Here is a 57,671-nt window from a genome sequence, read left to right on the forward strand (position 1 = left end):
AGGCGCTGTATCCGTTCGGCTACGGCCTCAGCTACACCCGGTTCAGCTACGGCGCGCCCGTGCTGGCGCGGACGGCGGTCAAGGCGGGCGAGGACCAGATGGTGGCGGTCGAGGTCACCAACAGCGGGGCGCGCGACGGCGACGAGGTGGTGCAGCTCTATGTCACGCGCGACGTGGCCGGGGCGCCGGCGCGGGCGCTGAAGGGCTTCACGCGCGTCCACCTGAAGGCGGGCGAGACCAAGCATGTGGCGTTCAAGCTGGACGCCCTGGCGATGAGCACGGTCGCGGCCGACGGCGCGCGCAGCGTCCAGCCGGGCCCGGTGAAGCTGTGGATCGGCGGCGGGCAGCCGGTGACGCGGGCGGGGATGGAGCGGGCGCCGGGCGTGGACGCGACGTTCACCGTGGAGGGGACGAAGGGGTTGGCGAACTGATTATTGATCCGCTCATCCCGGCGAATGCCGGGACCCAGATGGAATGGCTTTGAGGCTGACGCCAAGAGCGCTGAGCTCTTCCAATCAGCCACTCGGCTTTGTGATCTGGGTCCCGGCATTCGCCGGGATGAGCGGCATCAAAAAAGGAACCTCACACCACCTTTGCCAACAACCCCAGCTCCCCCGCCTTCATCACCGCTTCCTGCCGCTTCACCACCCCCAGGCGCTTCTTCGCCGCCTCGATGTGGTGGTGCACGGTGCGGGGCGAGAGGGTCAGGATCGCGCCGATCTCCCAGTCGGTCTTGCCCCGGCTGGCCCAGTACAGGCACTGGGCCTGGCGCTCGGAGATCACCCCGTAGTCGGGGTTATCGTCCTGCAGCTCCCAGTGCTTGAGCATGATGGTGCCGAACACCGTGGCCAGGCTCTCGACCACGGCGCGGGCGGTAGGGTCGGTGGTGGTCGCCTCGGTGGCCATGCGGATCAGCACCTCGTGGCCGGCCGGGCCGAACACCCGCACCACATAGCCGTCGTTCATGCCGAACTCCGACGCCTCGCCCCACATGGCCCGGGCGCGGTTGTCGCCCAGCGGCTTGGCGTCGGTCCAGGCGAAGGCGCGGGTCGATTTCTGCAGCAGCTTGATGCACGGGTCGTGGACCACGTGCCGCTCGCCCCAGTAGCGGGCGTCCCAGGCGTCGAAGTCTCGGCGGCTGAGGGTGGGCGGCTCGCGGCCCAGCTGCTCGGCGTTGATCAGGGTGGCGCAGAAGCGGTCGTAGCCGAAGGCCGCGATCGCCCGGCCGAAATGCGCCTCGACCTCGTCGGGCCCCGCATAGTGCGGCGCCTTGCTGAGGAAGCTCCAGGCTTCCTGTTCGGCGGTGTTCAACACGTGGAGATACTCGGCCCCTCGAGGAGGGCAGAGTAGGGGATGAAGCGGGGATCGGCCAGGGGGAGGCGATGGGGGCTCACCCACTTGCCCCCACCTGACCGCTACGCGGTCTGTCCGCCCCCATAGGGGGCGGATGCCTCTTCCCCCTCCGGGGGAAGACGACCGCGAAGCGGTCCGTAGGGGGCAAGTGTTCGCCGCGCTTAAGCCGCCGGCTTGCGCCGCAACCGCGCCAGCCGCCGCAGCCGCCGCCAGAACCGGGTCTTCTCCGGCTCGGGATAGGGCTGCAGGTTCTTGTAGAACTCCTCGGCGCAGGCGCGCCACGAGAAGCCCTCGGCGAACTTGCGGACCGCGGCGTGGTCGATGTCGAGGCACGCCAGGCAGGCCTCGCGCAGGCCGTCGGTCTGGCCCGGCGCCAGGACGCCGGCGCCGGAGCCGGGGATGATGTCGATCGGCCCGGGGGCCGAGAACGCCGCCACCGGCACGCCGGCGGCCATGGCCTCCAGGATCACCAGGCCGAAGGTGTCGGTCAGGGACGGGAAGCAGAAGACGTCGGCGCAGGCGAAATAGCGGCCCAGCTCCTCGCCGAACTTGGCGCCGGTGAACACCACGTCGGGATATTTCTCGGCCAGCTCCTCGCGCTGGGGACCGTCGCCGACGATCACCTTGGTGCCGGGCAGGTCCAGGCTGGCGAAGGCCTCGATGTTCTTCTCCACGGCCACGCGGCCGACATTGAGGAAGATCGGCCGGGCCAGGCCCTCGAACACGTCCGGCTCACCCTCGACGCGGGGCTTGAACACGTCGGTGTCGACGCCCCGGGTCCAGGGCGAGATGTTGCGGAAGCCGTGGCGCACCAGCTCGTCGCGCATGGTGGGGGTGGCGACCATCAGGCGGCCCGACGGCTTGTGGAACCAGCGCATGTAGGTGTAGCCGGCCGACAGCGGCAGCGGCAGGCGGGCGGAGACGTACTCGGGGAACCGGGTGTGGTAGCTGGTCGTGAACGGCAGCTTCCATTCCAGGCAGATGCGGCGGGCGGCCAGGCCGATCGGACCCTCGGTGGCGATGTGGATCGCCTCGGGCTCGAACGACTTGAAGCGCTCCATCACCGGCTCGTAGGCGCCGATGGCCAGCTTGATCTCCGGATAGGTCGGAAGCGGGAAGGTGGGGAACTGGTCGGGGCTGACGACATCGACCTCATGGCCCATGGCCTTCAGCTCGGCCATCACCTTGGTGAGGGTCCGGACCACGCCATTGACTTGGGGTTCCCAGGCATCGGTTGCGAGTAGTATCCGCATCAGGCGGCGGCAGGCTCCGGTATCGGGGGCTCGAGGGTGAGCGCCCGCGCCCGGTCGATAACCGACCAGGACCTAAGCTTTGACCATTCCAGTATTTCGAGCCGTCCGTCCAGATGCTCCACGAGCGCGGTGCAGCTTTCCACCCAATCGCCGTCGTTCACATAGAGCACGCCGTCGATCTCGCGCATCTCGGCCTTGTGGATGTGGCCGCAGATGACGCCGTCCACGCCGCGCCGCCGGGCCTCGTCGGCGACGGCCGCCTCGAAGTTCTCGATGAACTGCAGGGCGTTCTTCACCTTGACCTTCAGGAAGGCCGACAGGCTCCAGTAGCCGAAGCCCAGCCGGCGACGGGCGCGGTTGAGCAGGGTGTTGAGCATCAGGATGGTCCGGTACGACCAGTCGCCCAGGAAGGCCAGCCACTTGGCGTGCTGCACAACCCCGTCGAACTCGTCGCCGTGCACCACCAGGTAGCGCTTGCCGTCGGCGGCCTCGTGGATCACGTCGCGGGCCACCACCACCCCGCCGAAGTGCACGCCGCAGAAGTCGCGCACCCGGTCGTCGTGGTTGCCGGGCACGTAGATCACCTCGACGCCCTTGCGCGCTAGGCGCAGGATCTTCTGGACCACGTCGTTGTGGGCCTGGGGCCAGTACCAGCCGCTGCGCAGCTTCCAGCCGTCGATGATGTCGCCCACTAGGAACAGCTTGTCGCATTCGACGTGGCGGATGAAGTCCAGCAGCAGCTCGGCCTGGCAGCCGCGGGTGCCCAGGTGGATGTCGCTGATGAAGACCGAGCGGTAGCGGCGGATCTCGATGTCGGTGTCGGTGACCATGTGCCCCTCCAGCGGTTCAGGTCGGCGTTCGGCCTCCGGTCCCCCCGGACCAGCCATGCTCCGGCGCGCCCCGGTGTCCTGGGGGGCCATGAGCCGGCGATTAAGCTGATTGCATGTCGCTTTCGTGAAACGGCGATCCGCACACGGCGCGACGCTGCGTCGCACAAGCGCCCGAAATTTCACCATTGGATAAATCTTGTTGGACAAGGCAAAGCTTTGCCAGCCCAATGCTGTTGCAGCGCAACATCGCTTTCACTAGATCAAGAGTCATGGACGCCGCTCGCCTCGCCAAGGACACGCCCAAGTCGCTGAAGACCCGGGCGCGCATTCTCGACCAGGCGATGCGTCTGATCGCCGAGATCGGCTACCACGCCGCGACCAATCCGGTGATCGCCGACGCCGCCGGCCTGACGCGCGGGGCGATGCTGTACCACTTCCCCACCCGCGAGGCCCTGGTCGAGGCGGCCGTGGCCCACGTCCAGGCCGAGCGCTCGGCCCTGTTCCGCGCCGCCGCCGACACCCTGCCCCAGGGCGCCGACGTCACCGAGCACGCGATCGACAGCTACTGGGACCTTTTGCACACCGTGCCGTTCCTGGCCTTCGCCGAGCTGGAGGCCGCCGGCCGCACCGACCCCGCCGTCCAGGCCCTGCTGGCCCCGGCCCAGGCCGAGTTCGACCGCGCCCAGGCGGGCGACCACTTCCTGAAGATCCTCCACGCCGGGGCGGGGCCCAGATTCCAGGCGTCGCGGGATCTGGCGCGGTTCATGCTCGAGGGGTTGGCCCGGGCGTCCCTGACCTACGACAACGACGGCCGGCGCGAACGCCTGCTGATGCTGATCAAGCGGGCCACGCACATGCTGAACCGCAAGGGGGACGTGCAGGATTTGTGGCCGGACTGAGGTCAGTCCCCGGCGAGCGAGTCCGGACGCTCGTAGAGGATTTCGGGAAGATCGGTAGCGATCACCTCTAGGCAGAGGTTCTGGCCGCTCAAAAGGAAGTGACGCAGCACGCCGCCGCTCAGGGCGGTCAGCCCATTGGCCATTTCGTCCAGATAGGCGCTTCGGGCGATCTCGTAGGCGAACGAGATCCGCACGCCCTCCTCGCTTCGCTGGTCCCAGTAGGGAAGAAGTTCGCGCTCGTCGCAAACGCGGTAGCTGACGGGGTCTTCGACCACCACCCAGGCCGAGCCGCTGTCGCCCTCGTACTCGGCGATCAGGCGCCGTTGCACGCCGGGCCGGTGACGGATGTCGAACAGGTCTCCACCGCCCTTCCAGCCGCCGCGCCATCCCAGTTGGACGTCGAGCGAATTGAAACCGGAGGGCGTCCGGAGGGGGCTTTGAATTTCGGTCGTCATGAAGGGCCTTGAGAGAGCTTCCGGGCGGGTCGTTCGAGAAACCCATCCGGCCCGGATGGGCCTCACCTTAAACCCTTGGTGGATCGGAGCTCTGGCGTCTGGCCGTGTCAAGGACGGCGCGTCGCGCCGCCGCGGCGCGGCCGCCGGAGGCGGTCCTTGACACGGCCAGACGCCAGGGCGAGCTCGCCTCCAAGGGTCTAAGGCGAGGCCTCGCCGCTGGCGGATGACGTCTGGGGTGTTTCCGGGGGCGCGTTTCTTGAACCCTCTCTCTTTGAGAGAGGGAGGGGCCCGCCGCGAAGCGGTGGGAGGGTGAGTGGTTACACTCTCTCAGGACCCAGCTCTGACGGAACAGCGACATCGACGGTGGGAAGGTGACCTCCTTTGAAGGCGCCCAACCGCTCCGGACTCTCCGGTTGGCGGTGAAACCACTCACCCTCCCACCGCCTCCGGCGGCGGGCCCCTCCCTCTCTCAAAGAGAGAGGGATTCAGACCCTTGCCCTCTAATCCTCGATCGCCTCCTCGCCCTGCGCCTCCAGCCGCGCCACCCCGGCCTTCATCGCCTCCAGCTGCTCCGCCGGATGTCCCGTCCAGCCCGTGACCTCGCCGAGGATCCGCAAGGGGTCGCGGGTGCGGAAGGACTGGCTCGGATTGCCCGGGAATTTCTTGTCGGTCAGGTTGGGGTCATTCTCCAGCGGGCCGGTCGGCTCGACAACGTAGATGCGGCCCCGCCCCGCGCCCTGGGCCAGTTCCGCGCCCCAGACGGCGGCGTCCAGGGTGGCGCTGACATAGGCGAAGGCCGCGGGCCGGCGCCGGCCGAAGTTGGAGGCGTGGCCGGGGGCGATCAGGTCGTGGCCCTTCAGGTCGGCCTTGGTGCCGTGGAAGAAAGCCTGGACGAACGGGGTGGCTGCGGTGGTCATCGATCAGGGGCCCTTCTGAGACCGGGAACCGAGGTTCCCGCCAGGGCGCCACAGACTGCGCATAAATCGCCGGCCGCCAATTCTTGAACTTGGGTTTTTCAGCCCCAGATCAGTACCAGGCGAGGGGCTCACAGCCGTCCGCGCCGTCCCCCCTTCAGTTTGTCCAGCGCCCGCCGGGCGTGCTCCGCCTGGGCGGCCACCGGCGCCATAGCGGCGTTCAGCGGCTCCAGCGACAGGTCGGCGGGTGTTCCGGGCGCCGTGACGGCCTTGGTCGGGGCCGCGCGCGGCGTCGGTTCCAGCAGGGCCACCTTGCGGCCCATGACGGCGATCGCGCCGACGGCCTTGGCCCGGTCGAGGGCCGCGCGGATCTCGGCGGGATCGACGCTGCGTTCGATGATGGCCCAGGCGGCGTCCAGCGCGTCCATGAGCTTGGTCTGCAGGGCCTGGCGCCAGGCGATGGCCGGGGTCAGGGGCGGAGCGGGGGTGTGTTGGGTCTGGTTCATGCCCCTAGTGTGCGGCCGTCCCGGAGGGTGGGGATCGGAAACGTGCGTTTTCGTGTAGCGCGTTGATTTCGTTGAGGGCGGGTTTGGAATTTGCGGGGATAGAGGCGTCTCGGCCGACTTGGGGGACACACACTCACGGCAAGGCGGGCGAAGATTCGTCGAGGCCGTGGGGTGAGTGTGTGTCCCCTTCTTCAGTCACGACCCCTGTGGATAACTTCCGCGCCTACGCCTTCAGCGCCCGGGGCAGCACCTGGGCGAAATAGTCCAGTTCGGCGGGGCTGGCGGTGCCCACGCGGATCCAGGTGGGGTGGCGAGGGCTGTCGAACACCCGCACCTCGACGCCCAGCGACGCCAGGGTCTTCTGGAAGGCCAGGTTCGGCCGGCCGCAGTCCACGAAGACGTAGGTGCCGTGCGAGGGCAGGCAGGTCAGGCCGTTGGCGCGGCAGATCGCGTAGATCTTCTCGCGGCAGCCCTCCAGATAGGCCTTGGTCCCGGCCAGATAGGCGGGGTCGCCGTAGCAGGCCAGGGCGGCGGCCAGGCCGGGGCGGCCCTTGTGGGTGGGGATCAGGCTCTTCAGCTGCCTGATCCGCTCGGGCTGGGCGATCACGAAGCCCACCCGCAGGCCGGCCATGCCATAGACCTTGGAGAAGGTGCGGGCCACGACCACGTCGTGACCGGCCCGCACCAGGTCGACCATCGAGCAGCGCGCCGGGTCGGGGCTGATCTCGATATAGGCCTCGTCGACGATCACTGGGCAGATCTTGGCGGTCTCGACGCAGAAGGCGCGCAGGGCGTCGGGGTCGAGCAGGAGGCCGGTCGGGTTGTTCGGGTTGCAGACATAGATCGCCCCTGGGACCGTCCCGGCCCCGGTCTTCCTCGCGCCCAGGGCCGCGAGGTCGATCTGGTTGTCGGCGGCCAGCGGGACCCAGTCCAGCCTGGCGCCCCGGCGCTCGGCGTAGAGCAGCGGCGTGGCGTAGCTGGGTTGGGGCGAGACGATCGGACCCGCCTTGGCGAACTCGGCCGACAGCAGCGACAGAGCCTCCAACGAGCCGTTGCACAGGCCCACCTGGTCGGGCGACACGCCTTCCCGTTTCGCGATGGCCGCGATCAGCGGCGGCTCCAGCTCCCAGGCGTAGTAGGCGGCCTCGGTCACGGCCTTGGCGGCGGCCTGGCGGGCGGCGGGGCTGGGGCCGTACGGGTTCTCGGTGACGCCCAGATGGGCGCGGATGGCGGGCGGGGCGGTCGGGTCGACCGAGGTCTCGGCGGCGGCGGCCAGAAAAGGAACCAGCGCTGTTCCACCGGTCAGGGCCGCCAATGCGCTTCGCCGCGTCGTGTCCATCTTTCGATCCCCATACGTTTGTCATCCCGGAAGCCCCGCAGGGGCTGTCCGGGACCCAGGGGACTGGGCGGAAGCGTTGCGGTTCACCTGGGTCCCGGACAAGCGCTGCGCGCTTTCCGGGATGACAACCCTTCAAGCGCGGACGGCAGTCGAGCAGCGGTTCGTGACAGGATCAACCGGCCAATCAGGAAAGGCTTATCGGCAACGCCGTCGTGAACTTGATCTGCTCCATCGCGAAGCTGGACGACACGTCGGTGAGCGGGGCGGTGGCGATCAGGCGGCGGTAGAAGCGGTCGTAGGCGGCGATGTCGCGGACCACGACCTTGAGCAGATAGTCGACGTCGCCGCTCATCCGATAGAACTCGACCACCTCGGGCAGGGCCTTGGCGCCGTTGGCGAAGGTCTCCAGCCACGCCTCGTCGTGGCGGCCTGTCTTCACGGCCACGAACACCGTCAGCGGCAGGTCCAGGGCGTCGCGGTCGATCAGGGCGACGCGGGCGGTGATCACCCCGCTGTCCTGCAGCCGCTTGACCCGCTTCCAGCACGGCGTCTGGGACAGGCCCACCCGCTCGGCCAGCTCGGCGATGGGCACGGTGGCGTCCTGCTGTAGGATGGCCAGCAGGCGTCGGTCGATGTGATCCAGCTGTATCATTCTCTTCGTGGGTCAAAATGGAGAATGGAGTTCTCCTTGGTTACCGCGAAGCCGCGACTTCGACCATGGCATTCTCGCGAACCACGGCATCATGGAACCACGTTCTCACGGGGCCTGGACCATGCTCGACCTCTTCACCCGCCACCCACGCACCGTCGACGAGACCTATGCCGAGCACATGGGCGTGGCCTGGAGCTTCGCCGTCCCGATGCTGCTGGGCGGCGCGGCCTGCTTCATCCACGGGATCTTCCCGTTCCTGTTCGAGACCACCGGCAGCCGCTGCGTGAAGACGCTCTACACCCGCATCGCCAACCGCGGCCGCAAGTCGGCCGGGACCGAGGTCCCGAACTGGGCGGCGTTCGACGCGGTGATCTAGGGCTCAGGCGGGACGGCCTAAAAATCCCTCTCTCTATGAGAGAGGGATTCGATAGGCGGCTTCCGTCCCCACTTGTGAGCGGTCACCACACAAGCTTGTCAGAATCCGTCGTCGGCGGAGCATAATCTCCCCCTTGGCGGCGCGGCGCGCCTAGCCCAAGGTCCCGCCCGAGAGTCGGGAGGACTGAATGAGCTTCTGGAACCGCCGCAAGGCGATCGACACCGCCGGCGGCGACGCCGCGCACGCCCTGAAGAAGACCCTGAGCTGGTACCACCTGGTGGCCCTGGGCGTCGGGGCCGTCGTCGGCACCGGCATCTATACGCTCGTGGGCGACGGGGCCGGCATGGCCGGTCCGGGCGTGATGCTGTCGTTCCTGATCGCGGGCCTGGTCTGCGCCTGCGCGGCCCTGTGCTACGCCGAACTGTCGACCATGATCCCGGCCTCGGGCAGCGCCTACACCTACAGCTACGTGGCCATGGGCGAGCCGGTCGCCTGGTTCGTGGGCTGGAGCCTGATCCTCGAATACACCCTGGTCTGCGCCGCCGTGGCGGTGGGCTGGTCCGACCACGCCGCGGGCCTGTTCCGCATGGCGGGCCTGCCGGAGTTCCTGCTGTTCGGCCCGCATCACACCTTCGCCGACGGAACCCACGGCCTGATCAACCTGCCGGCCGTGATCATCTCCATGGCGGTGGCCGGGCTGCTGTCACTGGGCACGCGGGAGAGCGCGACCGTCAGCATGGTGCTGGTGGTGATCAAGATCGCGGCCCTGGTCCTGTTCATCGCCCTGGCCCTGCCGGCGTTCAACGCCGGTCATTTCACGCCCTTCATGCCCAACGGCTTCGGTGCTCACACGCTTCCCGGCGCCGATGAGGCCAAGGTCGGGGTGATGGCCGCCGCCAGCGTGATCTTCTTCGCCTTCTACGGTTTCGACGCGGTCTCGACCGCCGCCGAGGAGACCAAGGATCCCAAGCGCGACCTGACGATCGGCATCGTCGGCTCGATGCTGGCCTGCTCGGTGATCTACATGGTCGTGGCGGCCGCCGCGATCGGCGCCTCGCCCACCGAGGTCTTCTCCAAGGTCGGCGCGCCGCTGGTCTTCATCCTGCAGAGCCTGGGCCATCCGGCCATGGCCCAGGTGGTGGCCCTGGCCGCCGTGGTCGCCCTGCCGACCGTGATCCTGGCCTTCATGTACGGTCAAAGCCGCATCTTCTTCGTGATGTCCCGCGACGGCCTGCTGCCCGAGGCCCTGTCGCGGGTGAACACCAGGACCGGCACCCCGGTCATCATGACCCTGCTGACGGGCGTCCTGGCGGCGGGCATCTCGGGCCTGCTGTCGCTGAAGGAGATCGCCTCCCTGGCCAACGCCGGCACCCTGGCCGCCTTCATCGCCGTGGGCCTGTCGGTGATCATCCTGCGGATGCGCGACCCGAATCGGCCGCGGGTGTTCGCCACGCCGCTGTGGCAATTGGTGGCGCCCGGCGCCATCCTCGGCTGTCTCTATCTGTTCTACAGCCTGCCTTCGAAGACCCAGCGCTACTTCCTGTACGCCCACCTGATCGGGGCGGCGGTGTACTTCCTGTACGGGGTGCGACGCAGCGCCCTGGCGCGGGCCGAGGCCGGAAAGGTGTAGACCAGACTCGGGACGATCTCTGGGGGTGATTTTGCAGCGTTTCGTCCGGTCCATCCTGTATCGACCCAGCGTCTGGGCGCTGCTCGTCCTGGCGCCGCTGGCCGCGTGCGGCGGCGGTGGCGGCGGGGGACCCTCGCCGGGCGTCGTCACGCCGCCCCCTCCACCGCCTCCACCTCCACCTCCGCCGCCGCCGCCTCCGCCGCCCCCGCCGACCTACCCCACCTCGGGCGGCGCCGAGTACCAGCGCGGCTGGAACCTGGGCGCGATCCACGCCGACAGCGCCTACGCCAAGGGCGCGACCGGCCAGGGGATCACCGTGGCGGTGGTCGACACCGGGGTCGACGCCAGCCAGCCCGACCTGGTCGGGGCGGTGTCGGCCGACTCCACCGACATCGTCGGCCGCGGCCAACTGGTCGGAACCAGCCGCCACGGCACCCGCGTGGCCGACATCATCGCCGCGCGCTTCAACGGCGCGGGCACGATCGGCGTCGCCTACGCCTCGACCATCCTGTCGATCCGGGCCGACGACAGCCGCGTGGCCACCGTCGGCTGTCCCGAATGCGTGTTCGATTCCGACACCCTGGCCGACGCCCTCGACTACGCCGTGGCCAAGGGCGCCCGGGTCGTGAACCTGTCGCTGGGCGGCGACGGCCCCGAAGGCCCCCGGTTCGAGGGCGCCCTGGCCCGCGCGGTGGCCGCCGGGGTGGTGATCGCCGCCTCGTCGGGCAATGACGGCGCGGCCGAATCCTCATGGCCGGCCCGTTACGCCGTCGACCCGCGCTACGCCGGCTCGGTGATCGCGGTCGGCGCCCTGACCCAGGCCGGGGTGATGGCCAGCTATTCCAACAAGGCCGGCTCGGCCGCCAACGGCTACCTGTCCGCGCCCGGCGACAGCATCACCACCGAGTGCGACACCACCGGCTGCGTGTCGGTCTCGGGCACCTCGTTCGCCGCGCCGCAGGTCTCGGGCGCCCTGGCCCTGCTGATGCAGGCCTTCCCCAACCTCTCGGGCCGCGACGCGGTCGACATCCTGCTGCGCACCGCCGCCGACCTGGGGACCGCCGGAACCGACTCCACTTACGGCCGGGGCGGCCTGGACCTGGCCCGGGCCTTCGCGCCGGTGGGGACCAGCAGCCTGTCCCTGCCCGACGGCGCGACCGCGCCCCTAACCGGGCCCGGCGTCGGCGGCAATGTGGGCTCGGCCTTTGGTTCGGCCCTGCGGCGCACCGACGGCCTGACCACGGTGATCCACGACGACTACAAGCGCCTGTTCTCGGTCGACCTGGCCGCCGGCGTTCCCAGCCAGCGGCGCGGCGCCCTGCTGACCCCGCCGCCGATCCAGGCCTCCAGCCAGGTGGTGGTGGGCGGGCCGGCCCTGGGCGGGCTGAACCTGGCGGTCTCGGTGGAGGGGCCGGTGTTCGACGAGCGCGCCCACGAGCCCGAGCCGTCCCTGACCCTGGGGCCCCAGCCGATGCGCTCGATGCGGGTGCAGGCGGCGTTCGGGCGCCTCAGCTTCTCCAACTGGACCGGCGAGGGCGGGGCCCCGGCCCCGGCGGGCCCGGCCGGCCGCGACGCGTTCCAGACCATCGCCCAGCCCGACCGCAGCACCCAGGCCGCCCTGCGCCTGGGCCGCTTCGCCCTGCTGGCCGAACAGGGCTCGGCCCATCCGCGCCGGCCGCTGCAGATCACCGAAATCCAGGGTTCGTCCTACGCCTCGGCCACCGGCATGATGCAGATCGGCGACGCCCTGCTCAGCCTGACCGGCGGCTCGCTGGACGAGCCCCTGGGCCCGCTGGGCTCGTACCTGACGCCCGGCACGACCCTGGCCTTGCCGGCCCGGACCCGGTTCGGGGCGGCGGCGCTCGACCTCTATCCGCGTCCCGGCCTGTCGCTGCACGCCGACCTGTCGATCGGCCGCACGGGCGTGGAGGGGGGCCTGCTGTCGCTGGACCGCGCGATCAGCAGCGCCTGGCGGCTGGAGGCCGGCGCCGACTGCGCCCTGATCGGCTGGTCCTGCTCGCGCCTGACCTTCGGCGTCTCCCAGCCCCTGCGCATCGAGAGCGGCAAGTTCCAGGCCACGCTGGCCGACGTGCCCCTGGCCTATGACGACCCGATCACCTTCTCGACCCGCCGCTTCAGCGCCGCCCCCGACGGCCGCGAACTGGACCTGACGGCGGGCGTGGAGCGCGCCTTCGGCCCGCTGCGCTCGCTGGTTCTGCGCACCAGCCTGGCCCTGCAGCCGGGCCACCAGGCCGACGCGCCGCCGGAGCTGGGGGCGATGGCGACCTGGCGATCGCGGTTCTAGGCCTTGAATCCCTCTCTCAAAGAGAGAGGGAGGGGCCCGCCGCGTAGCGGTGGGAGGGTGAGAGGTTTCACCGCTGGCCGGCAAATCCAGGGCTGTTGAGCGCCTCAAACCTGTTCAGATGTCCACCACGATGCGGTCGTCGAAGCGCGGCAGCCTTCGTCGGAGCTTGTTCTGAGGGGCTGTAACCACTCACCCTCCCACCGCCTTCGGCGGCGGGCCCCTCCCTCTCTCAAAGAGAGAGGGATTCAAGTGGCCCCCTTCCTTTCCGCCGTTCCGTCGCTACAGTCCGCTCAAAACAAATGTTTGAAGCGGAAGGAACGCCATGGCCCTGGACCTCGAGACCCGCGAGCAGCTGATCGACACGGTCCGCCGTTTCGTCGCCGAGCGGCTGCGCCCGATCGAGGCCAAGGTGGCCGAGGACGACGCCGTGCCGGCCGAGGTCGTCGAGGAGATGAAGGGCCTGGGCCTGTTTGGCCTGTCGATCCCCGAGGACTTCGGCGGCCTGGGCCTGAACATGGAGGAGGAGTGCCTGGTCGGGATCGAGCTGGGCCGCGCCTCGCCGGCCTTCCGCTCGGTGTTCGGCACCAATGTCGGCATCGGCAGCCAAGGGCTGGTGATGTTCGGGACCGACGAGCAGAAGGCCAAGTGGCTGCCGGGCATCGCCTCGGGCGAGATCGTCACCAGCTTCGCCCTGACCGAGCCGGAAGCCGGGTCCGACAGCGCCGCCGTCCAGACCCGCGCCACGCGGGACGGCGACGACTATGTGCTGAACGGCGGCAAGCGGTTCATCACCAACGCCGGCAAGGCCTCGCTGTTCACGGTGATGGCCCGCACCAATCCCGAGGCCAAGGGCGGCAGCGGCGTTTCGGCGTTCCTGGTGCCGCGCGACCTGCCGGGCCTGGAGGTCTCCAAGCCCGAGAAGAAGATGGGCCAGCAGGGCGCCCACATCCACGACGTCACCTTCGACAATGTCCGCGTGCCGGCCTGGAACCGGCTGGGCGCCGAGGGCGAGGGCTTCAAGGTGGCCATGCAGGTGCTGGACCGGGGGCGGCTGCACATCTCGGCGGTCTGCGTGGGCGTGGCCGAGCGGCTGATCGCCGACTGCGTGGCCTACGCCTCCGAGCGCAAGCAGTTCGGCGCGCCGCTGGCCAGCTTCCAGATGGTCCAGGCGATGATCGCCGACAGCAAGACCGAGGCCCTGGCGGCCCGCGCCCTGGTCCTTGAGACCGCCCGCCTGCGCGACACGGGCGCGGGCGTGACCCTGGAAGCGGCGGCGGCCAAGCTGTTCGCCTCGGAGATGGTGGGCCGGGTGGCCGACCGGGCGGTGCAGATCTTCGGCGGGGCCGGCTATGTCGCCGACTACGGCATCGAACGCCTGTACCGCGACGTGCGGATCTTCCGGATCTACGAGGGCGCCAGCGAGATCCAGAAGCTGGTCATCGCCCGCGAGACGCTGAAGCGGGGCGGGTAGGGGCCGCGCGGCCGTTTGTCGCGCGCCCTCCGGCTTTGATCCTAGTCAAACTGTTAACCATGTCGGCTCGATACGGGCCCCTTAGTCTGTAAGGGAATCCGCGTCATGAGCCGTGATACGTCGCTGAACGAGCGCCTCGCCTTCATGGAGCTGGACCACGACGCGCGCGGCGCGCTGCGGTCGGTGGCGCCGGTGATCGAGCGCGAGATCGGCGCGGCGCTGGGCGGCTTCTACGGCAAGGTCCGCAAGACGCCCGAGACCAACGCCTTCTTCGCCGACACGAGGCAGATGGACCAGGCCAGCGCCCGCCAGCAGGGGCATTGGCGCTCGATCGCCAAGGCCGAGTTCGGCGACGACTACGGCCAGGCGGTCAAGACGGTCGGCCAGGTCCACGCCCGCATCGGCCTGGAGCCGCGCTGGTACATCGGCGGCTACGCCCTGGTGGCCGACCACCTGATGCGCGCCGTGGTCAAGGACCAGTGGCCCAAGGGCATGTTCGCCAATGCCGGCGACGGCGGCGCCAAGGCCGGGGCGGCGGTCTCGGCCCTGATGAAGGCCGTGATGCTGGACATGGACATCGCCATCTCGACCTACCTGGAAGAACTGGACGCCAAGCGGAAGGCGCTGGAGACCGAGCGGGCCCGCGACGCGGCGAACCAGGGCGCGATCGTCTCGGCCCTGGGCGAGGCCCTGGCCCGCGTGGCGCGCGGCGACCTGACGGCCCGCGTCGGCGGCGAGGTGGCCCCGGAGTTCCAGGCCCTGCAGTCGGACTTCAACAACGCCATGCGGATCATGGAGGAGGCGATGGGCCAGGTGGCCGGCGCCACCGAGGGCATCCGCCTGGGCGCCGACGAGATCGGCCACGCCGCCGACGACCTGTCGCGCCGCACCGAGCAGCAGGCGGCCAGCCTGGAACAGACCGCCGCGGCGCTGGACCAGATCACCGCCACCGTCCGCACCACGGCCAGCGGCGCCAAGCAGGCCTCGACCGTGATCGCCGCGGCCAAGACCGACGCCGAGCGCTCGGGCGAGGTGGTCAGCGACGCCGTCAGCGCCATGGGCCAGATCGAGACCTCGTCGCGCGAGATCGGCAAGATCCTGGGCGTGATCGACGAGATCGCGTTCCAGACCAACCTCCTGGCCCTGAACGCGGGCGTCGAAGCCGCCCGGGCGGGCGACGCCGGCCGCGGTTTCGCGGTCGTGGCGCAGGAAGTCCGGGCCCTGGCCCAGCGCTCGGCCGACGCGGCCAAGGAGATCGAGAACCTGATCTCGACCTCGACCCGCCAGGTCGAGGCGGGGGTCAGCCTGGTCGGCCAGACCGGCGAGGTCCTGCGCGGCATCGTCGGCAAGGTGGCCGAGATCGACGACCTGGTCACCGGCATCGCCTCGTCGGCCCAGGAGCAGTCCACGGGCCTGCACCAGGTCAACATCGCCGTGAACCAGATGGACCAGGTCACCCAGCAGAACGCCGCCATGGTCGAACAGACCACGGCCGCGACCCACTCGCTGAAGGGCCAGTCGGCCGAGCTGGGCCGTCTTCTGGGCGGCTTCACCCTGTCGGGCGTCCGCCCGGCGGCGGTGTCCACCCCCGCCGCCCGCCCCGCGCCCGCGCCCGCGCCTCGCCCGGCGATGTCCCGCCCCGGCTCCACGGCCCCCCTGCGCCGGGCGTCCGGCAACACCGCCCTGGCGGTGGACGAGGGCTGGCAGGAGTTCTAGAGGCGCCCACCAAATCCCTCTCTCTTTGAGAGAGGGAGGGGCCCGTCGCCGTCAGGCGGTGGGAGGGTGAGTGGTTTCACCGCCAGCCGGAAAATCCCGATTCCTTCCGTTGCGGGGTCTCGAAGGACGAGCTCAAGCTTGTCCCATGGATGCGACCGCCAACGCCCGCCGCCTTCGCCGGAACCAGACCTTTGCTGAGAAGGCGCTTTGGAAGCTGGTGCGTAACCGCCAACTGGGCGGCTTCAAGTTCGCGCGGCAAATTCCAATAGGCCGCTACTTCGCCGACTTCGTCTGCGAGGCGGGCAAGCTGATCGTCGAGCTGGACGGACCGGCTCACGAAGGGCGCGAAGATTACGACCAGCGCCGCACTCAGGACCTGGAACTCTTCGGATACGTGGTCCTGAGGTTTCCCAACGACCGGGTCCTGGTTGATCCTGGCGGGGTCGGCGAAGACATCCTGGCCGAGCTCCGTTCGGACAGGATGTAACCGCTCACCCTCCCACCGCCTTCGGCGACGGGCCCCTCCCTCTCTCTAAGAGAGAGGGATCAAGATACAGCCCCCAAACGCAAAACGCCCCCGCCGGCTCTAGCCGGAGCGTCCCCTGTAAGGACGCTCCGACGGAGCCAGCGGAGGCGTATTAAGATCCCTGGAATAAGCCCAGGGAGCTTTTGAAAGCTTACGCGCCGCCCGGGAAGCGGAACGGAACCTTCACGGTGCCGGTCTTGGCGCCCATCGGCAGCTTTTCAGCGATGCACATGGCGGCCTTGTCGAAACCCTTGCCGGCGGCGCTGTTGTCGACGACCTTGCAGTCGGCCAGCTTGCCGTCGGTGGCGGTGCATTCCAGCATCACCTGAGCGGCGTCGCGGGTGTTCGCGAATTGCTGCAGGCAACGGCCCATTTGGTCTTCAAAGCCGCCAGCCGCCGAGGCGGCTTGAGCGACGAAAAAGCTGCCAGCGATTCCCGCGGCAATAGCGATCGGATATTTCATCCCGCTGCTCCTAGTAGTGTTGTCTCGCCCTTCGGACGTCGCGTCGTCCGGACGCCTGAGCTTTTTCGCAGGTGCGAGTTAAAATATTCTGAGTCACCGAAAATTGTTTTATTTACTTATCGGTAACCACGGTTATTTGGCGAATACGGCGGTTTCACCTGAAACTAGACTCTGATTGCGTTCGCCAAGACTCCGAGCCGACTCCGCGTCCAGCCACGCCCGTACAGGAATGACTCACGCGCGCGCGCGGGCCTTTATCCCCGGAAGCCGGGGCGGGAAGGGGAGGGGCGCGGGAAATTGGGGGGTGCGACATCCCCCTGCGGCAAACGCTCTTAACCAAAGTCAGGAACTATTAGGAATATACCGTGATGATCCCCCTCGACGTTGGCGATCCGTGCGCACGGTAACGCCGCTAGAGGGGACAAAACCGATGAAGCGCTTCCGGCTCGTCGATCTTCCGTTGATCATCAAAATCGGCTTCGCGCCGGCGTTCGCCCTGCTCATGCTGGCCCTGATGGCCGGCGGAGCGATCGTCGTGCAGAAGAGCCAGTCCGCCGCGCTCAAGCAGGTCGTCGAAACCGACATGCGCGAGAACATGGAGATCCAGGCGATCTCCAAGCGGATCTCCAACATCAACGGCGAGCTCTACACGGTGCTCACTCACAAGGCCGGCAACATCGACGTCGACAAGAACGACGCTCGCATGGCCGCGATCCTGACCGAGACCGATGCGCTCAAGAAGGACCTGACCGCTCTGAAGGGCAAGCTGCCCAAGGAAGAGCAGCCGAAGATCGCCGAGCTGATCAAGTCGCTCGACGAATGCCGCAGCGCCATCGACACGGTGAGCGGCATGATCGGCGTCGACTTCAACATGGCGGTCGGCTTCATCGCCCCGTTCGAAGAACAATACGCCAAGATGACCGGCCAGCTGGACGCGGTCGTGGCCGCCGCCAACAAGCGGGTCGCCACCGAGACCGCCAAGAAGCAGGCTGAAGCCACCGCCGCGATGAGCGCCACGATCGTGCTGTCGCTGATCACCCTGGCCGCCGTGGCCGGCCTGGCCTTCATGACGGTCATGACCACCCGCAAGTCGATCGGCGACATCGCCGGCGCCACCGAGAAGCTGTCGAAGGGCGACAACACGATCGACCTGGAGAAGATGACCCGCGGCGACGAGCTGGGCGCCATCGTCCGCTCGCTGAAGGTCTTCCGCGACAACCAGATCCACCTCGAGCAGATGCGCGCCGAGCAGGAGAAGTCGGCCGCCCTGACCGCCGACGAGCGTCGCGCCAAGGAAGAGGCTTCAGCCGCCGCCGCCCGCGAGAACGCCCTGGTGGTGTCGTCGCTGGCCGAGGCCCTGGAGCACCTGGCCAAGGGCGACCTGACCTTCCGCGTCAGCGCCGACTTCCCGGGCGACTACCGCAAGCTGAAGGACGACTTCAACGCCGCCATCACCCAGCTGCAGGAAACCATCAAGGTCATCGCGGCCTCGACGGACGGCCTGCGCACCGGCGCCGACGAGATCGCCCACGCCTCGGACGACCTGTCGCGCCGCACCGAGCAGCAGGCCGCCTCGCTGGAAGAGACCGCCGCCGCCCTGGACGAGCTGACCGCGACGGTGCGCCGCACCGCCGGCGGCGCCAAGCAGGCCTCGGAAGTGGTCGCCAGCACCCGCGGCGAAGCCCAGCACTCGGGCCAGGTCGTGCACGAGGCCGTCTCGGCCATGGGCGCCATCGAGGACTCGTCCAAGCAGATCAACCAGATCATCGGCGTCATCGACGAGATCGCCTTCCAGACCAACCTGCTGGCCCTGAACGCCGGCGTCGAAGCCGCCCGGGCGGGTGACGCGGGCCGCGGCTTCGCGGTCGTCGCCCAGGAAGTCCGGGCCCTGGCCCAGCGCTCGGCCGAAGCCGCCAAGGAGATCAAGACCCTGATCTCGTCCTCGACCCAGCAGGTCAGCCAAGGCGTCAGCCTGGTCGGCCAGACCGGCGAGGCCCTGCAGCGGATCGTGGTCAAGGTCGGCGAGATCGACGCCCTGGTCACCGAGATCGCCGCCTCGGCCGCCGAACAGGCGACCGGCCTCAACGAAGTGAACACCGCCGTCAACCAGATGGACCAGGTGACCCAGCAGAACGCCGCCATGGTCGAGGAATCGACCGCCGCCACCCACTCGCTGAAGGGCGAGACCGGCGAGCTGGTGCGCCTGATCGGTCGCTTCCGGGTCGGCGACGGCCGCCAGCAGATCTCCGCCTACGAGCGTCCGCAAGCGGCCGACCCGGCCGTGCACACCCCCGCCGCCAACCCGGTGGCTGAACAGCGCGCCCGCCTCAACGCCTTCGCCCGTCCCGGACGCGGCGGCGCGGCGACGGCGGCCGCCCCCGCCGCTGACGGTTGGGAGGAGTTTTGATGTCGACCGCGATCGCCCTGCCCGAAACCCTTGATCTGAAGGCTTCGGGTCCGCTCAAGCAGGCGTTCGTCGAACGCCGCGGCCAGGACATCGAGATCCATGCGGACCAGGTCCGTCGCCTCGGCGGCCTGTGCCTGCAGGTCCTGCTGGCCGCCCGCAAGGCCTGGGCCGAGGACGGCAAACCCTTTTCGATCACCGCGCCTTCCGAGGCGTTCGTGGAAACCATCCGTCTGTTCGGGGCCGAAGGGGCTCTCCTGCAGACCGAACTTCAAGGAGCTGCATCGTGACGCGTACTGTCCTCACGGTCGATGACTCGCGCACGATGCGGGACATGCTGCGCATGGCCCTCGCCGGAGCCGGGTTCAACGTCGTCGAAGCCGTCGACGGGGAACACGGGCTGGAAGTGCTGTCCGCCCATCGCCCGGACGTGATCATCACCGACATCAACATGCCCAAGCTGGACGGCTTCGGCTTCATCGAGGCCGTGCGGGTCGACGACGACTACCGCGCGATCCCGATCCTGGTGCTGACCACGGAAAGCGACCCCAGCAAGAAGCAACGGGCTCGGGAAGCCGGCGCGACGGGCTGGATCGTCAAGCCGTTCAATCCCGAAAAGCTCGTTGAGGCGATCCGCCGCGTCGCGGCCTGATGAATCAAGTGCTCTAGGTACTGAAATACCTTTGTAGGAAGTCGGGGAATGGACGAGCTAGAGGCCATCAAGGTCACCTTCTTTCAGGAATGCGAGGAACTGCTCGCGGATCTTGAAGGCGGGCTCTTGGCCATGCAGGACGGGAACGACGACGGCGACACCGTCAACGCCGTGTTCCGGGCCGTGCACTCGATCAAGGGCGGCGCGGGCGCGTTCGGCCTCGAGCCGCTGGTGCGCTTCGCCCACGTGTTCGAGACGCTGCTCGACGCGCTGCGGTCGAACGAGATCCCCGGCACGCCGGACCTGACCGCCCTTCTGCTGCGCGCCTCGGACGTGCTGGCCGACCACGTCAGCGCCGCCCGCGGCCTGGGCGTCGTCGACATGGACGCCTCCGCCGCCATGGCCGCCGAGCTGAAGATCGCCACCGATCCCAACGCCGCCCCGGCGCCCGCTGCCGCGCCGGTGGAGGAAGCCTCGGCTCCGACCCCCGCCCCGACCTATGTGGACGCGGCCGCCCCGATCGTCATCGGCGCCGAAGACGGCCTGGACGACGACGACCTGGGCTTCGACTTCCAGCCCATGACCATCACCCTCGACGCCCAGGCCGCCGACGCGGCCGTGCTCGACGGCAATGTCTGGACGGTGTCGATCCGTCCGAAGTCGGACCTGTACCGCAAGGCCAACGAGACGGCCCTGCTGCTGCGCGAACTGAGCCGCCTGGGCCCCATCCAGGCGACCCTGGACGACAGCGCCATGCCGGCCCTGGAATTCCTCGACCCCGAAGCCGCCTACGTCACGTGGAGCGTCCGGGTCGAGACCGACCAGGGCGAAGAGGCCATCCGCGAAGTCTTCGAATTCGTCGACGGCGACTGCGACCTGGAGATCGTCCGCGGCGAGGCCCCGGTGGCCGACGTGCTGGCGACCCTGCTGGACGTCGCCGCCCCGGCTCCGGAGCCCGAACCCGTCCTCGAAGCCGCGCCGCTCGAGATCGTCGCCGAGGCTCCCGTGGTCGAGGCCCCCGTCGAGGCGCCCGCGCCGGTGGTCGAGGCCGCCGCGCCCGCCCCGGCCCCCGTCTCGGCCCCGGCCCCCGCCGCCCCGCCTGTCGCGGCCAACGCCCCGGCCGCTGCCGCAAAGCCCGCCCAGATCGACGTGCCCGGTCCGGGCCAGTCGGTGATCCGCGTCGATCCGGAACGCATCGATCGCCTGATCGACCTGGTCGGCGAGCTGGTCATTAACCAGGCCATGCTGGCGCAGCGCGTCGGCGAATACGGCATCGCCCCGTCCTCGAACCTGGCCATGGGTCTGGATGAGCTGGAACAGCTCACCCGCGAGATCCAGGACAGCGTCATGGCCATCCGCGCCCAGCCGGTGAAGTCGGTGTTCCAGCGCATGCCGCGCCTGGTCCGCGAAGTCGCCAACATGACGGGCAAGCAGGCCCGCCTGGTGATGGACGGCGAGAACACCGAGGTCGACAAGACGGTCATCGAGCGTCTGGCCGATCCGATCACCCACATGCTGCGCAACGCCATCGACCACGGGCTGGAAAGCCCCGAGGAGCGCAAGGCGGCCGGCAAGAACCCGGAAGGCGTCGTGCGCCTGGCCGCCCTGCACCGCAGCGGCCGGATCGTCATCGAGGTCCAGGACGACGGCAAGGGCATCAACCGCGAGCGGGTCCACTCGATCGCGGTCAAGAAGGGCCTGATCTCGCCGGACCTGCAGCTGACCGACGAAGAGATCGACAACCTGATCTTCCTCCCCGGCTTCTCGACCGCGGACAAGATCTCGGACGTGTCCGGCCGCGGCGTCGGCATGGACGTGGTCAAGCGTTCGGTCCAGGCCCTGGGCGGCCGGATCTCGATCACCTCGCGTCCCGGCCTGGGCTCGACCTTCACCCTCAGCCTGCCGCTGACCCTGGCCGTCCTGGACGGCATGGTGGTCGACGTCGCCGGCGAGACCCTGGTCATCCCGCTGGCCTGCATCGTCGAGAGCCTGCGCCCGAAGGCCGAGGAAATCCGGCCCCTGGGCCCGGTCGGCTCGGTCCTGGCCGTCCGCGACAGCTTCGTGCCGCTGATCGACGTGGGCCTGACCCTGAACTACCGCGAGCATTCGCCCGCCGCGACCGAAGGCGTGGTCCTGCTGGTCGAGGGCGAGGACGGCTCGCGCGCCGCCCTGGTGGCCGACGCCATCCACGGTCAGCGCCAGGTGGTCATCAAGTCGCTCGAGCAGAACTACCAGCAGGTCGAAGGGGTCGCCGCCGCGACCATCCTGGGCGACGGCCGGGTGGCGCTGATCCTGGACGTCGACGCCGTGATCAACTTGCGCCGCCGCGGTCCGCCGCTCCCGTCCGATCCCACCCTCATCGCCGCGGAATAGCCCGATGACCGAAGAAACCAGCAACTCCAGCAACGAAACCCGCGAACTGATCTCGTTCCGTGTCGGCGAGCAGGAATACTGCGTGGACATCATGGCCGTCCGCGAGATCCGCGGCTGGAGCCCGGCGACCACCCTGCCGCAGTCGCCCGTCTACATGCGCGGCGTGATCAACCTGCGCGGCGCGGTCCTGCCGATCATGGACCTGGCCGCCCGCATCGGCATGCCGACCACCGAGCCGAACGTGCGCAGCGTGTTCATCGTGGTCCAGGCCGGCGACCGCACGGTGGGCCTGCTGGTCGACGCGGTGTCCGACATCCTGTCGATCACCGACGACATGTGCCAGCCGACGCCGGACATCGCCTGCGAGAACGTCCGCCACTTCGTGCGCGGGATCATTTCCATCGAAGGGCGGATGATCAGCGAGATCTCGCTGGACCGCCTGCTCCCCGAGCGCGAGGCCCTGGCCGCTTAAGATGACCGCATCCTCGACCTCATCCCGCGAAGCCCTGGTCGACGGCGAATTCGCCTTCACCAGCGCCGACTTCAAGCGGATCGCGGCCCTGCTGTACGATCAGGCGGGCATCAGCCTGCCCGACAGCAAGGCCACGCTCGTCTATTCGCGCCTGGCCAAGCGCCTGCGCACCCTGGGCCTGAAGACCTTCGCCGAGTACTGCACGTTCGTCGCGCAGGACGGCAATGTCGACGAGCAGCAGCACATGCTGCGGGCCCTGACGACCAATGTCACCCGCTTCTTCCGCGAGCCGCACCACTTCGACGACCTGCGCGCCAACATCCTGGAGCCCATGGCCGACAAGGTCCGGGCCGGGGGGCGTCTGCGCCTGTGGTCGGCGGCCTGCTCGTCGGGCCAGGAACCCTATTCGATGGCCTTCACGGTGCTGTCGGTGTGGCCGAACGCCGCCGATCTGGACATCCGGATCCTGGGCACGGACATCGACACCAACGTGCTGGCCACCGGTCGGACCGCCGTCTACGAGGAGGCCCTTCTCGAGGGCATCCCGGCCAATATGCGCAACCAGTATTTCGAGCGTGACGCCAGCGACCGCCGCAGCTTCCGGGTCTGCGAGGCCGCCCGCCAGATGGTGGCGTTCCGCGAGCTGAACCTGAACGGCCCCAGCTGGCCGATGAAGGGTCCGTTCGACGCGATCTTCTGCCGCAACGTGGTGATCTATTTCGACGAGCCCACCCAGGAGCGGGTCTGGCAGCGCTTCGCGCCGCTGGTGTCGCCGGGCGGCAAGCTCTATGTGGGCCACTCCGAACGCGTGGGCGCGTCGGTCACGGCGTTCGAGAGCGCCGGCCTGACCGCCTATCGCAAGGCAGGAGGTCGCTGATGGCCAAGATCCGCGTTCTCGTCGTCGACGACTCCGCCACCATGCGCGGCCTGATCACGGCCGCCCTGACCCGTGACCCCGAGATCGAGGTGGTCGGCGCCGCCGGCGACCCGTTCGAGGCCCGGGGCATGATCAAGGCCCTGAACCCCGACGTCGTCACCCTCGACATCGAGATGCCGAACATGAATGGCATCGAGTTCCTCGAGAAGATCATGCGCCTGCGGCCGATGCCGGTGGTCATGGTCTCCAGCCTGACCCAGGCCGGGGCCGAGATGACCCTGCGCGCGCTGGAGCTGGGCGCGGTGGACTGCGTGGGCAAGCCCACGACCGCCACCGGCACCGCCGAGGCCCTCCAGGAGGTGACCGAGAAGGTCAAGGCCGCCGCCCGCGCCTCGGTGCGGACCAAGGCCGACGCCGCCCCGGCCGCCGCCCGCCGCCTGAACTACCTGCCCTCGGGCGACATCGTGGCGATCGGCTCGTCGACCGGCGGGGTGGAAGCCCTGCTGACGATCCTGAGCCAGTTCCCCGAGACCGGCCCGCCGACGGTGATCACCCAGCACATGCCGGCCACCTTCACGGCCAGCTTCGCCGCTCGCCTCGACCGGGCCAGCGGCGCCAAGGTGCAGGAAGCCGTCGACGGCGCCCTGCTGGAGCCGGGCAAGGTCTATGTCGCCCCGGGCGGCGCGACCCACCTGGAAGTCGTCCGCTCGGCCGGGCTGCGCTGCCGCCTGGTCCAGGGCGACCCCGTCAGCGGCCACCGGCCCTCGGTCGACGTGCTCTTCAACTCGGTGGCCCAGGCCGTCGGGGACAAGGCGGTCGGCGCCATCCTGACCGGCATGGGCCGCGACGGCGCGCAGGGCCTGCTGGCCATGCGCAAGGCCGGCGCCAAGACGGTCGGCCAGGACGAGGCCAGTTGCGTCGTCTACGGCATGCCTCGTACGGCTTTTGAACTCGGCGCGGTGGAGAAGCAGGTTCCCCTGTCCTCCATGGGCCAAACCATCCTCGATCTGGCCTCCGCGAGGCGATGAACCCATGCCCCAAGCAAGCACCATTTCCGTTCTCGTCGTCGATGACCAGCTGACCATGCGGGCGCTGATCCGCAATGCGTTGCAGCAGATCGGGTTCAAGGACATCCGCGAGGCCCCGGACGGCGAGGAGGCTCTCAAGAACCTCCTGGCCAAGCCGGCCAACCTGGTCATCTCGGACTTCAACATGCCGAAGATGGACGGGCTGGCCCTGCTGCGCGCCGTGCGCTCGCACCCGCCGATCCGCCAGACCGCCTTCGTCATGCTGACGGGCCGCGCCGACCGCGAGCTGGTCCAGCGCGCCGTGCAGTTCGGCGTCAACAACTACTGCGTCAAGCCGTTCACCGTTCAGGGCCTGAAGGAAAAGATCGAACAGGTCTTTGGCCAGCTGACATGATCGGACGGGACCCTCACCCAGACGACGCTTCCGGCCCGGCGATCAAGGTCCACGTCACGCAAGGCGAAAGCCATGTGTCGGCCGACCCGAACGTGGTCATGACCACGGTGCTCGGCTCGTGCATCGCCGCCTGCCTGCGCGATCCGACGACCGGCATCGGCGGTATGAACCACTTCCTGCTGCCCGACGCGGGCGACCGCGGCAAGGACGGCGGCGACGCCGTGCGCTACGGCGCCTTCGCCATGGAACTGCTGATCAACGGCCTGCTGAAGAAGGGCGCGCGCCGCGACCGTCTGGAGGCCAAGATCTTCGGCGGCGGCAAGCTGTTCGACGGCCTCTCGGACGTCGGCGCCAGCAACGCCGCCTTCGCCGAGCGCTTCCTGCGCGACGAAGGCATCCCGATCGTCTCGTCCAGCACGGGCGGGCTGTCGGCGCGCCGCGTCGAGTTCTGGCCGGCTTCCGGCCGGGTCCGCCAGCGCCTGGTCGCCGTCGACAACGCCCCGCAGGACGTCCGTCGTCCCACGCCCGCTCCGATGCCTGCCGTGTCCAGCGGCGATGTGGATCTGTTCTGACGCCCATGACCGCACAGCCGCTCAGCCTGACCGAAGCCGACGACACCCGCGGGCAGCTGCCCGTGGGCGAGCTTTCGCGTCGGCTGGCGGCCGAGCTGATGGCAGCCGCGGCGATCTGCCGGGATTGCGAGCACATCGCCGGCGACCTGGCCACGGGCGGCGCGGCCCTGGAGAACCTGTCGCGGCTGCAAGCCCTCGATGAGCTGAGCCAGCGCCTGCACGGCCTGTCGGACGTCCTGGCCCGCATCGGCCAGCACGCCTCGGGCGAATGGAGCATGGCGGTCGAGCCGCTGCTCGAAGGCCTGGGCCTCGCCGATCTGGTGGGCCGCCTGCGCGACGCCCAGGATCACGCGGGTTGGACCGCCGAGGCCGGCGAACTCGACTTCTTCTAGGCCCAGGTTCCAGCCCATGCGCGAACCGCTCCACGCCTCGACACGGATCAACCTCGAAAAGGTCGAGGTGCTGCTGGTCGACGACAGCGCCCCGTCGCTGAACCTGCTGTCCCAGGTGCTGCTGGGCTTCGGGGTCGGCAACCTGACCCGGGCCGACAGCGCCAAGACCGCCCAGACCCTGCTGCGCGAACGCACCTTCGACCTGGTCATCAGCGCCACCAACATGGCCGGGGTCGACGGCTACGAGCTGGTCAAATGGCTGCGTCGCGGCGCCCTGGAGGCCAACCGCTACCTGGCCGTGATCCTGGTCTCCGGCCACACCCCGCCGTCGCACGTGTTCAAGGCGCGCGACGCCGGCGCCAACTTCACGATCGCCAAGCCGATCACCCCCAAGATCGTGCTGGAGCGCATCTTGTGGGCGGCCAAGGAGGATCGCCAGTTCATCGAGTGCGAGACCTATCTCGGCCCCGACCGGCGGTTCAAGAACGACGGTCCCCCGAACGGCGCCAAGGGGCGCCGGCGCGAGGATCCCCCGCAAGCCATGCGTCCGCCCGGCGCCCAATCCGCCTCTTCGGGGGCCCTGGAGTCGCCCGACTCCGAGAAAGCCAAGTCATGACCGTCGCCCGCAAGTTCCGCGCCCCCAACCGCCTGTCGATGCTGGCCCGGGCCAACGGCGGCATGATGGCCAAGGACGCCCTGGCGGCCGCCGACGCGGCGCTGGAGCCGCTGCGCGCCGAGTCGCTGGCGGTGCTGGACGCCGCCCTGGCCGAGATCGAGAGCCGGTTCGGCAAGGCGGCCGCGGCCACCCGCGGCGCCGGCGCCTTCCAGGACCTCTACACCCTGGCCCTGCGGATCATCGACGTCTCGGGCTTCCTGCCGGGCTCGTGCGTGGACCAGGCGGCGATCTCGTTCTGCGCCCTGGTCGACACCTGCTCGGAGGCCGGCGCGTGGCGCTGGGAGGCCATCGACGTCCACATCAATTCGCTGCGCCTGCTGCGCACGGTCGACCTGAACCCCGACCAGCGCCGCGCGGTGATCGACGGGCTCAACAAGGTCAGCCAACGGCGCATCGAGGATCTATGAGGGGCTGAGGGGCTTGGAAACAAGCGTGGCCGGGTTGTGACCGAAACGACACGATTACGACGCCGCTACGTTTCGCCACGCTTCAGCCATCTTGTGAACGGCGGTTTCATTTGATACCGCTTGCATTGCTACCGGTGTCAGGACAACGCCTCACAAAGGTGTGACACCGGTGTCAAAAATGACGGCCCTTGAGGGCGGTCGCGCGGGAAGGAAGCGCGGACGTGTTCTAGGCCGGGCGGCGCGCAAGCGCCGTTCAGAAGAATGTGGTCACGGGAGGAGGATACATTGTCCCAGGTTTCCAAGACGCGCATCCGCGCGCTCAAACTCGGCGCCTCCGGCGGCGCCATGCTGATGGCCATGGCCATGGCCGGTGCTGCCGCGGCGCAAGACGCGCCCGCCGCCGCCCCCGCCGCCCAGCCGGAAGACAACGCCGTCGAAGCGGTGGTCGTCACCGGTTTCCGGGCCTCGCTGGCCAACGCCCTGGACATCAAGCGTCGTGAAAACGACCTGGTCGATGTCATCAAGGCGCAGGACATCGCCGACTTCCCCGACCTGAACCTGGCCGAGTCGCTGCAGCGCGTGCCGGGCGTGTCGATCGACCGCGACGGCGGCGAAGGCCGCAGCATCACCGTGCGCGGCCTGGGTCCCGACTTCACCGTCGTGCGCCTGAACGGCCTGGAAGCCCTGGCCACCACGGGCGGCAAGGACAGCTCGGGCGGCGCCAACCGCGGCCGCCAGTTTGACTTCTCGATCTTCGCCTCGGAGCTGTTCAACAGCGTCACCGTGCGCAAGTCGACCTCGGCCTCGAACGAAGAAGGCTCGCTGGGCGCGATCATCGACCTGCAGGCCTCGCGCCCGTTCGACTTCAGCGGCCCGGCCCTGAGCATGGGCGCCAAGATCGGCTGGAACGACCTGTCGCGGAAGAACGACCCGCGCTTCACCTTCCTGGCCAGCAACCGCTGGGACACCGGCATCGGTGAAATCGGCGCCCTGATCTCGGTGGCCTACGCCGAGCGCAAGACGCTGGAAGAAGGCTCGTCGACCGGCCGTTGGGAAAACCCGTCGGTCGCCTTCAACTCCTCGGGTGGCTTCCCCTGCTCGGGCGGGGCTTACAATCCCGTCAGCGGGCCGCCCCTGACCTGCGCTCAAATCGACACCCCGACCTATCCCACGAGCCCCGCCTCCACGACGCCGGTCGCCGGGACCGAGGCCGACCCGGGCACCGCCAACGCCCTGTGGCACCCGCGGATCCCGCGCTACGGCCGTCTGCAGTATGACCAGAAGCGCCTGGGCATCACCGGTTCGCTGCAATGGCGTCCGACCGAGAACTCGACCCTGAGCCTCGATGCGCTGGTGGCCAATTTCACCAACAACCGCGACGAGACCTATCTGGAAGTCATCTCGTTCAGCCGCAGCGGCGCGGGCCTGCCCCAGACCGACGTGGTCAACTTCCAGGCCGACAGCAAGGGCCACCTGATCAAGGGCACGTTCGACGACGTCGACGCCCGCGTCGAGTATCGCCACGACGACCTGAAGACCGAGTTCAACCAGTTCACCCTGACCTACGACACCAAGTTCGGTGAAGCCGGCCACCTGAACATGATCTACGGCCAGTCGCGCTCGATCCAGAACAACCCGGTCCAGACGACCTTCTCGTTCGATCGCTACGACTCGGACGGCTACAGCTACGACTACTCGCAGAACGACAAGCTGCCGAACTTCAACTACGGCTTCGATCCGACCAAGCCGAGCAACTTCGTCTACAGCCCCAGCAACGGCCTGGGCGACCCGTCCCTGCTGCGCATGCGTCCCAGCAAGGCGGTCAACACCTTCAAGACGTTCCGCGCCGACGTAGACTACCAGATCCTGGACGGCTTCAAGCTGCGCTACGGTTTCGACTGGAAGGAATTCGGGTTCAACTCGTCGGAAAAGCGTCTGTATTCGCGCCAACTGGCCGGCCAGACGTCCTATACCGCCGAAGCCGGCTTCGCTCTGCCGGCCGGCGTCACGATCGCCGACGTCTCGCGCCTGATCACCGGTTTCGGCCGCGGCCTGGACCTGCCGGCTGGCGTGCCGACCTCGTGGATCGCGCCCGATCTGGACAAGCTGAAGAAGGTCATCGGGTACGACTGTGACTGCGTCAACGCCAACGGCGACTTCCGCCTCAGCAGCATCAACCAGCTGGGCGCGCTGCGGGAAATCACGGAAGACGACACCGCCTTCTACCTGCAAGGCGACTTCGACTATGACCTCTTCAACATGCCCGTGCGCGGCAATCTCGGCGTGCGCTATGTGAAGACCCAGCAGGACGCCCTGGGCCACTACAGCGTCGGTCCCACGAACAACGTCCTGGTCACCTTGCCGTCGGGCGTCGTCCTGAACGAAACCGTGCCGAAGGACGGCGTGCAGACCACCTCGCGCGAGTATCACAACACCCTGCCGGCCCTGAACGTGTCGGTCCAGCCGGCGGAGAACTTCTTCATCCGCTTTGCTGCGGCCAAGACGATGACGCGTCCGCAGCTGCAAAACCTGACGCCGGGCTATACGGCGATCAACCAAAACAGCCAGACCCTGACGCGCGGCAACCCGGATCTCAATCCGATGCTGTCGAACAACCTGGATCTGAGCTTCGAGTGGTATCCGGACAAGGAAACCCTGCTGTCGGCGGGCTTCTTCCAGAAGGACATCAAGTCCTACATCCAGCAGACGGCCGAGGTGATGCCCTGGTCGGCGACGGGTCTGCCCGACAGCCTGCTGACCTCCCCCAACACGACGGCGACGCCTTTCACGGTCACGACCCAGGTCAACACCCCAGGCGGCAAGCTGAAGGGCTTCGAACTGAGCGCCCAGCGTCCGTTCACCTTCCTGCCGGCTCCGTTCGACAAGTTCGGCGCCATCGTGAACTACACGCACGTCAAGAGCGACATCGACTACATCATCAAGTCGCCGACCTACAACGCGGCCAAGGTGCAGACCGCTCCGGCGGTTTTCGTCACCCAGCCGCTGGTCAACCTGTCGCCCGACTCCTTCAACGCCACGCTCTATTATGAAAACGCGGGCTTCAAGGCGCGGATCTCGGGTTCGTATCGCGACCAGTACCTGATCCAGGTGGCCCCCTCGGCCACCAACAACAACGACGTGCGGATCAAGGAAGAGACCTTCAACCTCGACGGTCAGATCAGCTACGAGTTCAACAAGATCACGGTCACCTTCGAAGCCATCAACCTGACCGACCAGGAAGACAGCAAGGTCGACGACTCCACCCGAATGAGCTCGGAAGAGTACGTCCACTACGGCCGTCAGTTCTATCTGGGCGTGAAGTACAAGTTCTAGGTCGCATTCCTCCCCGAAACGACCAAAGGGCGCTGGTGCAAACCAGCGCCCTTCTTTTTTGGTGATTGTTTGAAGCCTCTCATCCCGGCATTCGCCGGGATGAGCGGATTTATGAGTTCGCAACCCCGTCGATCCAGGTCCGGCGCACCTGGAGCGTGTCGTCCAGCAGCACCAGGTCGGCGGCGGCGCCCGCTTGGATCGCGCCGCGCCGGCCGGCCAGGCCCAGGAAGGCGGCCGGGGTGGCCGAGGCGATCGCCACGGCGTCCTCCAGCGACAGGCCCAGCATCGACATGGCGTTGCGCACCGCGCCGATCATGTCCAGGTCCGAGCCCGCCAGGGTGCCGTGGTCGTCGACGCAGACCCCGTCGACCACCCGGATGTGGCGGCCCTGCAGGTTGAAGTCCTTCTCGGTCATGCCGACGGTCGGCATGGCGTCGGTCACCAGCATGAAGCGGTCCAGCGGCCGCGTGCGCAGGGCGATCTTCAGGGTCACGGGGTCGACGTGGCGACCGTCGACGATGACCCCGCACCAAGCGGTCTGGCTTTCCAGGGCCGCGCCGACCACGCCGGGCTCGCGGCTGGTCAGGGGCGACATGGCGTTGAACAGGTGGGTAAAGCCGGTCAGGCCGGCGTCCAGCGCCTTGCGCACCGTGCCGTAGGCGGCGTTGGTGTGGCCGGCGGCGACGGTCACCCCGGCGCTGGCCAGGCGGCGGACCATCTCGGGCGTGGTGGTCTCCGGCGCCAGGGTCACCAGGGTCTTGCCGCGCTTGAGCGAGCTCAGCAGGGTCACGGCCTCGTCGTCGAGGGTCCGGAACTTGCTGGAATCGTGGATGCCCTTGCGCTTCACATTGAGGAAGGGGCCCTCGATGTGGACGCCCAGCACGCCGGGCACACCGGCCTCGATGGCCTGCTCGGTCGCCCGCATGGCCGCGTCGACCACGGCCAGGTCGTCGCTGATCAGGGTCGGCAGGAAGCCGGTGGTGCCGTAGGGCCGGTGGGCCGCGCCGATGGCGGCGATGGCCTCGACGGTGGTGGAGTCGTTGAACAGCACCCCGCCGCCGCCGTTGACCTGGGTGTCGATGAAACCGGGGACCAGCAGGCCGCCGTCCAGGTCGTGGCGTTCCACCCCGGCCGGAGTGTCAGCGCTGTCGATGAGGCCCTGGACCCGGCCGTCGGCGATCGCCACGGCCTTGCCGTCGACGATCCCGTCGGGCGTCAGGATGCGGCCATTAACGAGAACAGACTGCATCAGACGGTTTCTGTGACCTTGTTGAGGTGCGGAGGGCTGTCGGGATCGTAGCCGCGCGCCACCGAAAGCGCATTGGCCATCCGGTAGAAGCTCTGGATCATCAGGATCGGCTCGATCACGGGGTGCGCGGCCAGGGCGGGCAGCACGCCGGCGCCTGTTTCTCCGGCGCCGGCCAGCAGCACGTCGCCGCCACGGTCCGTGACGCCCTTGGCCATGGCGTCGACGCTGTCGCGGCTCTCGTCGTTCTGGGCGAACACCAGCACCGGGAAGCCTTCCTTCACCAGGGCCATGGGCCCGTGCAGCACCTCGGCGGCGCTGAAGGCCTCGGCGTGCAGGCCGCAGGTCTCCTTGAACTTCAGGGCCGCCTCCTGGGCGACGCCGAAGCCGACGCCGCGACCCAGCACATAGAGGTTGCGGGCCAGCTTCAGGCGCTCGACGGCCGGCGTCCAGTCCAGGGTCCAGGCCTCGGCCAGCAGGGCGGGCAGGGTGGACAGGGCGGCGGTCAGGTCCTCGTCGCCCGTCCAGGCGGCGACCAGCTGGGCGATGGCCGAGAGGGCGGTGATGTAGGACTTGGTGGCCGCCACGCTCAGCTCGGGGCCGGCGTGCAGCGGCAGCACCTCGTCGGCCAGGGCGGCCAGCGGCGAGTCGGTGACGTTGACCAGGGCGATGACGAAGGCGCCGGCGGCCTTGGCGGCCTGGACGGCGGCCAGCAGGTCCGGGCTCTTGCCCGACTGCGAAATGGCCAGATACAGCACGTCGCCCAGGTCCTGCTGGGCGGCGTAGACCGAGCTGACCGACAGGGCGGCCGACGAGGTCAGGACGCCGGTGCGGGTCTCGACCAGGTACTTGGCGAAGGTGGCGGCGTGGTCGCTGCTGCCGCGGGCGCAGGTGACCACGGCGCGGGGCGGATGGGCGCGCAGGCGCTCGCCGATCCGGGCGGCGCGGGCGGCGTTGGCGGTCAGCTGGGCGGCGACGGCTTGCGAGGCCTGGCCGGCCTCGAGGAACATGCGGGTCGATTCCGCCGTCAGCCTCGCCGGTTCAGCGGGGGGTGCGGGTCGGGTCAAGACGTTGGCCTCCAAAGCAGGCGTTCCTTTACATAGGCGCGCGGGGTGAGCCGCGCTCAGCATGGACCTCAGCTGAGGGCGTTCAGCTCGGCGACGAAGTCGTAGGCGTCGCCGCGGTAGTAGGACTGGGTCACTTCGACCGCCCGGCCGTCCGGCAGGAAGCTGCGGCGCTCGATCAGCAGCCCCGCGTCCTTGACCGGCACGCCCAGCAGCTCGGCCTGCTCGGCGGTGAACAGCACCGCGCGCAGTCGCTGCAGGGCGCGGGCGGGGCGGTGGCCGGTGGCCTCCAGGGCCTCGTAGAGCGAAACGCCCACCACCTCGGCCGAGGGCAGGGCGAAGCCGGCGACGGTGGAATATTCCAGCGCCATCGGCGCGCCGTCGGCGTAGCGGATGCGGGCGAAGCGGAAGACCGGCGTGCCGGGCGACAGGCCCAGGGTCAGGGATTCCTCGGGCGTGACGGCGCCCATGGCCTTGCTGATCCATTCGCTGCGCGGGACGCGCCCGCGCGAGATCATGTCCTCGGTGAAGGAGGTCAGCTTGGAGAAGCTCTTCTCCACGCGCGCGGCGACGAAGGTGCCCGCGCCCTGGCGGCGCGTCAGCAGGCCCTCGCTGACCAGGCCGTCCAGCGCCTTGCGCACCGTGATGCGCGAGATGTTGAACTCCTCGGCCATGTCGCGTTCGGCCGGCAGGGCGTCGTCGGGCCCCAGGACCTTCTTTTGGATGGCCTCGCGCAGGGCGCGTTGCAGCTGCTTGTAGAGCGGAGCGTGGTCGTCGCCGGTTAGGCCGCCGATCCTCTCAGAAAACATCGTCAATTCCGCACCCCCGCGCAAAACCGCGCCACCCCGTGACCACCGGGATAGCATATGACCATTTTCGTACCAATAAGAACATGGTCTGCAATTGGTTCTTTTTTGGCCTTGTCATCCGATAAATTTCCGTCACAGTCGCCTTCCGAGGCCCGAGAAGTACCGCATTCTACGGATGTCCGCAGATAATTGGTATCAGATTGGGCTTGGGGTTCGGCTCCAGACCCAAGGGTCTGGAAAAAGGGGAGAAGCCGAGTATGCGAAATTTCCACAAGACCATTCTAACTGCGTCCGCCAGCGTTCTGGCGGTCGCGTTGGCCGCGCCGGCCTTCGCGCAGGACAATACTACGGTCGACGAACTGGTCGTCACCGGCATCCGGGCCTCGCTGCAGGCCTCGGTCGAAGCCAAGCGCAACGCCGACGCCGTGATCGACGTGATCACCGCCGAAGACATCGGCAAGTTCCCGGACAAGAACGTCGCTGAATCTCTGCAACGCGTTCCGGGCGTCACCATCCAGCGTGAATTCGGCGAAGGCGAGCGCATCTCGATCCGCGGCACCGCGCCGACCCTGAACCGCACCCTGCTCAACGGCCACGCCGTGGCCACCGCCGACTGGTTCATTCTCGATCAGTTCAAGGCCAGCCGCAGCTTCAACTACCTGATGCTGCCGTCGGAAATCGTCGGCAAGGTCGAGGTCTTCAAGAGCCCGATGGCCGACATCGACGAAGGCGGCGTGGGCGGCACGGTCAACGTGCACACCCGCAACCCGCTGGACCTGGACCCGATCTCGGTGTCCGGCTCGCTGCAGGCCTTCCATGACGAGAAGTCGGGCAACACCGATCCGACCGCCTCGGCCATGCTCAGCTGGCACAACGCCGACAAGACGTTCGGCGTCCTGGTCGGCGGCATCTACGACAAGCGCCGCATCCGTCGCGACGGCATCGAGGTCCTGGGCTACCAGGCCGTGACCACGGCCATGGGCTCGGGCACCAACATCACCGGCATCGCGCCCGGCCAGACGGTCTACGCGCCCAGCCTGATCGGCTCGTCGCTGTTCACCCAGACCCGCGAGCGCAAGGGCGCCAACTTCGCGATCCAGTACGCGCCCAGCGACAAGTGGGACCTGAACCTGACCGGCCTCTATTCGCGGATGGACGCCGACAACTTCAACCAGAACTACATGGCCTGGGTCAGCCAGAAGATCGGCGCCCTGGCCACGACGCCGACCGAGACCTTCAACATCACCAAGGTCAGCAACGGCACGGCCGTCGCGGGCAACTTCAACCAGCCCGGCGCCAACGGCGTGGTGTTCGACGCCATCGACCGCCTGGCCCACACCAATGTCGGCTCGATCGACCTGGCCGGCACGTTCCGCCCGGCCGACGGCTGGGAGTTCAAGGGCCGCATCGGCTACACCAAGGCCAAGGGCGCCACCGACCTGCAGCCGTTCTGGGAAACCAACGCCCCGACCGGCCTGAGCTACGACCTGTCGGGCGGCCTGCCGAAGGTGACCTTCACCAACATCGACCCCAAGACGGCCGATGACGAGATGACGCTGGGCTGGGCCTCGGCCAACACCACCGTCAACGACGACGACGAGTTCTACACCTTCGTCGACGGCGAGAAGTTCATCGAAGGCAGCGTGTTCAGCTCGGTCCAGTTCGGCCTGAAGTACACCGACCACGACCGTGACGTGGTGCAGACCTACGGTCAGCGCCGCGCCCTGTTCGGCGCCAACGCCTGCGGCGGCCACGCCTGCTCGCTGGCCGACGTCGCCGGCGGCCTGACCGACAGCGACTACCTGGACGGCATCAAGGGGCCGGGCGTCCTCAGCTCGTACCTGACGGCCGACAAGAACAAGATCGAGGCGATCTACGCCAAGATGGGTCCGGCCACGATCTACGATCCGAACAACCCCAACACCGGCGGCTGTATCGGCTTGGTGAACTGCGACCACTTCGGCCCGCTCGAAAGCTTCGACTTCAACGAGAAGACCTTCGGCGGCTACCTGATGGGCAACCTGAAGGGCGACGGCTGGCGCGGTAACGTCGGCGTCCGCGTCGTCAACACCAAGATCGAGACCAACGCCTGGCGCGTCGGCGTCTCGGCGGGCACGCCGGGCGCGATCAACAACCCGTTCGGCCTGATGGCGCCGACCGCGGGCGAGAAGGAGTACACCGACATCCTGCCGTCGGCGAACTTCGCGTTCGACCTGAAGGACGACCTGGTCCTGCGCGTGGCCGCCGGCCGCGTCCTGGCCCGTCCGGACTACGCCCAGATGGCCGGCTTCACCTCGCTGACCGAGTCCCTGTTGACGGCCTCGGGCGGCAACCCGAACCTGGACCCGTATCGCGCCAACCAGTACGACGCGACGTTGGAATGGTACTTCGCGCCGCAGTCGATCCTGTCGGTCGACTTCTTCTACAAGGACATCTCGACCTACATCGTCCAAGGCGCGACGGTCGAGAAGCTGCCGCTGCAGGCCGCCGCCAACGACCCGCGGGTCGTCAACCCGGCCAACCAGTGCGTCCTGCAATCGCCCGGTCTCTACAGCTGTAACTACAATGTCGGTCGTCCGGTGAACGTGCCCGGCGGCGAGACCAAGGGCGTGGAAGTCAACTTCCAGATGCCGATCTGGAACGGCTTCGGCGTGCTGGCCAACTACACCTACTCCGACGCCAGCTCGACCACGGGCGTTCCGGTGCCGTCGAACTCGAAGAACATCTTCAACGTCAGCGGCTACTACGAGAACGATCGCTTCAGCGCCCGTCTGTCCTACAACTACCGGTCCAAGTTCTTCGTCGACTACGACGCCGAGCGCGGCTACCGGCAGCTGTGGTCGGACTCGATCGCCTCGCTGGACGCCTCGGCCAGCGTCAACGTGACCGACAACATCTCGCTCAGCCTCGACGCGATCAACCTGACCGACGAGAAGCAGACCGACAACTACGACAACGATCCGAACCGTCCGGCCCGTATCTACAAGAACGGCCGCATGATCTTCGGCGGTGTCCGCTTCAAGTTCTAGTCCGCGTACCGGGCCTCCGGCGTCCGCGCCGGAGGCCCGTAGTTTCCTCCCGAGATCGTTGCATCGGAGGCGGCATGGTCCAGGATCGCGTCATGACCTGCCCGCCGCCGCCGATCGCGACCAAAGTCCTCCTGACTGCAAGCACGGAGCTGGGGCGGAGCGGTCAAACGCTCCGCCCGCTTTTTGCCGCCCCGTCCTTTCCGCATGTCAGCTGGTGAGCGACCCCTCATGACCTTTTCCGTCCTCAAGGCCTCGGCGATCCTCTCGGCGTCCGTCGCCGTCCTGGCGTGCGCCTCGGTGAGCCAAGCCGCCCAGCCGGCCCTGACCCTGACGCCGGCGCCGGCCCAGGCGACCCCGGGGCAGGGGACCTTCGCCCTGACCGCCAAGACCCGAATCTTCGTCGACGAGCGCGACGTCGAGGCCCGCGTCGTGGCCCGTCAGCTTTCCGACATGATCTTCAAGGCCCGAGGCCTGAAGCTGGCGGTCGTCGACAGCGCGACTCCCGCCAGTGAGCCCGGCATCTATATCGCGCGCGGCGAACTCACGGACGACGGCGACACCAAGCCCGAGGCCTACGCCCTGGACGTTTCGCCCAAGGGCGTCCGGATCCAGGCCCCTAAGCGCGCGGGCCTGTTCTACGGCGCCGTCAGCGTCTGGCAGCTGGCCGTGCAGGACGCCGCCAAGGGGCCCGCCCAGCTGCCCGCCGTCGAGATCCTGGACAGCCCGCGCTTCGCCTGGCGCGGCTTCATGCTGGACAGCGCCCGCCACTTCCAGAGCGTCGACACCATCAAGTCGATCCTCGACACCATGGCCGCCCACAAGCTGAACGTCCTGCACTGGCACCTGGTGGACGACCAGGGCTGGCGGCTGGAGATCAAGAAGTATCCGAAGCTGACCTCGGAAGGGTCCTGGCGCGTCCCGGCCGGGGCTGCGGGGCGCGATCCCAAAACCGGCAAGCCGATCCGCTACCAGGGCTTCTACACCCAGGACCAGGTGCGCGAGCTGGTGGCCTACGCCGCCGCGCGCGGCATCACCATCGTCCCCGAGATCGAGATGCCGGGCCACGCCTTGGCGCCGCTGGTGGCCTATCCCCAGTACGGCATGACCAAGACCCCGCCCCGCGAGCACATGGGCGACTGGGGCGTGTTCCCCTATCTCTACAAGCCCAGCGACGAGACGTTCGGCTTCCTGAACGACATCCTCGACGAGGTCATGGACCTCTTCCCGTCCGAATATATCCACGTGGGCGGCGACGAGGCCGTGAAGGACCAGTGGAAGGCCAGTCCCGAGGTCCAGGCCCAAATCCAGGCCCTGGGCGTCAAGGACGAGCACGGGCTGCAGAGCTGGTTCATCCAGCGGGCCGAAAAGCACATCAACAGCCGCGGCCGGCGGATGATCGGCTGGGACGAGATCCTGGAAGGGGGCCTGGCCCCCAACGCCACGGTCATGTCCTGGCGCGGGGTGGAGGGGGCGGTCGCCGCCGCCTCGCAAGGCCACGACGCCGTGCTGGCGCCCGACAGCACCCTCTACATGGACCGCCGCCAGAGCGCCTCGGCCGACGAGCCGCCCGGCCGGATCAAGATCGTCAGCCTGAAGGACGTCTACGACTTCGACGCCGCCCCGGCCGCGCTCACCGAGGCCCAGCGCGCCCACATCCTGGGCCTGCAGGCCAATTCGTTCACCGAGCACATGCGCACCGACGAGCGGCTGGAGAAGATGACCTTCCCGCGCCTGATCGCCGTGGCCGAGAACGGCTGGACGCCCGAGGCCGCCCGCAGCTGGGACAGCTTCGCCGCCCGCCTGCCGGCCGAGATCGCCCGGATGGACGTGTTGGGCGTGGCCCACGACACCGTGCCCTACGAACCCCAGGCGACCCTGCGTCCGGCCGACGGCGGCCAGGTCTCGGTGGCCCTGGCCTCGGGCCTGGGCCTGGGCGAGATCCGCTACACCACCGACGGCAAGGCGCCGACCAAGGCTTCGAGCCTCTACGCCGCGACCCTGACGCTGGCGCCCGGCAAGACCGTCCGGACCCGGACCTTCCTGGGCGACGACGCCTTGGGACGCGTCCGCGACTATCCGGTCAACCTGCTGGCCGCCCAGACCCGCAACAGCCACCAGTTGGAGCTGTGCGGCAACGGTATCAACCTGTCGCTCGAGGACGACGCGCCGGTGAACGGCCCGCGCGCGGTGTTCGCCGTCGACCTGATGAACCCCTGCTGGGTGTGGAAGGGCGCCGACCTGTCGGCCGCCGTGACCCTGACCGCCCGCATCGGCCAGGTGCCTTTCAACTTCCAGATCGGCGCCGACCGCGAGAAGATCCCGCTGCGTGCCCCGGCCACGCCGGACGGCGAACTGGAGGTTAGGCTGGACGGCTGCGCGGGCGAGCGGATCGCCGCCATCCCGCTGGGCGCCGCCGCCCGCGGGCCCGCCCTCGGAACGGTCAGGGGCAAGGTCCCGGCCAAGGGCGGGGTCCATGATCTCTGCCTGACCTTTACAGCCAAGTCCGTCGAGCCGACCCTGGTGCTCGACAGCGTCTCCCTCACGGCCGCCGGCAAGAGCGGCGAGAACTAAGAACCCAGAAGCAGGAAGCGTCCCGGTGTCCAATCTCGTACTGTCCTCGCCGCTCAAGGGCTGGATCGCCCCGCTGGACGAGACGCCCGACGCGGTGTTCGCCGAGCGCATGCTGGGCGACGGCCTGGCCATCGACCCGCTGGGCTCGACCCTGCACGCCCCCTGCGACGCGCGGGTGATCGCCGTGCACGGCACGCGCCACGCCGTCACCCTGCGGGCCGACAACGGCGCAGAAATCCTGATGCACGTGGGGCTGGAGACCGTCGGCCTGGGCGGCGAGGGCTTCGAGGTCCACGTCAAGGACGGCGACGCGGTCAAGGCCGGCGACAAGCTGATCAGCTTCGACCTGGACCTCCTGAGCCAGCGCGCCAAGAGCTTGATCACCCCTGTGGTGATCACCAATCCCGACGCCTTCCAGATCGTGCGCCGCGAGCAGGACCACGCCGCCAGCGTCGGCGACTTCCTGATGGAGCTGGCCCCCGTGGGCGGCGCCGGCGCGGTGCTGGCCATCGCCGAGGGCGAGGTGGCGCGCGAGGTCGTGGTGCCCCTGCAGCACGGCATCCACGCCCGCCCGGCCGCCCGCATCGCCGAGAGCGCCCGCAAGTTCGCCGCCGAGGTGGCCCTGGTCGCGGTCAATCGCCGGGCCAGCGCCAAGAGCCCAGTGGGCGTGATGTCCCTGGCCGTGCGCCACGGCGACCGCATCAGCGTGGTCGCCTCGGGCCCGGACGCCGACTTCGCCGTGGCCGCCATCGCCGAGCTGATCGAGGGCGGCATGGGCGAGAGCGCGGCCCTGCCGCCGACCGCCGCGCCCGCCGCCGTGGTCGAGGCCGTCCGCGCCGCCCAAAGTCGCCATTTGGCGTCGGAGCCCGGCCTGCTGCGCGGGGTGATGGCCGCCCCGGGCCTGGCGATCGGCCAGGCCGTGCGTTTCGTCTCCAGCGACATCGTGGTGGCCGAGGCCGGCGCCGGGGCGGGCCATGAGCGCGCCGCGCTGGAGGACGCCCTGGCCCAGGTCCGGGCCAAGATCGAGAAGGCCGCCGCCAAGGGCGACACCGCCCGCAAGGCCATCCTCGGCGCCCACCTCGCCTTCCTGGAAGACCCCGAACTGACCGCCTCGGCCCATCGGCTGATCGTCGACGGCAAGAGCGCGGGCTTCGCCTGGCGGCGCGCCGTCGGCGGCTATGTCGAGGCTTTGCGCGGCCTGGGCGACCGCCGCCTGGCCGAGCGCGTCGACGACCTGATCGACCTGGAGCGCCAGGTGCTGCGCGCCCTGTCCGGCGAGGAGGATGAGGCCCGGACCCTGCCGCCCGGCGCCATCCTGCTGGCCGACGAACTGCTGCCCTCGCAGCTGATGGGCGTCGAAGCCGGCCAGGTCGCCGGCTTCTGCACGGCCAAGGGCGGACCGACCTCGCATGTGGCCATCCTGGCCGCCGCCATGGGCATCCCGGCCATCGTCGCCGCGGGGGCGGGCGTGCTGGACGTCACCGAGGGCGCGGCCCTGATCCTCGACGCCGAGGACGGCAGCTTGCGCGTCGGACCCGACGCCGCCCAGCTGGCCGCCGCCCAGACCGCCATCGCCGCCCGCCACGAGCGCAAGGCCGCCGCCAAGGCCGCCGCCCATCAGGAAAGCCGCACGGCCGACGGGACCCGCATCGAGGTGTTCGGCAATGTCGGCTCGCTGAACGACGCCCTGGCCGCCGCCGCCAACGGCGCCGAAGGTTCGGGCCTGCTGCGCACAGAGTTCCTGTTCCTGGAGCGCGAGACCCCGCCCGACGAGGACGAGCAGGCCCGCCAGTACCAGGCCATCGCCTCGGCCCTGGACGGCCGCCCGCTGATCATCCGCACCCTGGACGTCGGCGGCGACAAGGCCGCGCCCTACCTGCCGATCCCGGCCGAGGAGAACCCGGCCCTGGGCCTGCGCGGCGTGCGCGTCAGCCTGTGGCGGCCGCACCTGCTGAAGACCCAGCTGCGGGCCATCCTGCGGGTCAAGCCGCTGGGCCAGTGCAGGATCATGGTCCCGATGATCGCCAGCCTCGACGAGCTGCGCGCCGTGCGCGCGGTGCTGGAGGAGGCCAAGCGCGAGATGGGGATCACCGAACGGGTCGAGCTGGGGGTGATGATCGAGACGCCCGCCGCCGCCGTCACCGCCGACCTGATCGCCGCCGAGGCCGACTTCCTGTCGGTGGGCACCAACGACCTGACCCAGTACGTGCTGGCCATGGACCGGGGCAATCCCGAGCTGGCCGCCCGCATCGACGCCCTGCATCCGGCGGTGCTGCGGATGATCGACCAGACCTGCAAGGGCGCGGCGCGCCACCAGCGCTGGGTCGGCGTCTGCGGCGGCCTGGCTTCCGACCTCGTCGCCGTGCCGGTGCTGGTCGGGCTGGGCGTCACCGAACTTTCCGCCACCGCGGCGACCGTGCCGGAGGTGAAGGCCCTGGTGCGGACCCTGGACGTCGAGGCCTGCCGGGCCCTGGCCCGCCAGGCGCTGGACCAGGCCTCGCCCGAGGCCGTCCGAGATCTCTGCAAAGCCTTCCACCAGAAGGTCGGAGCCTAAGCGATGAAGTCCCCGCTCGAATTCCTCCAGCCCCTGGGCCGGGCCCTGATGCTGCCCATCGCCGTCCTGCCGGTGGCGGCCCTGCTGTTGCGGATCGGCCAGAACGACCTGCTGGGCCGGCCCGAACTGGCGGTGCTGACCCACGACCTGTCGCTGACCGTGGCCAACGTCTTCGGCGCGGCGGGCGGGGCGATTTTCGCGAGCCTGGGCCTGATCTTCGCCATCGGCGTGGCCGTGGGCTTGGCGCGCGAGAACCACGGGGCGGCGGGCCTGGCGGGGGTGGTCTGCTACGTGATCGCCACCAAGGGCGTCGACGCCCTGATGGTGGTGCCGCCCGACGTCGCCGCCAAGGCCGTGGAGGGCGCCAAGGACCTGACCGTCGCGGCCTGGAAGGCCAAGGAGATCGGCAAGCTGTCGATCCCGGTCGGCATCCTGTCGGGCGTGATCTGCGGCTGGCTCTACAACCGCTACAGCAACATCAAGCTGCCCGAGTACCTGGCCTTCTTCGGCGGGCGGCGTTTCGTGCCGATCGTTGCCGGCCTGGCCGGCGTGCTGCTGGCCCTGGTCTTCGGCTTCGCCTGGAGCGGGCTGGAGGCGGGCGTCGACGGCCTGTCGGGCCTGGTCACCGCCTCGGGCAATGTCGGCCTCTTCATCTACGGCCTGCTCAACCGGCTGCTGATCGTCACCGGCCTGCACCACATCCTCAACAACGTGGTCTGGTTCATCCTGGGCGACTTCAACGGCGCCACCGGCGACCTCAACCGCTTCGCGGCCGGCGACAAGAGCGCCGGGGCGTTCATGAGCGGCTTCTTCCCGGTGATGATGTTCGGCCTGCCCGCCGCGTGCCTGGCCATGTACCACGCGGCCCGGCCCGACAAGCGCAAGGCCGTCGGCGGCATGCTGGGCTCGCTGGCCCTGACCTCGTTCCTGACCGGCGTGACCGAGCCGATCGAGTTCACCTTCATGTTCCTGGCCCCGGTGCTGTTCGCGATCCACGCGGTGCTGACCGGCCTGGCCATGGCCCTGATGAACATCCTGGACATCAAGCTGGGCTTCGGCTTCTCGGCGGGCCTGTTCGACTACGTGCTGAACTTCAACAAGGCCACGCACCCGCTGCTGCTGATCCCGGTGGGGCTGGTCTACGGCGCGATCTATTACGGGATCTTCCGCTTCGCCATCCAGCGCTTCGACCTGAAGACCCCGGGCCGCGAGCCCGACGACGCGGTGGCGGCGCCTGTCGTGACCACCGGCGGCGGACGCGGCGCGGACTTCGTGGCGGCCCTGGGCGGAGCGGCCAACCTCACGACCGTCGACGCCTGCACCACCCGCCTTCGCCTGATCGTCGCCGACCAGGGCGCGGTCAACGAGCCGGCCCTGAAGGCCCTGGGCGCGCGGGGGATCGTCAAGCCGTCGGACAAGGCCCTGCAGGTCGTGCTGGGGCCGGTGGCCGACCAGGTGGCCGGCGAGATCCGCGCGGCCATGAGCGCCGGAAGCAGCGCCGCGCCGGTTCCGGCCAAGGCCGCCGCCCCGGCCGCCGCGCCCCTGACGTCGGCCCTGCCCACCGCCGCCGACGACGCGCGGGCCGAGACCCTGGTCGCCGCCCTGGGCGGTTTCGCCAATGTCGAGGCGGTGGGCGCCTGCTCCAGCCGTCTGCGGCTGGTGGTGCGCGACAACGGCCGGGTGGACGAGGCGGCCCTGGCGGCCCTGGACTCGCGCGGCGTGGTCCGGGTCGGCGAGCGGGCCGTGCACGTGGTGCTGGGCCCCGACGCCGAGCGGATCGGCGAGGCCGTGCGTTGCCTGCTGCCGGCCTGATGCTACCAAGGGTGAAAGCGTAGAGAGGGCGGGCGTGGACGAGAAGCCGATCAACGACATCCTGATCGTCGGCGGCGGCACGGCCGGCTGGATGACCGCCGCCTACCTGGCCCGCCGCCTGGGCTCGAGCCGGCCGGACGGGGTACGCATCACCCTGATCGAGTCCAGCGAGATCGGCATCATCGGGGTGGGCGAGGGCACCTTCCCGACCATCCAGAACACTATGCGCACCATCGGCGTCGACGAGGCGCGGTTCATGCGCGAGGCCGGGGCGGCCTTCAAGCAGGGCATCAAGTTCGTCGACTGGAAGACCGCGCCCAAGGACGGGGTGCACAGCCACTACTACCACCCGTTCGCCCAGCCCCGGCTGCTGAACGGCGGGCTGGACCTGGCGCCGTACTGGCTGATGGGCGGGGCGGGCGACATCCCGTTCTCCGACGCCGTCACCTTGCAGGACAAGGTCTGCGACGCGATGCGCGGGCCCAAGCGGCTGGACGATCCGCAGTACGGCGGGCCGATGGCCTATGCCTACCACTTCGACGCCGGCCGCCTGGCCAACCTGCTGCGCGACGTCGGCAAGGCCACGGGCGTCAGGCACGTGCTGGGCAACGTCCAGAGCGTCAACAAGGCCGAGGACGGCGCGATCGCCTCGCTGACCACCCGCGAGCACGGCGACCTGACGGCCGACCTCTATATCGACTGCACCGGTTTCGCCGGTGCCCTGATCGGCGAGGCGATGGGCTCGGCCTGGATCGACAAGGGCGACACCCTGTTCGTCGATCGCGCCCTGGCCCTGCAGGTGCCCTACGACCGACCCGACGCCCCGGTGGCGACCACCACCATCTCGACCGCCCACGAGGCCGGCTGGACCTGGGACATCGGCCTGCCCGACCGCCGGGGCACGGGCTATGTCTATTCCAGCCGCCACACCACCGACGACCGGGCCGAAGAGATCATCAAGGGCTATGTCGGCAAGTCGGGCGAGGGCCTGACCCCGCGCCTGCTGAAGCTGAAGGTCGGCCACCGCGAGGCGCACTGGATCAAGAACTGCGTGGCCGTGGGCCTGTCGGGCGGGTTCCTGGAGCCGCTGGAGTCCACCGGCATCGTGCTGATCGAGGCCGCCGCCTACATGCTGGCCCGCAACCTGCCGCGCCGGGGTGGGATGGAGGCCGCGGCCCGCCAGTTCAACGCGGCCATGACCGACCGCTACCTGCGGGCCATCGACTTCATCAAGCTGCACTACTGCATCAGCCGACGGACCGACAACGCGTTCTGGACCGACAACTGCGACCCCGCATCGATCCCCGAGAGCCTGCGGGATCACCTGGCGATGTGGAAGCACCGGCCGCCCAACGTGTTCGACTTCCCGAACCTCCACGAGAGCTTCAAGTACTTCAATTACCAGTACATCCTCTACGGCATGGGCTACGAGACCACGGTCGATCCGGCCGCCCACGTCCACGGCGACCTGGCGCGGGCCGACTTCGGGCGGGTGCAGGAGGCGGGGCTGCGGGCCGCCGCCAGCCTGCCCGACCATCGCGCCCTGCTGACCGACGTCTACACCCGTGGCTTCACCACCAAGGCCCCCGACCTGGCCGCCGCCGAGGCCGCCGAGGCGCCCCGGCGGTGAGCGACGCCGCCGCCTTCGCGCCCGGTCCCGATCCCCGCGTCGAGCTGCTGCGCGTCGGCCAGGAGCAAAGCCCGGTCCTGATCCTGGACGGCCTGCTGGCGGGGGGCGAGCGCCTGGTCGACTTCGCCGCCGACACCGCCGAGCTGGCCCCGGTCAAGGCGGCCGTGAACTTCTATCCGGGCGTCCGCGCTCCGGCCCCGCCCGGCTATGTCCAGGCCCTGGTCACGGCGCTGAGACCCTATCTGGCCGAGATCTTCGGCGTCGCGACGGGCGGCAAGGCCCACGTCACCTGCGCCCTGTCGATGGCGGTCCTGCCAGCCGACCAGGCGACCTGGGCCCAGCGCCTGCCGCACATCGACACCACCTCGCCGACCCAGCTGGCGATCCTGCACTATCTGTGCGGCCCGCCGCACGGCGGCACCGCGTTCTACCGCCATCGCGCCACCGGCTTCGAGACGATCGATCCCACGCGCGGCCCCGCCTACCTGGCCGCCCTGCGCGAGGAGATGGCCGCAGGGGCCGCCCAGGCGGACGAGGGCTACATCGTCGCGTCCAACGCCCTGTTCGAACAGACCGCCGTCGTGGCGCCGGCCTTCGACCGGATCGTGGTCTACGCCAGCAACCTGCTGCACGCGGGCGTGCTGTCCGATCGGCCCGTCGACACCGACCCCCGCCGGGGCCGGCTGACGGCCAACACCTTCTTCCGTCCCGAGACCGCCTGACCTCCTGGCGGAGGGCGGTCGTCGTCCGTCCACGGCGCCAGCGCTGTCAGAAACCTTCAAACCACGACAGGCATGTCCAAGCCGCCCGTCGGCGATCGGCCTAGGCTCCGCGCGGACGTCGGCGACCAGCGCCGGATCGACAGAGAGGGGCCGGCGCATGACCACTTCCGATGACCAGGACGGCGCCTCGCGGCGCGACGTCGTCGCCAGCGGCCTCGGCCTGGCCCTGATGAGCGCGATCCCCTCGCTCTCGGCGTCCACATCGTCCGCGGCGACGCCCAAGGCCTCGCCCAAATCCCCAGGAGACACCATCATGAGCAGCGGCTTCGTCACCACCAAGGACGGCACGCAGATCTACTACAAGGACTGGGGGCCCAAGACCGCCCAGCCGATCGTGTTCCACCACGGCTGGCCGCTCAGCGCCGACGACTGGGACGCCCAGATGATGTTCTTCCTGGGCGAAGGCTTCCGCGTCATCGCCCACGACCGTCGCGGCCACGGCCGGTCCAGCCAGACCGACACCGGCAACGAGATGGACACCTACGCCGCCGACGTCATCGCCCTGACCGACCACCTGGACCTGAAGAACGCCGTCCACGTGGGCCACTCCACCGGCGGCGGCGAGGTCATCCACTACGTGGCCCGCGCCAAGCCGGGCCGGGTGGCCAAGGCCGTGCTGATCGGCGCGGTGCCGCCGATCATGGTCAAGAGCGACAAGAACCCGGGCGGCCTGCCGATCGAGGTGTTCGACGGCTTCCGCGCCGCCCAGAACGCCAACCGCGCCCAGTTCTTCCACGATGTCGCGGCCGGCCCGTTCTACGGCTTCAACCGTCCGGGCGCGAAGGTGTCGCCGGCCACGGTCGAGAACTGGTGGCGCCAGGGCATGATGGGCGGCGCCAAGGCCCACTACGACTGCATCAAGGCGTTCTCGGAGACCGACTTCACCGAGGACCTCAAGAGCGTCGACGTGCCGGTGCTGCTGATGCACGGCGAGGACGACCAGATCGTGCCGATCGACGACTCCGCCAAGATCGGCATCAAGCTGCTGAAGAAGGGCACGCTGAAGACCTATCCGGGCCTGCCGCACGGCATGTGCACGACCCATCCGGAGGTCATCAACCCCGACCTGCTGGCCTTCATCAAGGCCTAGGCGAAGGTCTCGGACGAACGAAGGAGGGGCGCCCGCCGGCCGGCGGGCGCCCCTTCGGCGTTTCGGGTCCGGGAGATCGGGCGTAGGATCGCGGCGGTGACGGCGCGGAGGCCGACGGGATGCGAGGACCACGCGGACGACGGCGGACGGCGCCGGGGAGCTTCCTGGCGCTCATGCTCGCCCTGACGTCGGGGGCCTGCGGTACGCGGGCCGAGCCCGGACCGGCCTGGCTGGCGCGCTGGACCGGGCCGGCCACCGTCACGGTGCAGGCCCTGGAACTGCCGCTGGAACGCGCCGCGCCCGACGCCCTGCGCGGCGCGGCGACCGGGCCGGTGACCCTGGTGCTGACCGGCCTGAAGGCCGAAACGCCGTCCGGCGCGACCTACAACCTGTTCGTGGGCCCCTCTGGGCAAGCCCGGGCGGCGGCCGGCGATCCCGGCTATGTCGGGGCGCTCAGCCTCTACGACCTGGCCGGCCGGTCCGAGGGCGCCGACCGCGTCTTCCCCTTGCCGCCCCAGGCCCGCGCCGCGCTGTCGACGGACGCCGCGCGGCCCCTGGTCCTGACCATCGTCCCGCGCGGCGGCGACGGTTCGCCCCTAGTGGTGGCCGGGGCCCGGCTGGTGCGTCAATCCTCAGATTGAGTCTTGACGTAATGCGTCGCGAAAGTTGTTGACTCGCCGAAACCTAGCAATAGCCTCCATGCACTCATAGCGCGAACGTCGCGCGGGGAAGGCATGAAGGGGCAGGCGATGGTTGAGACTCGGCGTGACGTCATGATCGGGGCGCTGGCCGGCGCGACGGCGGTGGGGCTCGGCGGGCTGAAAGCCCAGGCCCAGACCGTCAGCACCCGCTACAGCGCCACCAGTCCGCAGGGCAAGGCGATGCTGGTCAAGTACGCCAAGGCCGTCGACCTCATGCGCAACAAGATCCCGGCCGGCGATCCCCGGCACTGGAACTTCCAGTGGTACACCCACTGGATCCCCGGCTCGGCCAACTGGAACCAGGCCGTGCAGACCAAGAACCAGATGCTGCAGCAGGTCTATGGAAGCCAGCCCAGCTACAACCGCGACCTGGCCTCGGCCATGTGGGACAGCTGCCAGCCGCACAGCTACGACCCGTCCAATCCGACCCGGTTCCTGGGCACCTACTTCCTGCCGTGGCACCGCTGGTTCGTCTATTATTTCGAGCAGATCATCCGCAACGTGCTGCAGGACGCCAGCTTCACCCTGCCGTACTGGGACTATCTGCAGGGCTCGGTCGCGGCCCTGTCGATCCCGCCGGAGTTCTACACCAACACCTCCAGCCCGCTGTACAAGCCCAACCGCAACACCTGGGTAAACCAGGGCCAGCGGATCGACCAGCAGAACCCCGGCGCGCTGAACCTGAACGCCTTCAAGTACGGCTACTACATCAGCAACGACGGCTCGACGGGCTTCTGCCCGACGCTGAACAACAACCCGCACGGCATGGTGCACGACCTCACGGGCAACAGCACCAACATGGGCTACGTGCCCACGGCGGCGGGCGACCCGGTGTTCTGGCTGCACCACTGCAACATCGACCGGCTGTGGGCCAGCTGGAACAAGATGGGCTACGGCAACCCCGACTGGGGCACGCGCCTGTTCCCCTTCGCCACCGGCCAGGGCAAGCGCGTCGACGTGCTGCTCAACAACGCCAGCACCATCGCCAAGCTGGGCTACCAGTACGACACCTATCAGAAGGTGCCCGGCGCCAAGCGCCTGCGTGCGCCGCAGTTCCTCAAGACCGCGCCCCTGGCCGCCACCGCGGCGGTCGCCGGCGAGCACCACGGCGGCGTGACCCTGTCGGCGACCGGCCCCACCTTGCTCAAGCTGGCCAGCCCGCCGCGCGCCAGCAACAGCGGCGGCAACCTGCTGGCGGCGGCCCCGCCGAGCAAGGGCGGCGGCGTGTTCCTGGCCCTGGCCGGGGTGATGGCCGACGAGGCCTTCGGCGGCACCTACAACGTCTATGTCGGCCTGCCCGAGGGTACGACGCCGGGCGGGACCGACAGCCCCAACTATGTGGGCACGTTCGGCTCGTTCAACCTAGTCGGCCACGAGCACGGCCCGAACGCCGGCCCCAGCCTGGTGTTCGACATCACCGACAAGGCCGCCGACCTGACCGCCAAGGGCCAGCTGGGCCCGTCGCCCAGCGTGACCTTCGTGCCGCAGGGCGAGATCGGCAAGCCGCCGATGGTGGCCTCGGTCTCGATCGTGACGGCCTAGGGAAACGGGGTTACGGCCGCACCTTCAGGATCGCCCAGCCCCAGCCGGGCAGCACCAGGTCGCGGCCGTCCTCCAGCTCGGCGGTCCCGAAGGCCGGTCCCTCGACGGCCAGGCCTTCGGGCAGCGGCCAGCGCACGGCCTCGCGGCCGAAGTTCAGCGCCACCAGCAGGCCGGGCCCGCGCTGGTAGGCGAAGACCCGGGGATGGTCGGGGTCGAGGTCGCGGTAGTCGCCTTCCTTCAGGTCGGTCGAGCCGCGCCGGAAGGCGATCAGGGCGCGGGTGTGCTCCAGCACCGAGTCCGGCCGCGCCGCCTCGTCTTCGGCGTTGATCGCCGCCGTGTTCGGATTGACGGCCAGCCACGGCTTGCCCGTGGTGAAGCCGCCGTTCGGGGCGGATGTCCACTGCATCGGCGTGCGGCTGTTGTCGCGGCCCATGGCCCGGGCGTTGGCCAGGTATTCGTCTTCCGACACCCGGTGCTGCACGTCGCGCCAGCGGCCGGCCACCTCCAGGTCGTCGAAGTCGTCCAGGGTCTGGAACGGATAGTTGGTCATGCCCAGTTCCTCGCCCTGATAGAGGAACGGCGTGCCGCGCTGGGTCAGGATCAGGGTGTTGAGGACCTTGGCCGAGCGCTCGACCCAGGCCGGATCGTCGTCGCCGAAGTGCGAGACCGAGCGCGGATTGTCGTGGTTCGACAGGAACTGGGTGTTCCAGCCGAACGGCCCGGCCGCCTGGTCCAGCTCGGTGTAGAGCGCCTTCAGCCGGGGCAGAGTCCAGCTGGTCTTGCGCCAGCCGTCGATGTCCATGCGGACGATGTCGAAATTGATCACCAGGTCCAGTTCGCGGCGGCGGCTGTCGATCAGGGCGCGCGCCTGGGCGGGCCGCACGCCGAAGGCCTCGCCGACGGTCATGGTGTCGTAGTGGTCCAGGACCTCGCGGCGCATCTCGCGCAGATACTCGTGCAGTTTGGGGCCGGCGGCGTAGACGAACTGCGGCGCGCGGCGCTCCTGCGGCGTCAGGTCCGGAAGGCCCGGCTGCTTGGAGATGAACGGGATCACGTCCATCCGGAAGCCCGACACGCCCTTGTTCAGCCAGAAGCGCATCAGGTCGTACACCTGCTCGCGGACCTTGGGGTTCTCCCAGTTCAGGTCGGGCTGCTTGGCGGCGAAATAGTGCAGGTAGTACTGGCCGCCGCCTTCATCGCCCTCACCTGGGTCGAAGGTCCAGGCCGGGCCGCCGAAGAAGGCGCCGTAGTTGTTGGGCGGGCCGCCGTCGCGACCGTCCCGCCAGATGTAGTAGTCCCTGTACGGATTATCGCGGCCCTTGCGGCTCTCCACGAACCAGGCGTGCTCGTCGCTGCTGTGGTTGACCACCAGGTCGATGATCAGCCGGATGCCGCGCGCGGTCATGCCGGCCAGCATGGCGTCGAAGTCGGCCATGGTCCCGAACTGGGCCATCACCTTGCGATAGTCGCGGATGTCGTAGCCGTTGTCGGCGTTGGGGCTGTCGAAGTGGGGCGACAGCCAGACCACGTCGACGCCCAGGGCCTGCAGATAGTCCAGCCGGGCCGTGATCCCCGGCAGGTCGCCCACGCCGTCGCCGTTCGTATCGAGGAACGAGCGAGGATAGATCTGGTAGACGACCGCGTCCTTCCACCAGGGGCGTTCGGCTGAGGACTGGACGCTCACGATAAGACTCCGTTCGGCGACTGGGACCGACGCTAACCGGCCCAGGCCGGCCTGGCGACCCGCCGACGGCTTGCGCCCGCCCGCGTGGACGTTAAGGTGGTGTTTATCGTAAACAATAGTCCAGGTTGTCTCCAGCCTGGAGGGAGGTCTCGATGTCGTTCAAGACCGAGTTGGCGATGGCGCGCGAGGACGCCAAGCTGGTGCAGGCGCGCCGTGACGAGGAGCAGGCCCGCCAGGCCGAAGCCGCCCACGTCATGGCCACCGACCCCGACCGTTACTGGGCGCGCTACTACCTGACCGACGAGCTGGTGATGCAGGGCATCCGCGGCAGCGGCGGGTTCGCCATCAGCCTGCCGGCCTCGGCCTTCGGCTCGCAGACCGCCGCGCGCCTGGACGAGTTCCGCGACGCCGGCGCCCAGGTCGAGGTGGTCGAGACCAAGGTCCCGGCCGTCGACGGCGGCGACACGATCGTCGTCAAGCGCGTCACGATCCGCTGACGACGCGCCAATCGTCCAAGGGCTCACCCGCGAGCGCGGGGGGCTGGTCGAGGCTTTGATTTCAGGGGGTGATGGCGGAGAGGGTGGGATTCGAACCCACGGTGCCCTTCCAGGCACGCCGCATTTCGAGTGCGGTACATTCGACCACTCTGCCACCTCTCCAGGGGGTCTTCGGGGCCCGCCCGGAGGCGTGCCTTGAGTGAGGGCGGGATACCTAGCGGCGTCGTCGGAAGAGTGCAAGAGCCTGTGACAAGCTTTTGTGTCGCGGGGCGCGGTTTCCGCGTGGAAGCCCGGCCGAACCTAGGCTTTCGGATACAGAACCATCTGGGTGCAGCGGAAAAGCGCGATGGTCTTGCCGGTCTCCTCGGCGGTGACGACGGCGTCCCAGACCTGGGTGTTGCGGCCGCCGTGGACCAGGGTGGCCTCCACCGCCGCGCCGCCGCCCTCGCGCACCGTGCCTAGGAAGTTGGACTTCAGCTCGATGGTCGTGAAGCTGACGGCGCCCGGCGGCAGCGAGACCACGCAGCCGTAGCCGCAGGCGCTGTCGGCCAGGGCGATGACGCTGGCGGCGTGCAGGAAGCCGTTGGGGGCCATGTGGCGCTGGGTCACGGTCATGCGGCCGCGCACGCGACCGGTCGTGGCCTCCAGCCATTCCAGCCCCAGCAGGTCGGGCAGGTGGCCCTGCTGGCCGGCCGTCAGGGCGGCGCTGCGGTCGCCCTCGCCGGCGGTGCGGGCGGCGTCGAGGGGGGACGGGGCGGCGGTCTTGTCTTCGGCCATGGCGGCGCATCCTGGTTCTTCGCGTGCGAAGCATCTACGCGCGCGCACCCAGGCAAGGCAAGTGCGTTTTTAAATGGAACTGACGTCGACCGGCGGGAAGCGCTTGCCGTCCTCGCCCTGCGGCGGCAGGCGGAAGGCGCGGACCCCGACTTGCAGGGCCGGGGCGGCCAGTGGACCGGGCGCGGCCGCGGCGGCCGCGGCGGCGGCGCGGCGGGCGATGAAGGCCTCGGCCGGGACGGCGTCGCCGGCGTCGACGTTGCGGGCCTTCTGCTCGGCGACCGTGGTGCTCCAGGCGTCGATGACCTCGCCGGTCTGGCCGACCAGCAGGCGGGTCTCGGGCGGCAGGCCCAGCAGCCTGCGGGCGGCGGCGTGCTGGCCGGCGGGGTCGGCGCCGGGGGCCGTGCTGTCGTCCAGGCCCTGGTCGGGCGGCAGGATGGCCGAGCCGGCGAAGACCACGTCGCCCACCTGATAGGCGGTGGCGCCGGGCAGGCGGCCGGGCAGGGCGATGGCGGTGATCTCGATCCCGCCCATCGGCAGGGCCTCGCCGTCCTGGGCCAGCTTGTCGAAGTCCCAGCCTTCCAGGTCGACGCCGTCGTCGCCCAGCACGGGGACCAGGCGCCTGAGGCTGTCCAGCACCGGCGCGCCGATGCAGATCGAGGCGCCGGTCTCGTATTTCAGGTGGCCGGCCGCCGACAGGTGGTCGGTGTGCAGGCCGGTCTCGAGGATCCAGGTCGGGCCCAGGTCCTTGGCGCGGACGTCGGCGATGATCGCGTCGATGAAGCGGGTGTCGACGGCCTGGGTCTGCGGATCGTAGTCGAGGACCGGATCGACGAAGGCGCAGAGCAGGGTGGCCGGATCGGCGATCAGATAGGTCACCCGTCCGGTGGCGGGGTGGTGGAAAGCGGTGATTTCCGGCTGCATAGATCGGTCCGATGACGCCCTGAGGCGCGCACCTTGACCGCAACCCCTTAAGTATCGGCGAACAAAACCGGCTGGATCGCGCCCGAGGCGATTCGTCTCAGGGGCTAGGGGCGGGCGGCCGCGTCGCAGCTCTTGTCGCCGCGCATCTCGGTCACCCAGACCGGTTCGACATAGCGTTCGCCGTCGCGGAAGCCGGGGGCGCAGCCCTCGGGCGTGTCGGACCGGCTGCGTCCGCTCCCGCCGCGCATATCCAGCGACAGGGCCAGGGACTGCGAGCTGCCGCCGCGCGCGCCATAGCCGTAACCGTAGGGACCGCCGTACCCGCCGCCATAGCCGCCGTAATAGCCGTAGCCGCCGTGCTTGCCGTAGTCGGTCTTGCCGACCGTGACGCCCAGGGTGCCGGTCTCGCCGATCGGGATCAGGCTGGAGACGTAGCCGCTGCGATAGCCGCCGGTGCCGACGCTGACGCCCACCTCGCCATGGACCTGGCGCTTGCCGTCCTTGTCGAGCGGGTAGCCGTTGACGTCGAGTTCGGCGCGCGGGGTGTAGCCGAAGCCGGAGCCCTCGACGGGCGGGGCGTCGGCGACCCAGGCCGAGATCTGGTCCTGGGTGGTGACGGGCTTGGCGGCGCGTTCGGCCTCGGCGCGGGCCCGGGCCTCGGCCTTGGCCTGCTCCAGCTCGGCCTCGGTCGGCGGGCGGGTGGCGCGCGAGGCGGCGGTGGTCACGACCTCGTCGTCGGCCGAACGGGCGAACGCCGCGCCGGGCAGGGCCAAGGTCCCAGCCAGGGGCAGGGCGAGCAGGGCGGTGAGGACGATGCGGGACGCGAACATGGACGAAACCTCCGACCCCGCCACAGTGGGCGCGATCTGTAACCGAATTAGGGCCTGAATGTATCAGGCGCGCAAGCTGAAGCTGGTGAGGCGCTCACAGCGCTTCAAGGGCCGCTTCCAGCGCCGCCATGTCCGGGGGCAGGGGGGTCTCGAAGCGCAGCGTCTCTCCTGTGATCGGATGGACGAAGCCCAGCACGGCCGCGTGCAGGGCCTGGCGCGTGAAGCCGAGCTCGGTGATGGCCGCCTTGACCGGCGCGGCCGGGGCCCCGGCGCCGTAGACCGGGTCGCCCAGGCAGGGGCTGCCCTTGCTGGCCATGTGCACGCGGATCTGGTGGGTGCGGCCGGTCTCCAGCCGGCAGGCGACGCGGGCGGCCACCGGCTTGTCGGGCGAGCCGAAGGTCTTCTCGACCCGATAGTGGGTGATCGCCTCGCGGCCGCCGGTCTTCAGCACCGCCATCTTCTTGCGGTCGTGCGGCGAGCGGCCCAGGCGGGTCAGAATCGTGCCCACGGCCGGATGCGGCGCGCCCCGGGTCAGGGCCACGTACATGCGGTCGATGTCGTGGGTCGAGAACAGGGCCGACAGGCCCTGGTGGGCGGCGTCGGTCTTGGCCGCCACCATCACGCCCGAGGTCTCCTTGTCCAGCCGATGGACGATGCCGGGCCGGGCGACCCCGCCGATCCCCGACAGGCTGGCCCCGCAGTGGAACAGCAGGGCGTTGACCAGGGTGCCGGTCTCGCAGCCGGGGGCGGGATGGGCGGCCATGCCCGGCGGCTTGTCGATGACGATCAGGTAGGCGTCCTCGTAGAGCACGCTGAGCGGGATGTCCTCGGGTTCGGGCTCGGCGGCGACCGGCGGCGGGACCAGGACCTCGTAGACCCCGGCCGGGGCCTTGGCCTTGCCGTCGGTCATCGGACGTGGCGCCTGGCCTTCGACCGCCTGCGACACCTGGCCGGCGGCGATCAGGGCCTGCAGGCGGGCCCGCGACAGGTCCGGCGCGGCGCTCGCCAGGGCCTTGTCCAGCCGCTGACCGGCCAGGTCGGCGTCCAGCACGATCCGCACGACCTCGCCCCCGGCGCCCGCTTCGGGGGCGCCCAGGTCGTCGATCTCGTCATCGATCAGCGCTTCGGTCGGGTCGGTCGGGGGGATCAAGGCGTCTTCACGGCTCCGTCACGGCTATGTCGTAGGGCGGACATCGCCCGCGCCTAACGGCTCAGGTTCAAGCCTTGCGTTCGAAGGGGATAGTCGATGCGCGCGTTCCGCACCACCTTGCTCATGACGGCCGTCAGCGGCCTGGCCCTGATCGCCGGCGTCGCCCACGCCGCCGAGCCGGACGCCCCGGCTTCCGAGCAGGTCGAGGAACTGGTCGTCACCGCCCAGAAGCGCGAGCAGAAGACGCTGGACGTGCCGATCGCCCTGACGGCCTATTCCGGAACCATGCTGGACAAGCTGGGCGTCCAGGAGTTCGACAAGCTGTCGTCCTTCGTCCCCGGCTTCCAGGTCCAGAACCAGTCGCCCAACAACCCCGGCTTCGTGATGCGCGGCATCACCTCCGACAGCGGCGACGCGACGGTGGAGCCGCGGGTGTCGGTGTTCCAGGACGGCGTGTCGATCTCCAAGTCGCGCGGCTCGTATGTCGAGCTGTTCGACATCCAGCGCATCGAGGTGGCCAAGGGGCCGCAATCGACCCTGTTCGGCCGCGGAGCCCTGATCGGGGCGGTCAACATCATCCAGAACAAGGCCGACCCGGCCGCCCTGGACTGGCGCGTGGGCGCCGAGCTGGGCGACCACGGCTACGGCCTGTTCGAGGGCATGGCCAACATGCCGCTGAGCGACACCTTCGCCGTGCGCTTCGCCGGCCGCTACAAGGAGCGCGACGGCGCGGTCGAGAACCTGCTGGGCGGCAAGAACCTGGGCTCGACCGACACGGGCGCGGCCCGCCTGGCGTTCCGCTGGACCCCGAACGACAAGCTCGACGCCAACCTGCTGCTGAACTACGAGGCCGACCATCCGACCGGCACCTCGTTCAAGTCGGGGACCTTCAACCCCACCGATCCGACCACCGGCCAGGTGCTGGGCGACCGCGATCCCAACTCCGGCGCGGCCCTGTCGGCCGGTTCGGGCTTCAACGGCGGCGCCCAGCTGGGCCTCAAGCGCTTCGTCCAGGGCGCCACGGCCCTGGTGGACTACAAGTTTAACGACGCCTGGAAGCTGTCGTCGATCACCGCCGCCCGCCACTTCCAGAGCACCGAGACCTTCGATCCGGACGGCTTCTCGCTGCCGATGCTGACCTTCGCCGAGGACGCCCGCGGCACGCAGTACAGCCAGGAGTTCCGCCTGAACTACGACGACGGCGGCCGCTTCAGCGGCTTCGCCGGCGTCAGCTATTTCAACGAGGACGCCCAGACCTCGGTGCCCTCGCAGATCGACGAGCGCTACGCCCTGGCCCTGATCACCGGCCAGCTGACCAAGCCCAACCCGCAATCGACCGCGGTGCTAACCAACAACACCTTCCTGGCGGCCCTGGTCACCGGCCTGTCGGGCGGCACGATCACCGGCGCGGCCGCCCAGGGCATCGCCGCCAACCTGCATGCGCACCGCGAGAGCTACACCAACTACGGCAAGACCGAGTCGTTCGACGTCTATGGCGACGGCACCTGGCGCCTGAACGACCGGTTCGAGCTGTCGGCCGGCCTGCGCTACACCCACGACGACAAGTCCAGCGCCTTCGCCTCCAGCGTCCAGGACCGCTCGATCCTGGGCGCCCTGATCGCCCTGCCGTCGATCCTGCCGACCCTGACGCCCGCCCAGCGGCTGGCCTTCATCCAGGGTCTGGCCACGCCGGGCGCGGCCAGCATACCGACCTCGGTCGCCTATCCGATCCCGATGTTCGGCATCGTCTCGCAGCCGACCAGCAACAACGGCGACATCTATTCTCAGGACTTCTCGGACGAGGGCCTGACCTGGCGTCTGGTGGGCCGATACAAGCCCGACGCCAACACCAGCTTCTACGCCTCCTACGCCCGCGGTCGCCGTCCCGAGGTGCTGTCGGCCGGCCAGCCCAGCGCCCCCATGGGCGCGGCGCGGTTCACTCCGGTCGAGGCCGAGACGGTCGATTCCTACGAGGTCGGCGGCAAGACCCGCACCCTGGGCGGTCGCCTGAGCCTGGACGGCGCGGTCTACGCCTACGACTACGACAACTTCCAGACCACGATCATCGTCGCCAACAAGCCGACCACCACCAACGCCGGCAAGGCCAAGGCCTACGGCTTCGAAGGCCAGGCCACCTGGCAGGCTGCCCCGTTCGCCGAGATCTTCGCGACCTACGCCTACAGCCACGGCCGCTTCGACACCGGCCTCTACGACGGCAACCGCTTCCGCCTCTCGCCCGACAACAAGGCCTCGCTGGGCGCGACCTTCTCGGCGCAGGCCCTGAACGGCCGGTTCAGTTTCACGCCGATCTACACCTGGCAGTCCAAGACCTTCTTCTCGGACGACAACGACATCGCCGCCCTGCAGGTCAACAACCTGCTGCCCGACACGGCGGTGGACGAGTTCCAGAAGGCCTACGGTCTGCTGGACCTGCGCGTGCAGTACCAGCCCGCGTTCGCCAGCTGGACGCTGGGCGCCTTCGTCACCAACGCCACCGACGAGAAGTACATCAAGGACGCCGGCAACACCGGCGACAACTTCGGCATCCCGACATTCATCGCCGGCAACCCGCGCTACTACGGCGTGACGTTCTCGCTGCGGCGGTAACCCTGAACATCGTCATCCCGGGCCTTGTGCCCGGGACCCCTCTGTCCGCCGCAAGTGCGGAGGGGGGGCGCGCCAGCGCGCCAAGGCGCTTCACGTGCGAACTGAAC

Annotated in this window: 48 protein-coding genes, 1 tRNA gene and 1 pseudogene (1 of these 50 cut by a window edge); 32 read left to right on the forward strand and 18 right to left on the reverse strand. The window is 69.2% G+C overall.

The window, feature by feature from the left end; genetic code table 11:
* A protein-coding gene (locus tag AC1U89_RS06740; RefSeq protein WP_479898955.1) for a glycoside hydrolase family 3 C-terminal domain-containing protein crosses the window boundary here: on the forward strand, window positions 1-431 show its final stretch. Its footprint begins 2,200 nt before the window's first position; 431 of the gene's 2,631 nt are visible here — the last part of the coding sequence; its start codon lies off the left edge, out of view; it ends in the stop codon at window positions 429-431.
* A 151-nt stretch (window positions 432-582) separates the two neighbouring features.
* Here AC1U89_RS06740 and AC1U89_RS06745 read toward each other — a convergent pair whose 3' ends face one another.
* The 3 genes from AC1U89_RS06745 to AC1U89_RS06755 form a co-directional block, all read right to left on the reverse strand.
* Window positions 583-1,314, reverse strand: coding sequence for a helix-turn-helix transcriptional regulator (locus AC1U89_RS06745; RefSeq protein ID WP_479898956.1), 732 nt, complete (start codon window positions 1,312-1,314; stop codon window positions 583-585).
* A 200-nt stretch (window positions 1,315-1,514) separates the two neighbouring features.
* Window positions 1,515-2,606 carry a glycosyltransferase family 4 protein gene (locus tag AC1U89_RS06750; protein ID WP_479898957.1) on the reverse strand — a complete coding sequence of 364 codons (1,092 nt, stop codon included), beginning with the start codon at window positions 2,604-2,606 and terminating at the stop codon, window positions 1,515-1,517.
* On the reverse strand, window positions 2,606-3,436 hold the full coding sequence (locus tag AC1U89_RS06755) for a UDP-2,3-diacylglucosamine diphosphatase (RefSeq protein ID WP_337688746.1): 831 nt from the start codon (window positions 3,434-3,436) through the stop codon (window positions 2,606-2,608). The genes AC1U89_RS06750 and AC1U89_RS06755 overlap by 1 nt, the downstream gene beginning before the upstream one ends.
* A gap of 269 nt (window positions 3,437-3,705) precedes the next feature.
* Between AC1U89_RS06755 and AC1U89_RS06760 the strand changes: the two genes are divergently transcribed.
* A complete protein-coding gene (locus tag AC1U89_RS06760) occupies window positions 3,706-4,335 on the forward strand; it encodes a TetR/AcrR family transcriptional regulator (RefSeq protein WP_479898958.1) in 630 nt (209 codons plus the stop codon).
* Window positions 4,336-4,337: 2 nt separating this feature from the next.
* On the opposite strand, the gene AC1U89_RS06765 is transcribed toward AC1U89_RS06760, so the two are convergent.
* From AC1U89_RS06765 to AC1U89_RS06785, 5 genes are all read right to left on the reverse strand, one after another.
* Window positions 4,338-4,790 (reverse strand): hypothetical protein, encoded by a 453-nt coding sequence (locus AC1U89_RS06765; RefSeq protein ID WP_479898959.1) that lies wholly within the window; start codon window positions 4,788-4,790, stop codon window positions 4,338-4,340.
* Between the two features lie 500 nt (window positions 4,791-5,290).
* Window positions 5,291-5,707, reverse strand: coding sequence for an NAD(+)--rifampin ADP-ribosyltransferase (arr, locus tag AC1U89_RS06770; protein WP_479898960.1), 417 nt, complete (start codon window positions 5,705-5,707; stop codon window positions 5,291-5,293).
* A 128-nt stretch (window positions 5,708-5,835) separates the two neighbouring features.
* Window positions 5,836-6,210 (reverse strand): hypothetical protein, encoded by a 375-nt coding sequence (locus AC1U89_RS06775; RefSeq protein WP_479898961.1) that lies wholly within the window; start codon window positions 6,208-6,210, stop codon window positions 5,836-5,838.
* A gap of 223 nt (window positions 6,211-6,433) precedes the next feature.
* Window positions 6,434-7,549, reverse strand: a complete 1,116-nt coding sequence (locus tag AC1U89_RS06780; RefSeq protein ID WP_479898962.1) for a pyridoxal phosphate-dependent aminotransferase — start codon at window positions 7,547-7,549, stop codon at window positions 6,434-6,436.
* A gap of 184 nt (window positions 7,550-7,733) precedes the next feature.
* The gene (locus AC1U89_RS06785) at window positions 7,734-8,201 is read right to left on the reverse strand and encodes an Lrp/AsnC family transcriptional regulator (protein ID WP_479898963.1); all 468 of its coding nucleotides are present in this window, start codon (window positions 8,199-8,201) and stop codon (window positions 7,734-7,736) included.
* Window positions 8,202-8,322: 121 nt separating this feature from the next.
* Here AC1U89_RS06785 and AC1U89_RS06790 point away from each other — a divergent pair, with 121 nt between their 5' ends.
* From AC1U89_RS06790 to AC1U89_RS06815, 6 genes are all read left to right on the forward strand, one after another.
* Entirely contained in the window at window positions 8,323-8,577 is a 255-nt protein-coding gene (locus AC1U89_RS06790; protein WP_479898964.1) for a DUF6356 family protein, read from the forward strand.
* 187 nt (window positions 8,578-8,764) lie between these two features.
* Window positions 8,765-10,207 carry an amino acid permease gene (locus AC1U89_RS06795; protein ID WP_479898965.1) on the forward strand — a complete coding sequence of 481 codons (1,443 nt, stop codon included), beginning with the start codon at window positions 8,765-8,767 and terminating at the stop codon, window positions 10,205-10,207.
* Between the two features lie 25 nt (window positions 10,208-10,232).
* On the forward strand, window positions 10,233-12,512 hold the full coding sequence (locus tag AC1U89_RS06800; RefSeq protein WP_479898966.1) for a S8 family peptidase: 2,280 nt from the start codon (window positions 10,233-10,235) through the stop codon (window positions 12,510-12,512).
* Window positions 12,513-12,834: 322 nt separating this feature from the next.
* Window positions 12,835-13,983, forward strand: a complete 1,149-nt coding sequence (locus AC1U89_RS06805; protein ID WP_479898967.1) for an acyl-CoA dehydrogenase family protein — start codon at window positions 12,835-12,837, stop codon at window positions 13,981-13,983.
* 105 nt (window positions 13,984-14,088) lie between these two features.
* Complete coding sequence (locus AC1U89_RS06810) at window positions 14,089-15,699, forward strand: globin-coupled sensor protein (protein WP_479898968.1); 1,611 nt, start codon at window positions 14,089-14,091, stop codon at window positions 15,697-15,699.
* Between the two features lie 145 nt (window positions 15,700-15,844).
* Window positions 15,845-16,186: an endonuclease domain-containing protein gene (locus tag AC1U89_RS06815; protein WP_479898969.1), complete on the forward strand. Its 342-nt coding sequence runs from the start codon at window positions 15,845-15,847 to the stop codon at window positions 16,184-16,186.
* A 190-nt stretch (window positions 16,187-16,376) separates the two neighbouring features.
* Here AC1U89_RS06815 and AC1U89_RS06820 read toward each other — a convergent pair whose 3' ends face one another.
* Complete coding sequence (locus AC1U89_RS06820) at window positions 16,377-16,688, reverse strand: energy transducer TonB (RefSeq protein ID WP_029911285.1); 312 nt, start codon at window positions 16,686-16,688, stop codon at window positions 16,377-16,379.
* A gap of 384 nt (window positions 16,689-17,072) precedes the next feature.
* On the opposite strand from AC1U89_RS06820, the pseudogene AC1U89_RS06825 reads away from it, so the two are divergent.
* The 13 genes and pseudogenes from AC1U89_RS06825 to AC1U89_RS06885 all read left to right on the forward strand — a co-directional run bounded on the left by AC1U89_RS06825 (window position 17,073) and on the right by AC1U89_RS06885 (window position 30,268).
* Window positions 17,073-19,095, forward strand: a pseudogene (locus tag AC1U89_RS06825) (methyl-accepting chemotaxis protein).
* Window positions 19,095-19,382, forward strand: coding sequence for an STAS domain-containing protein (locus tag AC1U89_RS06830; protein ID WP_029911291.1), 288 nt, complete (start codon window positions 19,095-19,097; stop codon window positions 19,380-19,382). Before AC1U89_RS06825 ends, AC1U89_RS06830 begins: the two are co-directional and overlap by 1 nt.
* Window positions 19,379-19,744 (forward strand): response regulator, encoded by a 366-nt coding sequence (locus AC1U89_RS06835; RefSeq protein WP_028038734.1) that lies wholly within the window; start codon window positions 19,379-19,381, stop codon window positions 19,742-19,744. The genes AC1U89_RS06830 and AC1U89_RS06835 overlap by 4 nt, the downstream gene beginning before the upstream one ends.
* A gap of 48 nt (window positions 19,745-19,792) precedes the next feature.
* Window positions 19,793-22,117, forward strand: a complete 2,325-nt coding sequence (locus tag AC1U89_RS06840) for a chemotaxis protein CheA (RefSeq protein WP_479898970.1) — start codon at window positions 19,793-19,795, stop codon at window positions 22,115-22,117.
* Between the two features lie 4 nt (window positions 22,118-22,121).
* The gene (locus AC1U89_RS06845; RefSeq protein ID WP_479898971.1) at window positions 22,122-22,589 is read left to right on the forward strand and encodes a chemotaxis protein CheW; all 468 of its coding nucleotides are present in this window, start codon (window positions 22,122-22,124) and stop codon (window positions 22,587-22,589) included.
* 1 nt (window position 22,590) lies between these two features.
* A complete protein-coding gene (locus AC1U89_RS06850; protein WP_479898972.1) occupies window positions 22,591-23,466 on the forward strand; it encodes a CheR family methyltransferase in 876 nt (291 codons plus the stop codon).
* Window positions 23,466-24,494, forward strand: coding sequence for a protein-glutamate methylesterase/protein-glutamine glutaminase (locus tag AC1U89_RS06855; RefSeq protein WP_479898973.1), 1,029 nt, complete (start codon window positions 23,466-23,468; stop codon window positions 24,492-24,494). The genes AC1U89_RS06850 and AC1U89_RS06855 overlap by 1 nt, the downstream gene beginning before the upstream one ends.
* Window positions 24,495-24,498: 4 nt before the next feature.
* Complete coding sequence (locus AC1U89_RS06860; protein ID WP_010918325.1) at window positions 24,499-24,888, forward strand: response regulator; 390 nt, start codon at window positions 24,499-24,501, stop codon at window positions 24,886-24,888.
* On the forward strand, window positions 24,885-25,460 hold the full coding sequence (locus AC1U89_RS06865) for a chemotaxis protein CheD (RefSeq protein ID WP_479898974.1): 576 nt from the start codon (window positions 24,885-24,887) through the stop codon (window positions 25,458-25,460). Before AC1U89_RS06860 ends, AC1U89_RS06865 begins: the two co-directional genes overlap by 4 nt.
* Before the next feature lie 5 nt (window positions 25,461-25,465).
* Window positions 25,466-25,852 carry a chemotaxis protein CheU gene (locus AC1U89_RS06870; RefSeq protein WP_479898975.1) on the forward strand — a complete coding sequence of 129 codons (387 nt, stop codon included), beginning with the start codon at window positions 25,466-25,468 and terminating at the stop codon, window positions 25,850-25,852.
* A 16-nt stretch (window positions 25,853-25,868) separates the two neighbouring features.
* Window positions 25,869-26,468: a response regulator gene (locus AC1U89_RS06875; RefSeq protein WP_479898976.1), complete on the forward strand. Its 600-nt coding sequence runs from the start codon at window positions 25,869-25,871 to the stop codon at window positions 26,466-26,468.
* Window positions 26,465-26,935, forward strand: a complete 471-nt coding sequence (locus AC1U89_RS06880) for a chemotaxis protein CheE (protein ID WP_479898977.1) — start codon at window positions 26,465-26,467, stop codon at window positions 26,933-26,935. The genes AC1U89_RS06875 and AC1U89_RS06880 overlap by 4 nt, the downstream gene beginning before the upstream one ends.
* Window positions 26,936-27,196: 261 nt before the next feature.
* Complete coding sequence (locus AC1U89_RS06885; RefSeq protein WP_479898978.1) at window positions 27,197-30,268, forward strand: TonB-dependent receptor; 3,072 nt, start codon at window positions 27,197-27,199, stop codon at window positions 30,266-30,268.
* 109 nt (window positions 30,269-30,377) lie between these two features.
* Here AC1U89_RS06885 and nagA read toward each other — a convergent pair whose 3' ends face one another.
* Genes nagA through AC1U89_RS06900 form a run of 3 tightly spaced genes read right to left on the reverse strand, consistent with a single transcriptional unit; the run spans window position 30,378 to window position 33,387 of the window.
* Window positions 30,378-31,517 (reverse strand): N-acetylglucosamine-6-phosphate deacetylase, encoded by a 1,140-nt coding sequence (gene nagA / locus AC1U89_RS06890; RefSeq protein WP_479898979.1) that lies wholly within the window; start codon window positions 31,515-31,517, stop codon window positions 30,378-30,380.
* Window positions 31,517-32,596, reverse strand: a complete 1,080-nt coding sequence (locus AC1U89_RS06895; RefSeq protein ID WP_479898980.1) for an SIS domain-containing protein — start codon at window positions 32,594-32,596, stop codon at window positions 31,517-31,519. Before AC1U89_RS06895 ends, nagA begins: the two co-directional genes overlap by 1 nt.
* A gap of 53 nt (window positions 32,597-32,649) precedes the next feature.
* Window positions 32,650-33,387: a GntR family transcriptional regulator gene (locus AC1U89_RS06900; RefSeq protein WP_479898981.1), complete on the reverse strand. Its 738-nt coding sequence runs from the start codon at window positions 33,385-33,387 to the stop codon at window positions 32,650-32,652.
* Window positions 33,388-33,644: 257 nt separating this feature from the next.
* On the opposite strand from AC1U89_RS06900, the gene AC1U89_RS06905 reads away from it, so the two are divergent.
* The 9 genes from AC1U89_RS06905 to AC1U89_RS06945 all read left to right on the forward strand — a co-directional run bounded on the left by AC1U89_RS06905 (window position 33,645) and on the right by AC1U89_RS06945 (window position 49,098).
* On the forward strand, window positions 33,645-36,416 hold the full coding sequence (locus AC1U89_RS06905; protein WP_479898982.1) for a TonB-dependent receptor: 2,772 nt from the start codon (window positions 33,645-33,647) through the stop codon (window positions 36,414-36,416).
* A gap of 228 nt (window positions 36,417-36,644) precedes the next feature.
* Complete coding sequence (locus AC1U89_RS06910) at window positions 36,645-38,987, forward strand: family 20 glycosylhydrolase (RefSeq protein WP_479898983.1); 2,343 nt, start codon at window positions 36,645-36,647, stop codon at window positions 38,985-38,987.
* Between the two features lie 25 nt (window positions 38,988-39,012).
* Window positions 39,013-41,541: a phosphoenolpyruvate--protein phosphotransferase gene (ptsP, locus tag AC1U89_RS06915; RefSeq protein ID WP_479898984.1), complete on the forward strand. Its 2,529-nt coding sequence runs from the start codon at window positions 39,013-39,015 to the stop codon at window positions 41,539-41,541.
* Window positions 41,542-41,544: 3 nt separating this feature from the next.
* Complete coding sequence (nagE, locus tag AC1U89_RS06920) at window positions 41,545-43,353, forward strand: N-acetylglucosamine-specific PTS transporter subunit IIBC (protein WP_479898985.1); 1,809 nt, start codon at window positions 41,545-41,547, stop codon at window positions 43,351-43,353.
* Between the two features lie 34 nt (window positions 43,354-43,387).
* Window positions 43,388-44,983 carry a tryptophan halogenase family protein gene (locus AC1U89_RS06925; protein WP_479898986.1) on the forward strand — a complete coding sequence of 532 codons (1,596 nt, stop codon included), beginning with the start codon at window positions 43,388-43,390 and terminating at the stop codon, window positions 44,981-44,983.
* Window positions 44,980-45,705, forward strand: coding sequence for a DUF6445 family protein (locus tag AC1U89_RS06930; RefSeq protein WP_479898987.1), 726 nt, complete (start codon window positions 44,980-44,982; stop codon window positions 45,703-45,705). The genes AC1U89_RS06925 and AC1U89_RS06930 overlap by 4 nt, the downstream gene beginning before the upstream one ends.
* A 313-nt stretch (window positions 45,706-46,018) precedes the next feature.
* Window positions 46,019-46,855 carry an alpha/beta fold hydrolase gene (locus tag AC1U89_RS06935; protein WP_479899057.1) on the forward strand — a complete coding sequence of 279 codons (837 nt, stop codon included), beginning with the start codon at window positions 46,019-46,021 and terminating at the stop codon, window positions 46,853-46,855.
* 173 nt (window positions 46,856-47,028) lie between these two features.
* The gene (locus AC1U89_RS06940) at window positions 47,029-47,496 is read left to right on the forward strand and encodes a hypothetical protein (RefSeq protein ID WP_479898988.1); all 468 of its coding nucleotides are present in this window, start codon (window positions 47,029-47,031) and stop codon (window positions 47,494-47,496) included.
* Between the two features lie 108 nt (window positions 47,497-47,604).
* Complete coding sequence (locus AC1U89_RS06945) at window positions 47,605-49,098, forward strand: tyrosinase family protein (protein ID WP_479898989.1); 1,494 nt, start codon at window positions 47,605-47,607, stop codon at window positions 49,096-49,098.
* Window positions 49,099-49,108: 10 nt separating this feature from the next.
* Here the strand turns inward: AC1U89_RS06945 and AC1U89_RS06950 are convergent, their stop codons facing one another.
* The gene (locus AC1U89_RS06950; protein WP_479898990.1) at window positions 49,109-50,782 is read right to left on the reverse strand and encodes a glycoside hydrolase family 13 protein; all 1,674 of its coding nucleotides are present in this window, start codon (window positions 50,780-50,782) and stop codon (window positions 49,109-49,111) included.
* A gap of 152 nt (window positions 50,783-50,934) precedes the next feature.
* Between AC1U89_RS06950 and AC1U89_RS06955 the strand changes: the two genes are divergently transcribed.
* The gene (locus AC1U89_RS06955) at window positions 50,935-51,279 is read left to right on the forward strand and encodes a hypothetical protein (RefSeq protein ID WP_479898991.1); all 345 of its coding nucleotides are present in this window, start codon (window positions 50,935-50,937) and stop codon (window positions 51,277-51,279) included.
* A gap of 72 nt (window positions 51,280-51,351) precedes the next feature.
* On the opposite strand, the gene AC1U89_RS06960 is transcribed toward AC1U89_RS06955, so the two are convergent.
* The 5 genes from AC1U89_RS06960 to AC1U89_RS06980 form a co-directional block, all read right to left on the reverse strand.
* A tRNA-Ser gene (locus AC1U89_RS06960) sits at window positions 51,352-51,441 on the reverse strand.
* Between the two features lie 138 nt (window positions 51,442-51,579).
* Window positions 51,580-52,056 carry a PaaI family thioesterase gene (locus AC1U89_RS06965; RefSeq protein ID WP_479898992.1) on the reverse strand — a complete coding sequence of 159 codons (477 nt, stop codon included), beginning with the start codon at window positions 52,054-52,056 and terminating at the stop codon, window positions 51,580-51,582.
* Between the two features lie 69 nt (window positions 52,057-52,125).
* Window positions 52,126-52,977, reverse strand: a complete 852-nt coding sequence (locus tag AC1U89_RS06970) for an MBL fold metallo-hydrolase (protein ID WP_479898993.1) — start codon at window positions 52,975-52,977, stop codon at window positions 52,126-52,128.
* Between the two features lie 104 nt (window positions 52,978-53,081).
* On the reverse strand, window positions 53,082-53,807 hold the full coding sequence (locus AC1U89_RS06975; RefSeq protein WP_479898994.1) for a hypothetical protein: 726 nt from the start codon (window positions 53,805-53,807) through the stop codon (window positions 53,082-53,084).
* 94 nt (window positions 53,808-53,901) lie between these two features.
* Complete coding sequence (locus AC1U89_RS06980) at window positions 53,902-54,957, reverse strand: RluA family pseudouridine synthase (protein WP_479898995.1); 1,056 nt, start codon at window positions 54,955-54,957, stop codon at window positions 53,902-53,904.
* 96 nt (window positions 54,958-55,053) lie between these two features.
* Between AC1U89_RS06980 and AC1U89_RS06985 the strand changes: the two genes are divergently transcribed.
* Window positions 55,054-57,564 (forward strand): TonB-dependent receptor, encoded by a 2,511-nt coding sequence (locus tag AC1U89_RS06985; RefSeq protein WP_479898996.1) that lies wholly within the window; start codon window positions 55,054-55,056, stop codon window positions 57,562-57,564.
* The last annotated feature ends 107 nt before the right edge of the window (window positions 57,565-57,671 follow it).

Source organism: Caulobacter sp. 05T431 (assembly GCF_056665975.1).

Coding starts and splice junctions, on each gene's coding strand:
- AC1U89_RS06750 (WP_479898957.1), bottom strand. CDS start 2,606: ATGCGGATACTACTCGCAACCGATGCCTGGGAACCCCAAGTCAATGGC.
- AC1U89_RS06755 (WP_337688746.1), bottom strand. CDS start 3,436: ATGGTCACCGACACCGACATCGAGATCCGCCGCTACCGCTCGGTCTTC.
- AC1U89_RS06760 (WP_479898958.1), top strand. CDS start 3,706: ATGGACGCCGCTCGCCTCGCCAAGGACACGCCCAAGTCGCTGAAGACC.
- AC1U89_RS06765 (WP_479898959.1), bottom strand. CDS start 4,790: ATGACGACCGAAATTCAAAGCCCCCTCCGGACGCCCTCCGGTTTCAAT.
- arr (WP_479898960.1), bottom strand. CDS start 5,707: ATGACCACCGCAGCCACCCCGTTCGTCCAGGCTTTCTTCCACGGCACC.
- AC1U89_RS06775 (WP_479898961.1), bottom strand. CDS start 6,210: ATGAACCAGACCCAACACACCCCCGCTCCGCCCCTGACCCCGGCCATC.
- AC1U89_RS06780 (WP_479898962.1), bottom strand. CDS start 7,549: ATGGACACGACGCGGCGAAGCGCATTGGCGGCCCTGACCGGTGGAACA.
- AC1U89_RS06785 (WP_479898963.1), bottom strand. CDS start 8,201: ATGATACAGCTGGATCACATCGACCGACGCCTGCTGGCCATCCTACAG.
- AC1U89_RS06790 (WP_479898964.1), top strand. CDS start 8,323: ATGCTCGACCTCTTCACCCGCCACCCACGCACCGTCGACGAGACCTAT.
- AC1U89_RS06795 (WP_479898965.1), top strand. CDS start 8,765: ATGAGCTTCTGGAACCGCCGCAAGGCGATCGACACCGCCGGCGGCGAC.
- AC1U89_RS06805 (WP_479898967.1), top strand. CDS start 12,835: ATGGCCCTGGACCTCGAGACCCGCGAGCAGCTGATCGACACGGTCCGC.
- AC1U89_RS06810 (WP_479898968.1), top strand. CDS start 14,089: ATGAGCCGTGATACGTCGCTGAACGAGCGCCTCGCCTTCATGGAGCTG.
- AC1U89_RS06815 (WP_479898969.1), top strand. CDS start 15,845: ATGGATGCGACCGCCAACGCCCGCCGCCTTCGCCGGAACCAGACCTTT.
- AC1U89_RS06820 (WP_029911285.1), bottom strand. CDS start 16,688: ATGAAATATCCGATCGCTATTGCCGCGGGAATCGCTGGCAGCTTTTTC.
- AC1U89_RS06830 (WP_029911291.1), top strand. CDS start 19,095: ATGTCGACCGCGATCGCCCTGCCCGAAACCCTTGATCTGAAGGCTTCG.
- AC1U89_RS06840 (WP_479898970.1), top strand. CDS start 19,793: ATGGACGAGCTAGAGGCCATCAAGGTCACCTTCTTTCAGGAATGCGAG.
- AC1U89_RS06845 (WP_479898971.1), top strand. CDS start 22,122: ATGACCGAAGAAACCAGCAACTCCAGCAACGAAACCCGCGAACTGATC.
- AC1U89_RS06850 (WP_479898972.1), top strand. CDS start 22,591: ATGACCGCATCCTCGACCTCATCCCGCGAAGCCCTGGTCGACGGCGAA.
- AC1U89_RS06855 (WP_479898973.1), top strand. CDS start 23,466: ATGGCCAAGATCCGCGTTCTCGTCGTCGACGACTCCGCCACCATGCGC.
- AC1U89_RS06860 (WP_010918325.1), top strand. CDS start 24,499: ATGCCCCAAGCAAGCACCATTTCCGTTCTCGTCGTCGATGACCAGCTG.
- AC1U89_RS06865 (WP_479898974.1), top strand. CDS start 24,885: ATGATCGGACGGGACCCTCACCCAGACGACGCTTCCGGCCCGGCGATC.
- AC1U89_RS06870 (WP_479898975.1), top strand. CDS start 25,466: ATGACCGCACAGCCGCTCAGCCTGACCGAAGCCGACGACACCCGCGGG.
- AC1U89_RS06875 (WP_479898976.1), top strand. CDS start 25,869: ATGCGCGAACCGCTCCACGCCTCGACACGGATCAACCTCGAAAAGGTC.
- AC1U89_RS06880 (WP_479898977.1), top strand. CDS start 26,465: ATGACCGTCGCCCGCAAGTTCCGCGCCCCCAACCGCCTGTCGATGCTG.
- AC1U89_RS06885 (WP_479898978.1), top strand. CDS start 27,197: ATGTGGTCACGGGAGGAGGATACATTGTCCCAGGTTTCCAAGACGCGC.
- nagA (WP_479898979.1), bottom strand. CDS start 31,517: ATGCAGTCTGTTCTCGTTAATGGCCGCATCCTGACGCCCGACGGGATC.
- AC1U89_RS06900 (WP_479898981.1), bottom strand. CDS start 33,387: ATGTTTTCTGAGAGGATCGGCGGCCTAACCGGCGACGACCACGCTCCG.
- AC1U89_RS06905 (WP_479898982.1), top strand. CDS start 33,645: ATGCGAAATTTCCACAAGACCATTCTAACTGCGTCCGCCAGCGTTCTG.
- AC1U89_RS06910 (WP_479898983.1), top strand. CDS start 36,645: ATGACCTTTTCCGTCCTCAAGGCCTCGGCGATCCTCTCGGCGTCCGTC.
- nagE (WP_479898985.1), top strand. CDS start 41,545: ATGAAGTCCCCGCTCGAATTCCTCCAGCCCCTGGGCCGGGCCCTGATG.
- AC1U89_RS06935 (WP_479899057.1), top strand. CDS start 46,019: ATGAGCAGCGGCTTCGTCACCACCAAGGACGGCACGCAGATCTACTAC.
- AC1U89_RS06940 (WP_479898988.1), top strand. CDS start 47,029: ATGCTCGCCCTGACGTCGGGGGCCTGCGGTACGCGGGCCGAGCCCGGA.
- AC1U89_RS06945 (WP_479898989.1), top strand. CDS start 47,605: ATGGTTGAGACTCGGCGTGACGTCATGATCGGGGCGCTGGCCGGCGCG.
- AC1U89_RS06955 (WP_479898991.1), top strand. CDS start 50,935: ATGTCGTTCAAGACCGAGTTGGCGATGGCGCGCGAGGACGCCAAGCTG.
- AC1U89_RS06965 (WP_479898992.1), bottom strand. CDS start 52,056: ATGGCCGAAGACAAGACCGCCGCCCCGTCCCCCCTCGACGCCGCCCGC.
- AC1U89_RS06970 (WP_479898993.1), bottom strand. CDS start 52,977: ATGCAGCCGGAAATCACCGCTTTCCACCACCCCGCCACCGGACGGGTG.
- AC1U89_RS06975 (WP_479898994.1), bottom strand. CDS start 53,807: ATGTTCGCGTCCCGCATCGTCCTCACCGCCCTGCTCGCCCTGCCCCTG.
- AC1U89_RS06985 (WP_479898996.1), top strand. CDS start 55,054: ATGCGCGCGTTCCGCACCACCTTGCTCATGACGGCCGTCAGCGGCCTG.